This is a genomic window from Bradyrhizobium sp. 160 (genome assembly GCF_023073735.1).
Classification (GTDB): Bacteria; Pseudomonadota; Alphaproteobacteria; order Rhizobiales; family Xanthobacteraceae; genus Bradyrhizobium.
Map to the genome: position 1 here is coordinate 1 of NZ_JADPKD010000083.1, position 56482 is coordinate 56482.

The window sequence follows — 56482 nt, forward strand, 5'->3', positions numbered from 1 at the left end:
CGCCTTGGAGGGGAAATGCTTGAACAGCAGCGCCTCGGAAATAGCAGCGGCGGCCGCCACGCTCTTGGTCGTGGTGCCGTTATAGCCGTGTCGGGCAAAACAGCATTTCGCGGCACGGAGGATCAATTGACGCCTCAGGTCGCTCGTCATACGCAATGAGCTCATGTGAGTGAGCAAGCACTCACCCGCGCAAAAGTCAAGCTAATTGGTGCGACGCAACCTCTGAGACTATCAAAAGGTATTCTGGGGTTCTAAATCGGCCGGAAGCCGAGATCGCCGCGAACCCGGTTGATGATGTAAGTCCCGTTCCGGCTGGGCAAAATCAGCTCAAGGCCAGCGCTGTCAATCTGAACATTGGCAAACCTGAACATTGGCAAACCTGAGCGCGCGCTCTCCTGGGCCCCGACCATGGTGAAATGGTCCTGGTGGCCCTTAAGATAGGCCATGAACACGACGCCGGTCTTGTAGAAGCGCGCGACAGCGGCACCGTCCCCCGAGCACGTCGCCGGCGGCCAATCGCGACAGCGCGTAGGACGCCGCCGGCGCAATCGCGTCGAAGATGCCGAGCAGCGCCTGCGAGAAACCCCGCTCATCCCGGCGATCAGCTCCGCATAATTGAAGTCGTCGCCGGTGTACATCTTGATGCGCTTGTCGAGGCGCCGTCGCATGTCGATCTCGCGCTGCTTGTCAAGCAGCGAGACCTTGACACCATCGACCTTGGCGGCGTTGCCGTTGATGATGGCAACGGCGGTGTCCATCGCCTCGTCGAGATCTTGTGTGCCCCAGTATCCCGTCAATGCCGGATCGAACATGCCGCCGAGCCAGTGGATGATCACGCGCTCTCGAACCTGCGGCAGCACGCGGTCATATACCTTGGCGTAGTCGTCGGCGTCCGGCCGAGTTTTTGCGAGCGCGCGATGCCATCAGAATGATGCGGCCGCCGACCTTCTCGACCGCGGAGATCTGCTCCTCATAGGCGCGGATCACGTCGTCGATGGTCTTGGCATCCTCCACGCAAGACGATCGGTGCCGGCGCCCGAAAACACCAGCGCATTGCGCCGCTTCGCGGCAGACACCGAGCGCGTGATCAGCTCCAGCGAGGTCGGCCAGTCCAGGTCCATGCCGCGCTGCGCGCTGTCCATGGCCTGGGCGACACCAAGCCCGAGATCCCAGACGTGCTCGCGGAACGCGATGGTCTTGTCCCAATCGACCGCGACCGAGAGCCAGGGATCGTTGTCGCAAAGGCATCGGCGACAATGTGCACGGCCGAGAACGCGATGCAGTTGAGCGGACTTTCGAGCTTTGCGGGGAATTCTCGATCGAACGATCGGCTTTCGGCAGCTTGAGCGACAATGAGGACATCGGCTGGACGGGCCTGTTCATGATTTCGGACCTCTCCCCGTCATTGCGAGGAGCCACCCGGTTCGGCCTTCGGCCGGCCGGACCTAAACTCCGCGACCAAGCAATCCAGACTGTCTCCGCGGAGGCATTCTGGATTGCTTCGCTTCGCTCGCAATGACGGCTCAACAGACATCGACACTTGTGCAATAGACCTCAGGCCTTGATCGGGGCGACGTCGATCCAGCGCCGCTCTTACCAGCTCTTGAGTGCGGATTCGGCGAGCTGCACACGTTTGACGCTTCGAGCAGCGTGAACTTGTAGGGCTCATCCTCGTAGACGTGATGATCCTTGCGCGCGATGTCACGCTCGCGCAGCAGGATCAGCGTCTCACGCGCCGACAGGTTCGCGCGCGCCGCCTCCTCGAGCAGGTTGTCGAGCTGGTCGCGGATGCCGGAGAGCTGCAATCGCACCAGCATGGCCTCGAGCCGATCGATTGGCGCTTCAGTAGCTTTTTTTGTACGCGCCATCAGAAGCTCCCTCCGATCGCTGCTTCGTATTCGGCAAGAGGACGCAACAACGAGGGCAGTGGAGAAGGCGCCGGCACTGTCGGTGTCGCGATTGCCGGTCGGCAGAAGGCGCCAGTGCGACCGGCAACCCCGTCGAGGTGGGCGGAACCGATGATCCGCAGCCGGCGACCTTCCGATTGCTTATGGACCGCAACCTCGCGCATGCCGTGGCGGATGCGCACGTCGCCGGCCGCAACCGTCACCGCCACGCGCTCGCCGATCGATCTTTTCAAGCGAGGTCTGATGCTTTGGCATCGCGGTCTCCGTTCCCGCAAAACATGGACGCTAAGCCCGACAACATTCATTAAAATAGGAAGAAACATAATTTACACCACTCCGACGCACCGGGGCGGCTGTGCTAACGCCTGGACGGAGCGAGGTTCCCGTTGCGGGCTGGCTGATTCCTCGTGGAAACGGCGAACCGTATCTGCCCAACCCGATCTTAGCCGAGACGGCAGACTCGGCGTGCACCTCCCACCACAGGCCAACGGTTCGCGTATCTCGCCAGCGCTGGTGAGGCGCCACGGGGCATCATCCGACGGTGTCTCGCCAGCCGACATGGAGGAACTCCATGAGGATCCAGACGCCGGACGGACCTGGGCAGCGAGTTCAATTTTGAACTCCTTGGATATCGGAGCGGGAGCACTCTATCAGAACTATGCGTTTCTCTGACTGTGCTTTCGACGCGCGATTACGGAGCTCACGCAGACGCGAATGCTTGCTCTGGGAGGCTCGACGCAAGGGGGTGATCGAACCAGCGGAATAAGAAAGACCCAATCAGCGACGGCTCCTTGGGGGCGGACCACCGCGTTTGGGCTGTGCGCTACAATTCGCCGCCACCGGCCAAATTTTATTGATGGACAAGCCGGCGCTCCGCGGCAGGCACTACACATCTGCACGAGAAGCCGCGTGAACCGAGAACGGGTCCGCTATGCACCGGCCCCAGCAACAGACTTACGCCGCCGTCAGTATTTTTACTCCGCTTTGCTTAGCACATCTGCTCTCGACTACGCGCCTCATCGCCAGGAATGCCCTCACGCGCGCCGCGGCACTTCAAGAAATTCATTTTCATTCGACGCTGCCGAGGTCAGCATGAGCGAAGCGTTGCGAGTAATCGCTGCGGCTTGGCTGTAGCGCGGCGCAGAAATTTACGCTAGCTTCTGCTTGCGAGTTTGCAAATGCGTGCCCGCATCCGATCTCTCCGAAGACAACGAGCGACCATTCGACCGCTTGCCCCCTCCCATCGTCAGAGCTGGGATAATCCGGACAATGACGAAATCTGGTTTGAGTTGGCGCGTGCTATCGGACGTCAGCTCGCACGGGATGAACATCACGGTTCGGGGCAGCCGATAGAGGACCGGCATGACGACAGCGTCATCGAAGAAAACGGCCGTACTATACGCCCGTTATTCCAGCGACATGCAAAAGGCGACCTCGATTGACGGTCAGCTATTGCTCTGCCGGAAGGTCGCATTGCGCAATAACCTCGATGTCATCGGCGAGTTTGTGGATGCCGCAAAATCTGGTCTTACCGAAGGTGCGAGGGACGGCTATCAACGTTTGCTCAACGGGGTGCGAAACCAGGACTTTGACGTGGTCGTGGTTGAACATTTCGACCGCTTGTCGCGTGATCCCGCAACCATCCAGCGTCTCAAGCAGGTTTTCGAGTTCAATGGCGTCGAGCTGATGGATCAGAAAGGGGTCTATGCGACCGCCACTGACATCAGCATTGCAAGTCTCTACAACACGATTTACAAGCCGCAGCTCGCCGAAAAGGTTCGGCGCGGCCATGACAACGCTGTTGCCAACGGAAGAATTCCTGGCTCATACGCCTATGGTTATCGACCGAGGCCGGGCGCGCCGGGCGAACGCGTGATCGATGAGAACGAAGCAAAGATTGTGCTCCGCATCTTCACCGAATATGCAGCGGGCCGCTCGACCCGAACTATCGCCGCTGATCTCACCCGCGAAGGCGTGCCCTCACCCGGTGCAACTCGTCACAAGAACAAGGCTGGTCGTACCACCTGGAATCATCAGTGCATCACAGGCGGTCGGCATGGTCGCGGCATTATCGGCAACGATCTATATATCGGCGAGATACATTGGAACGTTCGCTCGACAATTCTCAACCCGGAGACCCAGAAGAAACAGAAGCGCCGCAATCCAGAAGAGCGCCACATCATAGTCAAAAAGCCGGAGCTACGGATCGTTCCGCAAGTGCTCTGGAATCGAGCGCAGGAGGTTCGTAGCGCGCGCGCCGTATCTATGTTCGGACCGACTGGCAAGCCGCGGCGTCGCGCCGTGATCCCGCGCAACAATGAGCACCCGCTTGCCGGTGTGCTCCGGTGCGGCGTCTGCAATGGCCACATGCGAATCGCTCAATCCTCGCGTAACGGTGCACCGCGCGCGGCATGCGCGAGCGCGCATCAGCGGGGCACCTGCGAGCACACCCGCAGCTTCGACATGGACGTTCTGCTCGAGGATGCCTCCGACAAAATCCAATTGAAATTGCTTTCGCCGAAAGCCATTGAAGAGGCGATGTGTGCCTGGAAGGAGGAGCGCAAAAACGATCGGAACAAGGGCAGCGAACACGCTAAGCTAGAGCGTCGACGCCGCGTGTTGACTACCGAGATCGAACGCCTGTCATATGCCATCGCAAATAGCCGTCGGAAGCCGGACGAGTTGCTCAAGCGGATCGATGAGTGCGACGTGGAGCGGGAAAGCGTTGAAGAGCGCTTGCGGCTGCTGGGCGGTGGCGGCGAAAATGTCATCGGCTTCGATCACTCGAAATTCAGTGACGGATACCGTTCGGAGGTTAGAAGGCTGGTCACCGCGCTCAAGACAAATCCCAAGGCGATCGAAACTCGCGTCGCTTTCCGCAACTTGATTGAATGCATAGTAGTGCATCCGGTTCCCAAGCGGATGCCCTACGAATATACCCCCTACCTGAACAGCTCCGCGCTTTACGGCAAGAAGCTTTTCCCTGAAAACCGTAGCAAGGAGCGAGAAATCAGCACGTTTGCTTACTACGACAATGGCAAGTCAGGGAAATCCGTGTCCTCGTAATAGACGCGGACCTGCATGTGGTGGCGGCCGTCGCGGATCTCGCCGTCGAGATGAGCTGTCACGTCGCGAGCCTCTTGGCTTGTCGATAACCAGCCCGTTTTGCGCAAAAACCGCCGGCCGCGCAAGCCGAGCTAGGATACAACCGGCCGCCTCGTCGCACCCAGCGTCACCTCGACGATCTCAGGCGGCACGCCGACGCGGAGCGGCATGATGCTGCAACCGAGGCCGCCAGAGATGATGACGTCGCATTTCAGCCGGACATGGCCGTAGGCGAGCCGGATGCCATGCTGCGGCGGGACCGCCGGCGACCAGCCAAGCAGGCGCACCTGACCGCCATGGGTATGGCCGGACAGTTGCAGCGCGACGCGCGCCGGGACGCGCGGCGCGATGTTGGGCTCATGCGCGAGCAGGATGATCGGCGCGTCATCCGTGACCTTGGCGAGCGTGGCGTTGAGATCGTCGGCACCGAAGTGCACCATGCTGCGGAAGCGTCGCGCCGGTAGGAAGGCGAGCTGATCGCCGAGACCCGCAAGCCAGAACGGGCGGCCGTCCTTGGTGAGACGCACGACATCGTTCTCGTAGACGGGTATACCGGCCGCTTCCAGTGCCCGATGCGCCATGGTCGGGCCATTCCCGGCCCGTTGCACGGTCTTGTCGTCCCAATAATCGTGGTTGCCCATGACGGCGTGAACGCCGAGCGGCGCCCTGAGGCCGCCGAGCACTCTGGCCCATTCGCTCGACGGGATGATGCGGGTGACCTGATGCAGGCCGGCGACATAGTCGCCGAGCAGCACGATGAGGTCGGCATTCAGCGCGTTGGTGCGGTCGACGATGGCCTCGATCCGCTCCAGCGGCATCCAGGGATCGCAGGCATGGATGTCGGCGATGACAGCGATCTTCAGCGGAAGATCCGCCGGCCATTGCCGCGGCGCCGGATGATAGCGGGTGACGCGGAGCCGCAGCATCGGCTCGACGCCGACACCGTAGGCCGCGGTCGAGGCGCCGAGGGCGGACAGGGCGCCGATGGAACGGATGAAATGACGGCGAGTGATCATGGACGCTCGATGGTGATGCTGGTTCTCGATGCGACTCGATTGGAGCGGAATTGGGGTGCGCTCGTGCAGACCGCCTGCATCTCCGTGCAGAGACCTGCACAAGATTACCGGAAATTCACGAGCACCGGAGCACTCTGCACTTGCGTAAATCAGTCGTCGCTCTCGTCCGAGCCGAACAGGCCGAACTGGGCCGCATCGCGCGAGGGCTCGGCGAGACCGAGGTGACGGAAGGCGTGCGAGGTGAGCAGGCGGCCGCGCGGGGTGCGCTGGAGATAGCCGCACTGGATCAGATAGGGCTCGATGATGTCCTCGATGGCATCGCGCGGCTCGGACAAAGCGGCGGCCATGGTCTCGACGCCGACCGGGCCGCCGCCATAATTCTGCGCGATGGTCGTGAGGTAGCGGCGGTCCATGGCATCGAGGCCTGCGGCATCGACCTCGAGCGCGCTGAGTGCGTGGTCGGCGATCTTGCGGTCGATCTTGTCGGCATCGGCCGCCGAGGCGAAGTCGCGGACCCGGCGGAGCAGACGGCCCGCGATGCGCGGTGTGCCGCGGGCGCGGCGCGCGATCTCGTTGGCGCCATCGGCGGTCATGCCGACATTGAGCACGCGCGCGCCGCGGCTGACGATGCTTTCGAGTTCTTCAATGGTGTAGAAATTGAGCCGCACCGGAATGCCGAAGCGGTCGCGCAGCGGATTGGTCAGCAGGCCAGCCCGCGTGGTGGCGCCGACGAGGGTGAATTTCGACAGCTCGATCTTCACCGAGCGCGCCGCCGGGCCTTCGCCGATGATGAGGTCGAGCTGAAAGTCCTCCATCGCGGGATAAAGCACCTCTTCCACCGCCGGACTGAGGCGATGGATCTCGTCGATGAAGAGCACGTCGCGCTCTTCGAGGTTGGTGAGGAGGGCGGCGAGATCGCCGGCCTTGGCAATGACAGGCCCCGAGGTGGCACGAAAGCCGACGCCCAGCTCCTTCGCCACGATCTGCGCCAGCGTGGTCTTGCCGAGGCCCGGGGGACCCACGAACAGCACGTGATCCAGCGCCTCGCCGCGCTTGCGCGCCGCCTCGATGAAGATCGAGAGATTCTTGCGCGCCTGCTGCTGGCCGACGAAGTCGGACAGCGATTGCGGACGCAGCGCGGTGTCGCCGACGTCGTCGCTGCGGCGCTCGGGCGAGACCATGCGATTGGCCTTGGGATCGCTCACTCAGCGAACTCCTCGTAGGGTGGGCAAAGGCGCCCTTCGCGCCGTGCCCACCACGTCACCGGTCGCTCCAAAGGTGGTGGGCACGTTGCGCTTTGCCCACCCTACGAGACCGAGCATTGACGCGCTCACTTCGCGAGCTCCTTCAGGCCGAGGCGGATGAGCTGCGCGGTCTCGGCATTCTCGCCCGCACTACGCGAAGCCGACGCAATCGCCGCGGCGGCCTGCGGTTGGCCGTAGCCGAGATTGACCAGTGCGGAGATCGCATCCGCCACGGGGCGCGGCGCGCGCTGGTCGTCGACGGCGCCGGCGAGATGCACCACTGCCGGATCGACATTGGCAAAGGCCGGCGCCTTGTCCTTCAGTTCGGTGACGATGCGCTCGGCGACCTTGGGGCCGACGCCGGGCGTGCGCGCCACCGCCGCCTTGTCGCGGAGCGCGATGGCATTGGCGAGGTCAGCCGGCGATAAGGTGCCGAGCACGGCGAGCGCGACCTTGGCGCCGACGCCCTGCACGGTCTGGAGCAGGCGAAACCATTCACGCTCCTGGTCAGTGCGAAAGCCGAACAGTTTGATCTGGTCCTCGCGGACATAAGTCTCGATCGACAGCACGGCCGCTTCGCCCGGAGACGGCAGATGCTGCAACGTGCGTGACGAGCAATGCACCTGATAGCCAACGCCGCCGACGTCGAGGATGACGAAATCCTCACCGTAGGAATCGATCAGGCCCTTGAGCTTGCCGATCATATCCCCACGACCTTCAGCCTGAGCGCGGTGCTCTGGCGGTGATGAGCGTGGGTGATGGCGATGGCGAGCGCGTCGGCGGCATCCGCCGACGGCGGCTCGGCCTTGGGCAGCAAAATCTTGAGCATCATCGCGATCTGTTGCTTGTCGGCGTGACCGGCGCCGACCACCGTCTTCTTGACTTGGTTCGGCGCATATTCGGCGACGACGATGCCGAACATTGCGGGCGCCAGCATGGCAACGCCGCGGGCTTGGCCGAGCTTCAGTGTCGCAACGCCGTCCTTGTTGACGAAAGTCTGCTCGACCGCGGCTTCCATCGGCTGGTGATCGGACAGAACGGCCGCGAGCCCCTCATGGATCGCAAGCAGCCGGCTCGCCAACGGCAAGTCGTCCGGCGGTTCCACCGAACCACAGGCGACGTAGATCAGACGGTTGCCCTCAGCCTCGATCACGCCCCAGCCGGTGCGGCGCAGGCCGGGGTCGATGCCGATGATGCGAACGGGGCCGCGAATCGGGAGCGCAGTCATGGGCCAGTGATAGCGGCTGGCCGCCCGAAGCGAAACAGAAACAGAACGGAAGTAACAGGGGAAGTGGGATACCGCGGGGCGCACCGCCGCTCAGCACACATCCGGTGTCATACCCGCGAAGGCGGTTATCCAGTACGCCGCGGCTTATCGGTATTGTTCGAATGTTTCTGGAATACTGGGTCGCCCGGTCCAGCCGAGCGACGACAGCGGAGGGTTGAGGCCCTAGCCGCCCATCTTCGCCATCAGCGCGTCCGACACCTCGAAATTGGCGTAGACGTTCTGGACGTCGTCGTGCTCATTCAGCATGTCCATCAACTTGAGCAGCTTCTCGCCGGTCTCGTCGTCGACCGACACCGTGTTCTGCGGCTTCCAGATCAGCGCGGCCTTGCGCGGCTCGCCGAACTTGGCTTCCAGCGCCTTGGCGACGTCGCGATAGCCTTCGGTCGAGGCGTAGATCTCGTGTCCGCCCTCGCCGGAGATCACGTCGTCGGCGCCGGCCTCGATCGCCGCGTCCAGCACAGCATCGTCAGAGGCGACGCTGCGATCGTATTCGATGACGCCGGTGCGGTCGAACATGAAGGAGACCGAGCCGGTTTCGCCGAGATTGCCGCCGGACTTCGTGAAGAAGGAGCGGATGTCGGACGCGGCGCGGTTGCGATTGTCGGTCAGCGCCTCGACGATGACGGCGACGCCGCCGGGGCCGTAGCCCTCGTAGCGGATCTCGTCATAATTCTCGCCCTCGCTGCCGAGCGCCTTCTTGATGGCGCGCTCGATATTGTCCTTCGGCATGTTCTCCTGGCGTGCTGCGATCACGGCGGCGCGCAGGCGCGGGTTCATGGCGGGGTCGGGTGTACCCAGCTTGGCCGCGACGGTGATTTCCCGCGCCAGCTTGCCGAACAGCTTCGACTTCTGGGCATCCTGCCGCCCCTTGCGGTGCATGATGTTCTTGAATTGGGAATGTCCGGCCATGCGTGGTCTCTTGAAGGGTCTCGGGATCGTTCGCCGATGGGTGGGAGGCGCGGCCTTATAGGCCGCCAACCCACCGGAATCAAAGGGATCTGCTGCTCTAAGGTAGCACTGTAAAGGTAGCCGCCGTAATGGCCTCTGCCTAGGTGTCAGGCATCGTTAACCCTGACTTCATTTCAGCCTGCGAAAATAGCGTCCGACCGTCCCCCGACCAGAGAGACCCGATGGCGTTCGGACTATTTCGGAAGCGTCTGCCGGACATGGCTGCGCCTGCGGCAGCCTCGCAGGCTGCGCAACCGGTGGCTCATTCCGAGCCCGCCGGGATCGCCGATGGCGACTCGGCCCGCGAGATCCTGGAGCTGCTGGAACTCGAGCTCGGCGCGATGATCCGGCAGCTCGAGCGCGCCGCCAATTCGGTGGCCGGCGGAGCCGAGGCGACCGCCGCAACCCTTGCCGCCATTCGCGACCGCACCGACGCCCTGACCGGCCGCACCAACGCGGCGCAATCGACCGCCTCGACGTTCGCCCATGCCGCCGACAAGTTCACGCAGTCCGCACTGGGAATCGGAGCGCAGGTTCGCGAGGCAGGCAAGCTCGCCGACGAGGCCAGCGCCGCTGCGCAGGAAGCCCGCGCCAATGTCGATCGCCTGCGCGCGTCCTCCGCCGCCATCGGCAATGTCGTCAATCTGATCGCGCAGATCGCACGGCAGACGACGCTGCTCGCGCTCAACTCCACCATCGAGGCCGCGCGCGCCGGCGCGGCCGGCAAAGGCTTTGCAGTCGTCGCGACGGAAGTGAAGGCGCTCGCAGTGCAGACCCAGGGCGCGACCGAAGAGATCACCAAAAAGATCGACGCACTCCAGCGCGACGCCGCCGGCTCTGCGGATGCCGTGCACCGCATCTCGCAGGCGATCGAGGCGATCCGCCCGGTGTTCGAGACCGTCAACGGCGCCGTCGCCGAGCAGAACGCCACCACCAGCGAAGTCTCCGGCAACGCTGCCAGCGCCTCGGACTTCATCGTCTCGGTCGGCGAGAGCGCGGCCGAGATCGACGCAGCGACCAAAGCGGCCGAGACCCATGGCGAGAACGTCGCCAGCGCCGGCCGCGCCGTCACCACCTTCGCGCAAAAGCTGAAGTCGCGTTGCGCCGTGCTGCTCCGCCAGAGCGAGCACGATGACCGCCGCAAGACCGAGCGCTTGCCCTGCCATCTCAAGTTCGAAACCGCGCGCGGCGTGATGCCAGTCTACGAGATCGCGATGGACGGCGTGCTGATCGGCGGGGCGGACGCAGGCCGGCTTGCGCCGCAAGCGCTGGTCGAAGGCACCCTCGAGAACGTCGGCGCCTGCCGCCTGCGCGTGGTCGAGCAATCCAAAGCCGGCGCCCGCGCGCATTTCGTCGGCCCCCATGCCGAGCTCCGCGAGAAGATCGAGGACAGTCTGTGGTCGATCCATGAGGAGAACATGGAATTTGTCACCCGTGCCATGGAAGCCGGCAACGCCCTGACCAAGATATTCGAGCAGGCGGTCGCGCGCGGCGAGGTCAAGATCGACGACCTCTTCGACACCGACTACGTGGAAATTGCGGGCACCGATCCGCAGCAATATCGCACAAAGTATCTGGACTGGGCCGACCGCGCGCTACCGCCTTTCCAGGAGGCATTCCTGGCAAAGGATCAGCGCATGGCGTTCTGCGCCATGGTCGATCGCAACGGCTTCCTGCCGGTGCACAACAAGATCTATTCGCATCCGCAGCGGCCGGGCGACGTGGCCTGGAACACCGCCAACAGCCGTAACCGGCGGATCTTCAACGATCCGGCGGGGCTCGCCGCCGCGCGCAACCTGCGCTCGTACCTGGTCCAGAGCTATGCGCGCGACATGGGCAACGGGAACACCGTGATGATGCGGGAGATCGACGTCCCCATCCGCGTGCAGGGCCGGCACTGGGGCGGATTCAGGACGGCCTACAAATTGTAGTGCACGCTCAGGCAAGACGGCAGGCGCGAATCATCCTTTAAAGCTGAAGCTGGAATGGGAATGCTGCCGTGAGCCGGCGAACGGCTCTCCTTGAGGACTCATCGCACATGTCCGCCGTACAACTTGCAGTCATGGACACCGGCTCCAACCGGGCGCTGGCCGAACGGCTGATCGACCAGCTCGCCGACCGCATCGGCGGCCTCGGCGTGGAACTCGCCGACATCGCCGGCAATGTCCAGGAAGTCGCAAGCCGCGTCGCCAATCAATCGGAACGGTTTCACCACCTCCAGAAGACGGCCGAGACGATGGTCTCGGCAAACCACGACATCGCCAACGCATCTCAGGCGGTGCAAACGACGTCGTCCGCCGCGGCCGACGAGATCGCGCAGTCGCGCAGCACAGTCGATACCGCCGTCAGCCACATCTCCGAGCTCGTCGCCGCGGTGGAGCGGATCGAGGCGCGATTGAGCGCCGTCGGCTCGGCGCTGGCCCAGGTGGCAAAGGTCTCCGGCTCGATCGAGGCGATCGCCAAGCAGACCAATCTGCTGGCGCTGAACGCAACCATCGAAGCGGCACGCGCCGGCAATGCCGGTCGCGGCTTCGCCGTGGTCGCGAGCGAGGTGAAGAACCTCGCCGAGGCCACTCGCCAGGCCACGCATCAGATCTCCGACACCATGCGCGATCTCGACGGCCAGATCGAAGGCCTGATCGGCGAGAGCAGCGACGCTTCGCAGCGTGCCAAGACTGCCGGTGAAGGCGCCCAACAGATCTCCAGCATCATCTCGCGCGTCCAGCAGGGTTTCGCCTCAGTAGAGGCGGAGATCGGCAGCGTCACGCGAGCTGCGACCTCCAACCTCGGGCATTGCGACACCGTGATCGGCGAGCTCAACGAGCTTGCCAAGGGCGTCGATCTGTCCTCGCGCGATCTCAGGAGTGCCGACCAACGGATCGCAAAACTGCTCGACACCTCGGAAGGCCTGATCGCGCTGATCGCCGACAGCGGCGTGGCGACGTCGGACGCGCCGCTGATCCGCGTCGTCGTCGAAACCGCCAAGCGAATCTCCGCCGAGTTCGAAGCCGCGATCGATCGCGGCGATATCACGCTCGACCAGCTCATGGACGAGAAGTACCGCGAAATTCCCGGCACCGATCCGAGACAATTCCTCACCAATTACGTCGAGTTCACCGACCGCGTCCTGCCCGCGATCCAGGATCCGATTCAGAAATCCGATCCCCGCATCGTGTTCTGCGTCGCATGGGCCAAGGGCGGCTATCTGCCGACCCACAATCCGAACTATCGTCTGCCGCAGGGCAAGGACCCGGTCTGGAATAACGCCAATTGCCGCAACCGCCGCCTGTTCACCGATCGCGCGGTGAAGAAGGTCGCGGCCAACACAAAACCGTTCCTGCTGCAGACCTATCGCCGCGACATGGGCGGCGGGCAGTTCGTGCTGATGAAGGATCTGTCCTCGCCGATCCTGGTCCGCGGCAAGCACTGGGGCGCCTTCCGAATGGGTTTTCGGCAAAGTTGACGGCCGCAGCGAGGCGCCTCGCAACGGCGCTTCGGCGCCCTCAAATCAAAAACTGAAAAACAACCCCATGCACAGTAGCCGGGGCCAACGAAATCAAAGACTTACGCGGGCAGGCCCAAAGAAGCCGCGACGAAGTTGACGCGTCGGGCAAAACAGGGGCATAATGCGATTATTCCGAAACCGCGCATTTGCACTTTTGCTGCCTCGTGGGCGAGGGCCGCGTAGCCGGCTGCGCCCCCATTCATCTCGCGCGGAGAGCCCTCACACGCTCGCACATGACCCTGATGCTAGCGTTGCGTAGGGCAAGCGAGAAGATCCTGCAGTCAGACGGAAGCCGAATTGCTCTGAGTTACAAGCCAAGCGCGATCTCGGCCCATTTCAACATGCGGTCGCTATTGAGGAACGCCAGCACCGCCGGTTCCAGTGACGCGGGCGCGGCCGATCCAACCAAAGCCGTGGCGGCCACCATGTCGCAGCGCTGATTGAAGGCGAGTGAGAGCGCGTTGCGATTTCCCTCGACGCGATAGGGCCGGCTGCGGCCGCGCATCGGACCGACGATGATCTCTCGACCAGCACCGATCGGCGTTGCCTTGCCAATCAGCGCCAGGTCGCCCATTTTTTCGAGGTCGTCATCGTCGGCGACGCCGGTGGCGCAATTGCAAAACCCGAGCTTGGCGCGAACGTAGAGCTGGACCTCGCCGCCGCAATCCTCCGCTTTGCAGCGGAACGCCTTTCCTTTCCCCCAGGGATCTGCGCCGAAAGGCCAGTCGGTTTCTGACCACACCGGGCGGACCTCGCCGAGTGCCGCTGTAGCGCGCGCCGGTTCGCCGGATCGCAATGTCCAGACCGCAGCGACTGCGCAGAGCAGTGCGGCGGCTGCGCCGATCGCCACGAATTTGCTTGTCAGGCGCATGGAAGCTGCCACGGCACGTTTGCTAGTTCTGAGCCATGAACCTTCGCGCGGCCGCGAGGTCCTCCCGCGAGGAATCGCCATTGCGCGCCATGGCGACGACTTTCGCGTAGTACTGACGTGCCTTCACGGCGTCGCCCGCTTTCTCGGCGGCGTGAGCGGCGCCGATCGTCGCGCCAAAGCGGTTCGGCTCCTTGCGCATGGTGCTTTCGAACGCGGCCAATGCCTCCGTCGCCATGCCGCGTTCGAGCAGCATGGTCCCGTAAAGTTCGCGGGCCGGGGCAAGCGGTCCCGGCGTCACGATGGACTTTTCGGTCTTGTCTTCGGCGTCGGCGGCAAGGCGCATCGCCTCCAACGCGTCCGCCTGTTTTCCCTGGGCATTGAGCTGCCAGGCTGTGGCGACCTGCCGCTGAATGTCGACGATCTCGGCCCAATACGCATCCTTGTCCTGCTGCAGCTTGTCCCGCAGCTCCGCCAGCTTGGCGATGTCCGCCGTTGCTGCGTCTGCATTGCCGGAGCGCGCGGCGCCAAGGGCGCGGGCGAAATAGGTGATCGCATCGACATAGGCAAACCGGCTCGGCTCAACCTTCAGCGCGGCGGCGCCCTGCCAATCGCCGCGCTCGACCATATAGCGCGCCTGGCTGGCCGCTATCGCGTAGGGACCGGCGCGGACGGCCGGCGCATAGCCCGTGGTCGCAACCATGTCCGCAATGACGTCGCGAGCTCGGCTGTCCTGCGCAAGCTGGAGCAGGGCGTAGACCATATAGTCGTCGGCATGCAGCTGCTCGCTGGGGTCCTTGCCCTCCTTGGCAGCCTTGGCGGAACGGCTGTTGGCCTCGATGGATTCGTTCCAGTAGCCGACGCGTGTGAAGATGTGCGACGGCATATGCAAAGCGTGCGGCGCCGCCGGCGCGATCTCGGAATAGCGTTTGGCAGCGTCGAGACCTTGCTCGGCGATCGCCGGATAGTCGTAGAGGTGGATCAGGTAATGCGCGACGCCGGGATGCCGCGGTTGCCGCTTGAAGATCGGCTCCAGGATGGCCGCGCCCTTGAGCTGGTTAGCATAGGTCTTGTCGTTTGGTGACGCCGTCACATTCAGCGTAATGGCGTAGGCGATCTGCGCCTCGTCATCATCGGGATAGCGCGCGGCGACGGCTTCGGTTGCCTTGAGATAGGCCTGCGCGCGTTGACCAAACGTTGTCTTTTCGTCGCCCGAATAGAAGGCCAGCAGCGCATCGATATAGTCGCGCTCGCGTTCGCTCTTGGCGCCGAGTGCCTTGGCCTTCTGCAGCGCGGCGAGGCCCTCGGTGAGGTTTTCCTTTGGCGCGGGAAAATGCGGATTATACAGCAGGCTGAGGGCAATGCCCCAATAGGCGATCGCGCATTCCGGATCGGCCTGCAACGTCTCCTCGAAAATCTCTTTCGCAGGCCGGTACCAGAACGAGTGCTGATAGCGCATCCCGCGGTCAAAGCGGCGCTGCGCCAATTCGTTGCAGGATGTCTGGAAGTGAACCTTGCCAAACTGCTCGTCGGTCCCGTCCTCCGCGCGTGCGTCAGGCGTGGCAGAGATCGAGCCCAGAATAGTGAGGGTAAGAAGAGAGACGGTTCTCAAGGCGAGCGCGCGCATCGGCCCCTCCGTTTCTATTCAGAAAATTGAGTCGGATAGCGCCGATAAAGTCCGAGGCGCCGAAGTTCGCAGTGCTGAAATTGGCAATTGTAATTGCGTTGTTGGAAGGATTTGCCCATTCGCAAGGGGAGTCAATAGGAGCGGACAAATTTGCATTAGGGAAGCACGCCTGTCAGGCTCCGTGAACGCGCTGAGGCTTGGTCACTGCGGAGGTACGCTGCGGCTGAGCAAACTCCTCAACCGCTTCCCGGGCGATCTGCCAATCTGCAGCCCACCAGGTTCGAGTTCGTGATCAACCTCAAAGTAGCGACGTCACTTGATCTTGAAGTCCCACCGGCGGACCTAGGGCGAGGTGCGCCAACGCGCCACCATCACGAGCAGAGCAGGCTCATACGAAATGGAGCGCAAGTTTAAATGTACACGCCCTAGCTCAACCAGAACTTCGGCGTCGTCGGCTCCAGCCTGCCTCCTAGCCGCACCGGCGCGATCCGCAGCGCGAGCCCCGTTGCATCATCGGTCTCCACTGCTACGCCGCTGAGCGTCGCCGTCCCAGCGGCGGGCTCGAACCGGCCCGACGGAATCCCCGAGGTGAACCGGCGCAGCGGCTCTTCCTTCTGCATGCCGATGATCGAATCGTAATCGCCGGTCATGCCGGCATCGGTCATGTAGGCGGTGCCGCCTGACAGGATCTGATGGTCGGCGGTCGGCACATGCGTATGCGTGCCGACGACGAGGCTGGCGCGGCCGTCGCAGAAAAAGCCGATGCCCTGCTTCTCGCTGCTCGCCTCGCAATGGAAGTCGACGATGATGGCATCGGCTGCGACGCCGAGCGGGCAGGCGCCGAGCTCGCGCTCCAGCGCCGCGAACGGATCGTCGAACGGGGTCATGAAGACGCGCCCCAAAGCGTTGACGACGAGCGCATGCTTGCCGTTCTTGGCCTCGACCAGCGCGGCGCCGCGGCCCGGCGTGCCGCGCGGATAGTTCGCCGGCCGCACCAGGCGCTCGGCGCGCTCGATGAAAACCAAGGCTTCACGCTGGTCCCAGGAATGATTGCCGAGCGTTACCGCGTCGGCGCCGGCATCGAGGAATTCCTGGTAGATCGCTTCCGTGATGCCGAAGCCGCCGGCGGCATTCTCGCCGTTGACCACGACCAAGTCGAGCGACCAGTCCTTGACCATGCCAGGCAGATGATCAGCAATCGCCGTGCGTCCGGCGCGGCCAACGACGTCACCCACGAAGAGAATGCGCAACTTCAGAACTCCGGAAATCGAACACGTCCGATTCCGTTAGCACATAATCCAGCGCGACGTCGTGCGATAGTGCAGGAACCGCCTCGATCTCCTGCGCCGCAAAGGCAAGCCCGATCCCGACGATATTCTTGGCTTTCCGCAAATGCGCGAAGGTGAAATCGTAATGTCCCGCACCATAGCCGATGCGATGGCCGAGACGGTCGAAGGCGGCGAGCGGCGTCAGCATGATATCGGGGATGACTTCGCTGGCCGCCGGCGACGGCTCGGGAATGCCGAGCGGACCGAGCATGAGGCGATCGCTCGGATGAAAGAGACGGAAGATCAACGACTGGCCGCGCGCGGTGACGCAAGGCAGCGCCAGCTTCGCGCCTTGCTCGGCGAGCTTTCGCATCAGCGGCATCGGATCGATCTCGCTGCGGATCGGCGAATAGCCGGAGACGATGCTGCCGGGCAGCAGCTTGAACGGCAGTCCGCGCTCCGCGAGCTTCGCGGCGGCAATGGTGCGCTTCTTCTCGCTCAGCGCGTCACGCCTGCCGAGCGCTTTGGCGCGGAGTTCGGCTTTGGAGTTGGACATGCGCGTTTTCCCCCGAGGGCGAAGTCTTGCTCCGCCGTCATCGCCCGCCTTGTGCGCAATTGCGCACTGGAGCGGGCGATCCAGTATTCCAGAGCCGCCAGTGCTTGAACCTCAACGCCGCGGCGTACTGGATGCCCCGCCTGCGCGGGGCATGACACCGAGATTGACTGAACCGCAAGCGTGTCGGGGACGCAATTCGACAAACACGAACCAGAAGCAAACAGTGCGAAGCCGCGGACGCCGTTGAAGCACTCGATCCCGGAGTTCCCTACGAAAGTAGGTGGGCACCATATGTCCGGGCCCACGGGCCCGGCCAGGGACAGTTCCCTAAAGGATCGATAAGGCCCCGGGGATATATGGCTCCTGACGCACGTCGCAGCCTCGCTTGCGCAATGTAACAACGATATTGACGAACCGCCAGCCCGGCGCGGGTGCGGAGCTTCGGTGCAGCCACGGCGGAAGTGCGCTCCCTCCCCGCTTGCGGGGGAGGGCTGGGGAGAGGGTATCTCCACAGGCGAGACTCCCCAAGAGGTGAGAGCCCTCACCCGCGCCTCCGGCGCGACCTCTCCCGCAAGCGGGAGAGGTTGAGCCCGCCGCCACATCGAGAACGACAGCTCAGCGCGTCTATCGCGGCTCTAACCGATTGCGATGCCGTTGCCGACGGTCCGGTTCAGGACCTGGGTCGACTTCTCGATGCGTTCGGCGGCGGCGTTCAGCGCATTCACCACCGCGGTCTGCGTCATCCGGGCGCGCTCGACGGCGGCGTTGCGGAAATCCCTGAGCTCGATCAGCTCCTGCTCCATCGTGCGGATCCGATTGCCGGCGTCGACCAGCTCGTCGCACACGGTCAGCGCTGCCATCACCGTGAGGCGCGCATCGCCGATTTCGCCGAACTTTCCGCGCAGCGACTGGATGCGGGTCTCCAGGCTTTCGGCGAGCTTCAGCAGCCGCACCTCCTGGCCCTCCTCGCAAGCCATGCGGTATTGCCGGCCATTGATGGTGACATTGATGTGGCTCATCCGTCCTCTCCGGTATCGAGCACCGAACGTATCGTGACGATCGCGGAATCCAGCCGGTCGGAGATCTCGCGATTTGTGCGCTCAAGCTTGCGTGCCTTCACCAGCGCACCATCGAGCTCGTCGGCGAGCCGCGAGCGGTCGGCGCCGAGCGCCTGGATTCTCGCCGCGAGCTCGTTCTCGTCGCGATCGGCATCGCGCCGCCGCTCCACCGCGCTTTCGAGTGCGTCGAGCGCCGCCGTGAGCCTGCGGGTCGCGATCTCGATCTCGACGGCGGATGATTCCGTCATGGCAGAGCTGTTGGATACGCGATCGTTCATGCAGTCAGCGGCGGAACCTACCGGCCTTTGCCCAGTGGCCTTGTTACTGGGGCTCGCCGTCCGGCAAAAGACTCGGTTCGGCAAGCGGTTAGAAGCAGAAATTTACGTGGCAAGCTAGCCAAGCGCAACGTCGCCGCGAAACTATGCACCGATAGATCGGGAGAAGGTCGTGCTGATCCGTCAGTTCTCCTGGGCCCGATCCCGGCGGAAAACCGATTTCCACACAGGCAACTTTTGCGGCCAAACCGGCGTTTGATTGCCTTGGACTCCCGGAACCGAGGTGCTATCCCAGCCCCGACCTTCAGTGGCCGCCAGGCTCCTTCCCGCGCGGGCGTACATCGCCTCCAAGCGCTTCATTTCAGACGGATTTCAGACATGACGCAGGTCGATCACACCCGTATGGCCAACGCGATCCGCGGCCTCTCGATGGACGCCGTCGAGAAGGCCAAATCGGGCCATCCGGGCCTGCCGATGGGCGCTGCCGACATCGCAACCGTGCTGTTCACCCAGTTCCTGAAATTCGACGCCTCCGCGCCGGCCTGGCCGGATCGCGACCGCTTCGTGCTCTCGGCCGGTCACGGCTCGATGCTGCTCTATTCGCTGCTGTACCTGACCGGCAATTCAGAGATGACGCTGGACCAGATCAAGCAGTTCCGCCAGGTCGATTCGCTCACCCCAGGACACCCCGAGAATTTCCGCACCAGGGGTATCGAGACCACCACCGGCCCGCTCGGCCAGGGCATCTCCACCGCGGTCGGCATGGCGCTCGCCGAGAAGATGCTGGCAGCCGAGTTCGGCAAGAAGATCGTCGACCACCACACCTACGTGCTCGCCTCCGACGGCGACCTCATGGAGGGCGTGTCGCAGGAAGCGATCGCGATGGCCGGGCACTGGAAGCTCAACAAGCTGATCGTGCTCTACGACGACAACGGCATCTCGATCGACGGCCCGACCACGCTCTCCGATTCCGTCGACCAGGTGAAGCGCTTCAAGTCGGCGGGCTGGGCGGCCGAGAAGATCGACGGCCAGGACCAGGCCGCGATCACCGACGCGATCACGCGCGCCAGGAAATCGAACAGGCCGACGCTGATCGCCTGCCGCACCACCATTGGCTTCGGCGCGCCGCACAAGGCCGGCACGTCGAAAGTGCATGGCGAGGCGCTCGGCGCCGACGAGCTCAAGGCCGCTAAGGAAAATCTCGGCATCTCGCTCGAGCCATTCGCGGTCGCCGAGGATGTGCTGAAGGCGTGGCGTGAGGCCGGCCGTCGCGGCGCAGCAGCGCGCCAGGAATGGGAAGCACGGCTCGGTGAGCTCGGCAGCCGCAAGCGCGCCGAGTTCGAGCGCCGCCTGCGCCATGAGCGTCCGGCCTCGCTGGCAAAGGCGCTGCGGGCGCACAAGAAGGAGCTGTTGGAAAAGCCGCTGACGGCGGCGACCCGCAAATCGTCGGAGGCGGCGATCGAGGCGATCGCGGCCGCGATGCCGATGGAATTCCTGGCGGGCTCCGCCGACCTCACCGGCTCCAACAACAACAAGGCCAAGTCGGCGACCGCCTTCTCCGCCAAGACGCCGAAGGGCCGCTTCATCCATTACGGCATTCGCGAGCACGGCATGGCCGCCGCGATGAACGGCATCTTCCTGCACGGCGGCTTCGCGCCGAACGGCGCGACGTTCCTGGTGTTCACCGACTACGCACGTCCCGCGATGCGCCTTGCCGCGCTGATGGGCGCCGGCGTCGTCTATGTGATGACGCACGATTCCATCGGCCTCGGCGAAGACGGTCCGACCCATCAACCGGTCGAGCATCTCGCCGCATTGCGCGCCATTCCCAATATGCGCGTGTTCCGTCCTTGCGATTCCATCGAGGTCGCCGAGTGCTGGGAGCTCGCGCTCAACCGCGTGGACGGCCCAACCGTGCTGGCGCTGACGCGCCAGAACCTGCCGCAGCTCCGTACCAGCGCACCGAACGACAATCCCTGCGCGGCCGGCGCCTATGAGCTGGTCGCAGCTCAGGGCGACGCCAAGGTGACGCTGTTCGCCTCCGGCTCAGAGGTGGAGATCGCGGTCGCCGCCCAGAAGCAGCTCGCCGAACGCGGCATCGCGTCACGGGTGGTCTCTGTTCCTTCGCTCGAGCTGTTGTTAGCGCAACCAGAGGCGAAACGCGCCGCGATCATCGGGAACGCGCCGGTCAAGATTGCGATCGAGGCCGCCGTGCGCTGGGGCTGGGACGCCGTGATCGGCCAGGACGGCGAATTCATCGGCATGCATTCCTTCGGCGAAAGCGGACCTGCCAAGGAGCTCTACAAGCATTTCGGCATCACCGCCGAGGCCGCGGTTAACGCTGTGCTGAAGCGCGTTTCCTGAGAGTTGAGCTTGCCGCAAAAAAGGACTACCTAATCTCCCATATGATCAAGCACCGCCCGGCCGAACCGGGCGCCCGCCCCTAAAAAACCCTCGCAGGCGCACGAAAGCGCGTTGTGCGGGATGACAACGGTCATTGAAGGAGACGAAACATGGCAGTCCGCGTCGGAATTAACGGTTTTGGCCGCATCGGCCGCAACGTCCTGCGGGCTATCGCGGAGTCAGGCCGCAAGGACATCGAGGTGGTCGGCATCAACGACCTCGGCCCGGTCGAGACCAACGCCCATCTGCTTCGTTTCGATAGCGTCCATGGCCGTTTCCCCGGCACCGTCACGGTCGACGGTGACTCGATCAACCTGGGCAACGGCAAGATCAAGGTGACCGCCGAGCGCGATCCCTTGAAGCTGCCGTGGAAGGATCTCGGCGTCGATGTCGCGCTGGAGTGCACCGGCATCTTCACCTCGAAGGACAAGGCGTCTGCGCATCTGACCGCCGGCGCCAAGCGCGTGCTGGTCTCCGCGCCCGCCGACGGCGCCGATGCCACCATCGTCTACGGCGTCAACCACGACACGCTGACCAGGGATCATCTGGTCGTCTCCAACGGCTCCTGCACCACGAACTGCCTCGCGCCGGTCGCCAAGGTGCTGAACGATCTCGTGGGCATCGAGACCGGCTTCATGACCACGATCCACGCCTATACCGGCGACCAACCGACGCTGGACACGCTGCACAAGGATCTCTACCGCGGCCGCGCCGCCGCGATGTCGATGATCCCGACCTCGACCGGCGCCGCCAAGGCGATCGGCCTCGTGCTGCCCGAGCTGAAGGGCAAGCTCGACGGCGTCGCGATCCGCGTGCCGACCCCGAACGTCTCGGTCGTCGACCTCAAGATCGTCGCCAAGCGTGCCACCGACGCCAAGGAGGTCAACGCGGCGATGAAGCGCGCCTCCGAGCAGCAGCTCAAGGGCATCCTCGGCTACACCACCGCGCCGAACGTCTCGATCGACTTCAACCACGACCCGCACTCCTCGACCTTCCACGAGGACCAGACCAAGGTGCAGAACGGCACGCTGGTGCGCGTGATGTCCTGGTATGACAACGAGTGGGGCTTCTCGAACCGCATGGCGGACACCGCCGTTGCGATCGCGAAGGTGATCTAAGGCCGCTCTCGTGTCCCGGACGCGATGCAGCGTGAAACGCTGCTTCGCAGATCCGGGACCCATTCAACCGCGGGACTCGCCGCAACGTGCGGTCCCGGTTCTGCACAGCGGCACTACGCGCCGCTAGTAGCGCCCGGGACAAGGGGCCTCCAATGACGAAATCATTCCGCACCCTCGACGACGTCGACGTGAAGGGCAAACGCGTATTGCTGCGCGTCGACCTCAACGTACCCATGGAGAATGGGCGCGTCAGCGACGCAACGCGGCTCGAGCGCGTTGCCCCGACCATCAGCGAGATCTCCGACAAGGGCGGCAAGGTCATCCTCCTCGCGCATTTCGGCCGGCCGAAGGGCCGCGATGCCAAGGAATCGCTCAAGCCCGTTGCCGAAGCGCTGTCCAAGGTCGTGAAGAAGCCCGTTGCCTTCGCCGACGACTGCATCGGCGAGCCGGCGGCCAAGGCCGTCGCCAGCTTGAAGGACGGCGACATTCTCTGCCTGGAGAACACCCGCTTCCACAAGGAAGAGGAAAAGAACGATCCCGCCTTCGTCGCGGAACTGGCAAAGCTCGGCGACATCTGGGTCAATGACGCGTTCTCGGCGGCGCACCGCGCCCACGCCTCGACCGAGGGCCTCGGCCACAAGCTGCCGGCCTATGCCGGCCGCACCATGCAGGCCGAGCTCGACGCGCTGGAGAAGGCGCTGGGCTCGCCGACCAAGCCGGTCATCGCGATCATCGGCGGCGCGAAAGTCTCGACCAAGATCGACCTGCTCGAAAATCTCGTCACCAAGGTCGATGCGCTCGTGATTGGCGGCGGCATGGCCAACACCTTCCTGCACGCCCAGGGCGTCGCGGTCGGCAAGTCGCTGGCCGAGAAGGATCTCGCCGCTACTGCGCTGCGCATCATGGAGAAGGCGGAAGCCGCCAATTGCGCCATCATCCTGCCCGTGGACGCCACCGTGGCCTACCATTTCGCCGCCAACGCACCGTCGCATGCCTATGGGCTCGATGCGATCCCCGCCGACGGCATGATCCTCGACGTCGGCCCGCAATCCATCGTGCGCGTTCACGCCGCGATCGACGATGCGGCGACGCTGGTCTGGAACGGACCGCTCGGCGCCTTCGAGATCCAGCCGTTCGACCGCGGCACGGTCGCGGCCGCCAGGCACGCCGCCGAACGCACCAAGGCGAAGAAGCTGATCTCGATCGCGGGCGGCGGCGACACCGTTGCCGCGCTCAACCAGGCCGGCGTCGCCGGCAGTTTCACCTATGTCTCGACCGCCGGTGGCGCGTTCCTTGAATGGATGGAAGGCAAGCCCCTGCCCGGCGTCGAGGTGCTGCGCATCAAGTAAGCTTTAAGTCGGCAAACATTGAGCGGCCTTGCAGGCCCAAACGGGAGAAAAAGACAGATGGCTCGGATCACGTTACGTCAACTGCTCGACCATGCGGCGGAAAACGATTACGGCGTACCGGCCTTCAACATCAACAACATGGAGCAGGCGCTGGCGATCATGGACGCGGCCAACCAGGTCGACGCGCCCGTCATCATCCAGGCCTCGCGCGGCGCGCGCTCCTACGCCAATGACGTCATGCTCAAGCACATGATGGACGCGGTGACCGAGATCTATCCGCACATTCCGGTCTGCGTGCATCTCGACCACGGCAACGAGCCGGCGACCTGCATGACCGCGATCCAGGCCGGCTTCACCTCGGTGATGATGGACGGCTCGCTCAAGGCCGACGGCAAGACCCCCGGCGACTGGGGCTACAATGTCGGCGTCACCAAGACCGTGACCGACATGGCCCATCTCGGCGGCATCTCGGTCGAAGGCGAACTCGGCGTGCTCGGCTCGCTCGAGACAGGCATGGGCGACAAGGAGGACGGCCACGGCGCCGAAGGCAAGCTCAGCCACGACCAGCTCCTGACCAATCCGGACGAGGCCGTGAAGTTCGTGAAGGAGACCAAGGTCGACGCGCTCGCGATCGCGATGGGCACCTCCCACGGTGCCTACAAGTTCACCCGCAAGCCGGACGGCGACATCCTCGCCATGAACGTGATCGAGGAGATCCACCGCAAGCTGCCGAATACGCATCTGGTGATGCACGGCTCCTCGTCGGTGCCGCAGGACCTCCAGGACATCATCAACGCCTATGGCGGCAAGATGAAGCCGACCTGGGGCGTGCCGGTGGCCGAGATCCAGCGCGGCATCAAGAACGGCGTGCGCAAGATCAACATCGACACCGACAACCGCATGGCGATGACCGGCCAGATCCGGAAAGTGCTCAAGGACAATCCGGAGGAGTTCGATCCGCGCAAGTACCTGAAGCCGGCAATGGAGGCGATGACCAAGCTGTGCAAGCAGCGCCTCCAGGAGTTCAATACCGCCGGCCAGGCCTCGAAGATCAAGAAGGTGCTGACCACCGCCGAGATGGCCAAGCGCTACGCCAAGGGCGAGCTCGATCCCCGCGTCGCATAGCGATCGGGGTCGCATAACGCCCTTAGGCATACCTCCCGTCATTCCGGGACACGCGAAGCTGGGCCGGGAATCCATAACCACAGCCGGGGGTTAGGATTCCGGGCCTGCCTTTCGGCGCATCCCGGAGTGACAGAAGGCCCTTTACCCTGCGACGAACGTTAACTCGGCAATTGCCCGAGAACGGTCTATTTTCACGGGCAAGGGCAGAATCGTTTTGGGAGGACCTCTCGATGAATCTGACTGAGCTCAACAGGATTGCGACCGCCATGGTCGCGCCCGGCAAGGGCATCCTTGCCGCCGACGAATCCTCCGGCACCATCAAGAAGCGTTTTGACGCAATCGGCGTGGAATCCACGGAAACCAACCGCCGCGACTATCGCGAGATGCTGTTCCGCTCCAAGGAGGCCATGAGCCAGTACATCTCCGGCGTGATCCTCTATGACGAGACGATCTGGCAGGACGCCAAGGATGGCACGCCGCTGATCAGGCTGATCGAAGAGACCGGCGCCATCCCCGGCATCAAGGTCGACGAAGGTACGCAAGCCTTGCCGATGTGCCCGGGCGAGCTCGTTACCGTCGGCCTCGATAAGCTCGCCGAGCGCCTGAGGAAATATTACGAGCGCGGCGCGCGCTTCGCCAAATGGCGCGCGGTGATCGACATCGGCAGCGGCATTCCCTCGATGACCGCGATCAGCGTCAACGCCCATGCGCTGGCGCGCTATGCCGCGCTGTGCCAAGCCGCGCAGATCGTGCCGATCGTCGAGCCGGAGGTGCTGATGGACGGCGATCACGACATCGATCAGTGCTATGAGGTGACGCAACGCGTGCTCAACACGACATTTCAGGAGTTGCGCGTGCAACGCGTCGCGCTCGAAGGCATGGTGCTGAAACCGAACATGGCGATCTCAGGCAAGAAGTGCGCGAAGCAGGCTTCCGTCGAGGAAGTCGCGGAGAAGACAGTGCGGCTGCTGAAGGCCTGCGTGCCGGCGGCGGTGCCGGGCATCGCCTTCCTCTCCGGCGGCCAGTCCGACGAGGAGGCGACCGCGCATCTGAACGCCATGCACAAGCTCGGCCCGCTGCCCTGGAGCCTGACCTTCTCCTACGGCCGCGCGCTCCAGGCCGCGCCGCAGAAGGCCTGGTCCGGCAAGGCCGAGAACGTCGCGGCCGGACAGCGTGCCTTCAGCCACCGCGCGCGGATGAACGGCCTTGCGTCCAAGGGCGAATGGCAAAGCAGCCTGGAACAGAAGGCAGCCTAGATCTTGTCGAACAAGCCGCCTCCGCCGCGCCCGGCGCCGCGTCTCTATCTCGCGACGCCTGTTGTCGATAATCCGGCATCGCTCGTCGCCGAGCTGCCTGCCCTGCTCGCCTCTGCCGATGTCGCCGCCGTGCTGCTGCGGCTGAAGGAGACCGACCAGCGCACCATGATCTCGCGCATCAAGGCCTTCGCGTCCCCGGTGCAGAAGGCAGGGGCCGCGTTGCTGATCGACGGCCATGCCGAGCTGGTCGCGCGCGGCGGCGCCGATGGTGCGCACCTCACCGGCCTTGCCGCGCTGGAAGAGGCGGCGCCCTCGCTCAAGCCGGATCGCATCGCCGGCGTCGGCGGGCTTGCCACGCGCCATGATTCCATGAGCGCGGGCGAGATGGGCGCCGATTACGTGCTGTTCGGCGAGCCTGACGCCAAGGGGCAGCGTCCGTCGTCACAGGCGATCGCCGAGCGGCTGGACTGGTGGGCCGAGCTGTTCGAGCCGCCTTGCGTCGGCTTTGCCACCTCGCTGGAAGAGGCTTACGACTTCGCCGCCAGCGGCGCCGATTTCGTGCTGGCCGGCGAGTTCATCTGGGCCGATCCGCGCGGGCCCAAGGCCGCGCTGATCGAGGCCGATGCTGCCATCAAGAAGGCCCATGCGACGGCGCCGGCTCGCCAGGAGCACGGCTAGCACCGGACATGAAGCTCCCGCGCATCACCATTCTGGCCACGCTGCTGCTCACAGGGCCTGCGGCGGCGCAGCTCCAGATCACCCCGCCGGCCACAACGCCGAGCGCGGCACCTGAGAAACCGAAGCCGAAGCCGCACGCGCTCACCAACAAGAAGGAGGCTGCACCGGCGCCGAAACCTTCAGCCTCCCCGAAGCCGGGCCCCTCCTCCAAGCCGGCCCCGGCCGCGACGGTGATCCCCGCGCCGCCGACCGACAATTCCAATGTCGATCTGGTGTTCGGCGCCTACCAGCGCGGGCAGTACAAGACGGCATTCGAGCTCGCCACCGCCCGCGCGCAAGGAGGCGATCCCAAGGCGATGACCATGCTCGGCGAGCTCTATTCCAACGCCATGGGCATCCGCCGCGACTACGCCAAGGCGCAGGAATGGTACAAGCGCGCTGCGGACGCCGGCGACCGCGAGGCGATGTTCGCGCTTGCCATGCTGCGCATCTCCGGCCGCGGCGGCCCGGTCGACAAGGGCGAAGCGGTCAAGCTGATGGCGTCCGCCGCCAAGCTCGGCGAGCCGAAGGCGGCCTATAACCTCGCTTTGCTGTATCTCGACGGCCAGACCTTGCCGCAGGACGTCAAGCGGTCCGCCGAGCTGCTGCGCCAAGCCGCCGACGCCGGCCTTCCCGAGGCGCAATACGCGCTCGCGACCTTCTATAAGGAAGGCACCGGTGTGCCGAAGGACCCCGAACGGGCGGTGCGGCTGCTCCAAGCCGCTTCGCTCGCCGACAATATCGATGCCGAAGTCGAATATGCCATCGCCATGTTCAACGGCACCGGCACGCCGCAGAACCAACCGGCGGCTGTCGCGTTGCTCCGCAAGGCATCCCGCCAGGGCAGCGCGATCGCGCAGAACCGGCTGGCCTGGGTGCTGATCAACGGCATGGGCACGCCCGTGGACAAGATCGAAGGCTTCAAATGGCACCTGGTGGCCAAGACCGCCGGCAAGGGTGACCCGGAGCTCGACAAGCAATTGTCCGATCTGCCGGCCGAAGACCGGGCCAAGGCCGAGGCCGCGGCCAGGAAATGGCTTGGGACCAAATGACTTGACCTTGGCGCCCTCGCAGGGCACCCCATCCCTTAACAGGCGCGATTTCGCGCCATTTCCCCCCGATCAAGACCAGAGCTCATGCTGTACTCCGCAACGATCAATGTCATGGTGAAGGCTGCGCGTCGCGCCGGCCGCAGCCTCAAGCGCGATCTCGGCGAGATCGAGCATCTCCAGGTCTCGCTGAAGGGCCCGGCGAATTTCGTCTCGCTCGCCGACAAGCGGGCCGAGGAGATCGTCTACCAGGAGCTCGCCAAGGCCCGGCCCGGCTACGGTTTCATCGGCGAAGAGGGCGGCACCCGCGAAGGCAGCGACAAGAGCCATACCTGGATCGTCGATCCCTTGGACGGCACCACCAACTTCCTGCACGGCATCCCGCAATTCGCGATCTCGATCGGCCTCGCGCGCGAGGGCACTGTCATCGCCGGCGTGATCTACAATCCCGCTAACGACGAGCTCTACATCGCCGAGCGCGGCAAGGGCGCCTTCCTCAATGACCAGCGGCTGCGCGTGGCCGGCCGCCGCCAGCTCAACGAATGCGTGGTGGCCTGCGGCCTGCCCCATATCGGCCGCGGTGACCACGAGGAATTCCGCCGCGAGATGACCGCGATCCAGGACCGCGTCGCTGGCCTGCGCCGCTTCGGCGCCGCCTCGCTCGACCTCGCCTTCGTCGCCGCCGGCCGTCTCGACGGCTATTGGGAACGGAATCTGTCACCCTGGGACATCGCGGCCGGCCAGATCATGGTGCGCGAAGCCGGCGGCACGGTGAGCGATATCGACACGCCCGGCGATGCGCTGGTGACCGGGCACGTCGTGTGCGGGAACGAGTTCGTGCACGGGGAGCTTGTGAAGATCTTGCGGAAGTCGGCGTAAGGCGCCGCCACAGCGACGCTGCGCTCCCTCGCCCTGCAACCGGGCGAGGCAAGGGATGTGACGCGACCTGCTTAGTGTCGAACCGGCGCCGGTGGTCCGTAGGCCTCGCCTTCCTTCACCGCCGCCGGCTCCCGATCCCCGCCCAGCACGCGCTGCACCGAGACGAAGAACACCGGTACCATCAAGAGCGCCAGGATCACCACCGCGATCATGCCGCCCATCACGACGGAGCCGAGCGCTTGCTGGCTGGCGCCGCCGGCGCCGTGGGCGATCGCCATCGGCAGCACGCCGCAGATGAAGGCGAGGCCGGTCATCAGGATCGGGCGGAAGCGCAGGCGGCAAGCCTCGATGGTGGCCTCCACCAGCGGCTTGCCCTCCTTGCGCAGATCTTTCGCGAACTCGATGATCAGGATCGCGTCCTTTGCGGCAAGGCCGATGATGGTGATCAGGCCGACGGTGAAGTAGACGTCGTTGGGCAAGCTCCGCAGAGTCGCTGCGACGACCGCGCCGACGATGCCCAGCGGCACGGTGAGCAGCACCGCGAGCGGAATGGTCCAGCTTTCATAGAGTGCGGCAAGGCACAGGAACACCACGAACACAGACAGCGCCAGCAGGAACGGCGCCTGCGAGCCCGAGAGCTTCTCCTGGAGCGACTGCCCCGTCCATTCATAACCAAAGCCGCGCGGCAACCTGCCGGCGAGCCGTTCCATCTCGGCGATCGCATCGCCCGAGGTGAAGCCGGGTTTCGCCTCGCCGGAGATGCGCACAGCCGGGTAGTAGTTGAAGCCGGCGATCTGCGTCGGCCCGCGCGCCCATTCCACCGTGGCGAACGAGGAGAACGGCACCAGCTGGCCGCGGCTGTTCTTGACGTTGTAGTTGAGGATGTCCTCGGTCCGCATGCGGTCGCGGGCGTCGGCCTGCACCACGACGCGCTGCATGCGGCCGCGGTTCGGGAAGTCGTTGATGTAGTTCGAGCCGAGATTGGTCGAGATCGTGTTGTTGATGTCCTCGAAGGTGACGCCGAAGGCGCCGGCCTTCTCGCGGTCGATCACGAGATTGACCACGCCGGCCTCGGGCAGGCCTTCGATATAGACCTTCTGCAGCACGGAGCTCGCATTGGCCTCAGCGATCAGTTGATCAGCGGCGCGCATCAATTGCTGATAGCCCTTCTGGCCGCGGTCCTGGAGGCGGAACGAGAAGCCCGAGGAATTGCCGAGATTGTCGATCGGCGGCGGCTGGAGCGCTGAGATCTTTGCATCGCGAACGGAAGACGACAGGTCGCGGTTGATGTCGTTGACGATCGCGGCGGCGGAGTCCTTTGGCCCGCGTTCCGACCAGTCCTTCAAGGTGATGAACGCCTGCGCGGTGTTCATGCCCTGGCCGGAGAAGCTGAAGCCGGTGAGGAAGGTGACGTTATCGACGCCCGGCCGCTGTGCGAGATATTTTTCCACCTTTTCGATCACGGCTTCGGTGCGTGCGTAGGACGAATCGGACGGCGTCTGCACGTCGGTGGTGACGAAGCCCTGATCGTCGACGGGCAGGAAGCCGCCGGGCAGGTTGACGAAGGCCCAGGACAAGCCGACCAGCAGCGCGGCATAGACCAGCATCAGGCGGCCGGTCCGCTTCAGCGAGAATCCGACGGTTCGGGAATAGCGCTCCTTGCCGCCTTCGAGCATGCGGTTGAACCAGCCGAACACGCCCCTCTTCGCGTGACCGTGACCGGCCTCGACGGGCTTGAGCAGGGTCGCGCACAGCGCCGGCGTCAGCGACAGCGCCAGGAAGGCGGAGAAGCCGATCGCTGCGACCATGGTCACCGAGAACTGGCGATAGATGATGCCGACCGAGCCGGGGAAGAATGCCATCGGCACGAACACCGCCATCAACACCAACGTGATGCCGATGATGGCGCCGGTGATCTGCGACATGGCTTTTCGCGTCGCTTCCTTCGGCGGCAGACCTTCCTCGGCCATGATGCGCTCGACGTTCTCGACCACGACGATGGCGTCGTCGACGAGGATGCCGACCGCGAGCACCATGCCAAACATCGAGAGCATGTTGATGGAGTAGCCGGCAAGCAGCAGCGTGGAGCAGGCCCCGAGCAGTGCCACCGGCACCACGATGGTCGGAATGATGGTGTAGCGGATGTTCTGGAGAAACAAGAACATCACCACGAAGACCAGCACCACGGCCTCGACCAGCGTCGACAGCACCTTTTTGATCGAGGCTTCGACCACCGGCGTGATGTTGTAGGGAATCTCGTAGGTGATGTTCGCCGGAAAGAAGCGCGACAGCTCCTTCATCTTCGCTTCGACCGCGCTCGCGGTTGCCAGCGCGTTGCCGGTCGGCGACATCAGCACCGACAGGCCGGCGGTCGGCTTGCCGTCGAGGCGCGTGTTGAACTGGTAGCTGAGGCCGCCGACCTCGATACGTGCGACGTCGCGCAGGCGCACGGTCGAACCGTCGGCATTGGCGCGCAGGATGATGGCGCCGAACTCGTCAGGGGACGAGAGCTGGCCTTTGACCAGCACCAGCGCGGAGGTGCGCTGGCTCGACGTCGACGGCTCCGCGCCGATGCTGCCCGAGGCGACCTGCGCGTTCTGCGCGGCGATGGCCTTGTTGACGTCGTCGGCGGTCAGCCCATAACCGACGAGCTTGGCCGGATCGACCCAGACGCGCAAGCTGCGCTCGGTCGAGTAGAGCGTGGCGCGGCCGACGCCGGGAATGCGGCGGATCTCACCGAGCACGTTGCGGATCATGAAGTCGCCGAGGCCGACCTCATCGAGGCTGCCGTCGGTCGAGTTCAGCGTGATGATCTGAAGCACCGCGCTGGAGGCTTCCTCGATCAAGATGCCCTGCTGCATCACGGCGCGCGGCAGGCGTGCCTCGACGCGCTTGATGCGGTTCTGCACCTCGACCGAGGCTGCGCTGGTATCAGTGCCCGGCTGGAAATTGGCGATGATCTCGACCTGGCCGAGCGAGTCGCTGGTCGATTCGAAGTTGAGGATGTTGGCCGCGCCGTTGAGCTCCTCCTCGATCAGCCGCGTGACGCTGTTGTAGAGGTTCTCCGGCGAGGCGCCGGGATAGCTGGTCGAAACCGAGATCGAGGGCGGCGCGATGATCGGATATTGCGCGATCGGCAGCAGCGGAACCGCAATCGCACCGATCAAGCAGATGAATAGCGCAACCACCCAGGCGAAAATCGGCCTGTCGATGAAGAAACTCGGCATGGCGCGTTACCGCGTGAGCTTCTGGGCGTGCCGGTTATCCGCAGTCGCGTCCGCCTCCGACCAGGATTGCGGTTTGACCTTGTCGCCGGCCGCGAATTTCTGGAAGCCTTCGACCACGACCTTGTCTCCGGCCTTCAGGCCCTCGGTGACGAACCAGAGTCCGTCCTGCACCGAGCCGGTGCGCACCGCCTGCACCGCGATGTGGTTGTCGTCCTTGACGACGAAGACCTCGCTGCCGCCGCCGCCATTGCGCTGGATCGCCTGCTGCGGCACCGCGATCGCGTCGCTATCGAGACCCTGATCGATGCGAACGCGGACATACATGCCCGGCAGGAGCTCGCGCTTGGGATTGGGGAACTCGCCGCGCAGCGTCACCTGGCCGGTATGGGCATCGACCTTGGCGTCGGAAAACAGCAGCTTGCCGTCGAGCGAATAGATGGTGTTGTCATCGAGCACGAGGCGCACCTTGGCGGCGTCGGCCGCAATACGCTCGAGATCGCCGCTTTCGAAGGCGCGCCGGAGCTGGTTGAGCTCGGTCACCGACTGGGTGAAATCGGCATAAATCGGATCGAGCAGCTGGATGCTGGCGAGATTGGTCTCGTTCTGGACCACGAGCGCGCCCTCGCTGACCAGCGCCGCACCGACGACGCCGTCGATCGGCGCGCGCACGGTGGCGTAATCGAGGTTGAGTTTTGCGCGCGCGAGTTCGGCCTTGCGGCCTTCGACCTCGGCCTGGGCCTGCCGCTCGGCGGCGATTGCCTTTTCGTTCTCGGCCTCTGGCGCGGCGCGATCCTTGGTGAGCGCAGCGACGCGGCGTGCCTGCTGGTGCGCTTGCATTGCAGCAGCCTCGGCCTTGGCGACTGCGGCCTCGTTGGCCATCACCTCGACCTCGAATGGGCGCGGATCGATGCGGTAGAGCGGATCGCCCGCCTTCACTTCGCTGCCTTGCCGGAACAGGCGCTCGACCACGATGCCGGAGACGCGCGGCCGCACGTCGGAGACGCGGGTCGGCGCGATGCGGCCCGGCAGCTCACGCACCACCGCACGGGGCTGCGGCTTGACGACGACGATGCTGACGTCAGGATCGGCCGGCGGGGCGGCGGACACGGCGGAGCTGGACTCCTCGCAGCCCGCCAGCAGCGGCGCTAAGGCCGCGAGCATCATTGCAACGCATGCCGATCGCGCACGAAGTCCTGACATGAAGTGGGGTGCCCCGATGTTGTTGAAACTGATCATGCGCGCGCGAGGCCCGTTCTGGGCCTTTTACACGCGGCTGATGCCGCCAAAATAGAATGCATCTGCTGCGATGCAACGCATGGCGCGGGCGGCTCATTGTCACACAGCGTATGATATTGAGTTTAGGCGGTTTTTGCCCTGTCACTTGATTGTGAGTCGGGGTCCACCGCCGCGTGCTGCGACGGAACATCGCAATTACTCGGCGGCCTTCATCCGGTAGTGGCTGACGCCCCATTCGGTTCCATCAGCGTAGCCGAACAGGCCCGACGTCGCGAGGAGAAACCAACGCCAGCGCCGCATCCAGAGTGCGGTCTCCTCGCCATAGACCTTGCGCAACGCGGCCTCGATGGTGTCGCGATGCGCATCGAAATTGGCGAGCCAATCATTCGCGGTGTGTTGGTAATGCGTGCCGCTCCAGCACCATTCCTTCTCGATTGCGAAGATGTCGTCGAATTGCCTGACAAGATGATGGCTCGGCATCAATCCGCCCGTGAAGGCGCGCTGCGCGATCCAATCCTCGGGCTTCGCCGGGTTGAACAGATGTGAGCCGGAGCGATGAGTGACCACATGCATGAAGAAGCGTCCGTCGGGCGCGAGCCATGCGCGCAGGCGTGTCATCAGCTTGCGCCAGTTCATCATGTGCTCGAACGTCTCGACCGAGACGATGCGGTCGAACTGCCCCTCGGGCGCGAACACGTTCATGTCGGCGGTCACGACCCACAGGTTCGACAGCCCGCGCCGCCGCGCCTCATCCTCGACGTAAGTGCGCTGTGCCTGCGAGGCCGACACGGCCGTCACCTTCGCGTGCGGAAACTGCCGCGCGATCCACAGCGACAGCGAGCCCCAGCCGCAGCCGAGCTCGAGGATGGTCTGCCCGTCGGCAAGACCGGCATGCTCGACGGTCTGGCGTAGAGCCTCCTCCTCCGCCTCCTGCAAGGAGGTCGCGTCGTTTTTGTAGAAGCAGCAGGAATGTTTGCGGCTGGGGCCGAGCACTTGCGCGAAGAACGAAGCAGGCACCTGGTGCTGCCGGCCGCCGGCAGCATCGGCGTCCTCGGCGATCGGCCGCAGCATCATCCGCCCGGCGAAGGCGGCATCGTCGGCCGCCCCCAGCGTGGACAGGCGCGTCGCCGTGCGCGAGCACAGGCGCTGGATCGCGGCACGAATCACCACGTCCGGTAACGGCACACGTTCGGCAGTGCCGATGATCGCGGAAACGACGCTCATGCGGCCCCCGAATGGCGAGCTCTTGCAGACACCTGCCTATCAAACTATCAAAGCGCGGCTTCCGGCCCAGGTTCCCCAAGCTCTCCCCGAAATCGGCGCATCCGGCGCTTTTTTTGGGCTGGCGCTGTGCCATAGTGCGCGCCGCAAGCAAGCTTCGTAACGGATGACACCGGCCATGCCGTCTGGCACTTCCCGCTCCACCATGGATATCGAGTACACAAAACTGTCCTCGCCCAGCGTCTTCCTGGTGCGGATGCTGGTCTTCCTGGTTCTGTGTACGCTGGTCGGCGTCGTGCTCTACAAGCAGATCATCCAAGCTTTCTTCGCCAATCCCGGCCTCAACGCCCTGATCGGGGCGGTGCTGTTCATCGGCATCGTGCTGGCCTTCCGTCAGGTCATCCGGCTTTATCCCGAAGTCTCCTGGGTCAACAATTTCCGCATCGCCGATCCCGGCCTGGCCCCGGCCCGGCACCCGAAGCTGCTGGCGCCGATGGCGGCGATCCTCGGCGGCGAGCGCTCGGGGCGGATGACGATCACCCAGACCACGATGCGGCATCTGCTCGATTCGATCGCGACCCGCCTGGACGAAGCCCGGGACATTTCCCGCTACATGACCGGTCTGCTCGTCTTCCTCGGCCTGCTCGGCACCTTCTGGGGCCTGATCGAGACGGTCGGCTCGGTCGGCAAGGTGATCGACGGCCTCAAGGTCGGCGGCGATGCCGGCGCGCTGTTCGACACCTTGAAGGAAGGCCTCGCCGCCCCGCTCGGCGGCATGGGCATCTCGTTCTCCAGTTCGCTGTTCGGCCTCGCCGGCTCGCTGATCCTCGGCTTCCTCGACCTGCAATCGAGCCAGGCGCAGAACCGCTTCTACACCGACCTGGAAGACTGGCTCGCCAGCACCGTGCGCGAATATGGCAATGGCGAAGTGGCGGTCGCTTCCGGCGGCGGTGGCGTCGCCAGCGGCGAACTCCAGGCCGCGGTCGAGCGGCTGCGCTCCGTGTTCGAGGAAGGCAGCGCCAGCCGCGGCACCACCGCGGCGATGGCGAGCCTTGCCGAAGCGATCCAGGCGCTGGTCTCGCACATGCGCACCGAGCAGCAGATGATCCGCGAATGGGCCGACGGCCAGGGCGAGCAGAACCGCGAGATCCGGCGCCTGCTGGAGCGCCTCGCCCGCCAGCCCGAGAAGAGTTGAGCAGCTAATACGGAAAGGCGATCATGGCTCTTGCCCGCGCGCGCCGCAGCGAAGGCACCTTCAACTACTGGCCCGGCTTCGTCGACGCCTTATCGACGCTGGTGCTGTCGATCGTGTTCCTGCTGTCGGTCTTCCTGGTCGTGCAGTTCTTCCTGTCGCAGGAGGTCACCGGCAAGGACAAGGCGCTGGAGCAGCTCAATGCCAAGATCGCCCAGCTCAACGAGCTCCTGTCGCTGGAGAAGCTCGGCAAGCTCACGCTCGACGACCAGGTCTCGCAACTGAAGGCGGGACTTGCCTCGGCCGAATCCGAGCGCGACCGCATCAAGGGCCTGTATGAGGGGCTCGCCAATGCCGGCAACGACGCGCAAGGCAAGACCGCCGAGCTCGGCAAGGCACTGGACTCGGAGAAAGCAGTCTCGGCGCGGGCGCTGGCGCAGATCGAGGTGCTGAACCAGCAGATCAGCGCGCTCAGGCGGCAATTGGCGGCGCTGGAAGAGGCGCTGGATGCCTCCGAGAAGCGCGACAAGGAATCGCAGAACCGGATCGCTGACCTCGGTTCTCGCTTGAACGTTGCTTTGGCGCAGCGCGTGCAGGAATTGTCGCGCTACCGCTCGGAATTCTTCGGCCGCCTGCGCACCATCCTCGGCAACCGCCCCGACATCCGGATCGTCGGCGACCGCTTCGTGTTCCAGTCCGAAGTGTTCTTCGACACCGGACAGGCGACCTTGCTGCCCGAAGGCCGCGCCGAGCTCGACACCTTGGCGGCAGCGCTGATCGAGCTCGACAAGAAGATCCCGAGCGAGATCCCCTGGGTGCTGCGCGTCGACGGCCACACCGATGTGCGTCCGGTCAATGGCCCGAACTTCAAGTCGAACTGGGACCTGTCCGCGGCCCGCTCCATCTCGGTGGTGCAGTACCTGGTCTCGCTCGGCGTGCCGGCCCAGCGCCTCGTTGCCGCCGGCTTCGGCGAATTCCAGCCGCTCGATCCCGGCAACACCGAGGAGGCCTACAAGCGCAACCGCCGCATCGAGCTGAAGCTGACGGAGCGGTAGTGAGCGCCCTCCACCTCCGCCCCTACCGACCCGAGGACGAGGCGGCCGCGATCGACCTCTGGCATCGCACCTGGCAGCAGGCGTATCCGCAGATCGATTTTGTGGCGCGGCTGGACTGGTGGCGCGAGCGCTGGCGCAAGGACCTGGTGCCGAAGGCCTCTATCGTCGTCGCCGAGCAGGATGGCGCGCTCACCGGCTTCGTCACCATCGACGACGACGGCTATCTCGACCAGCTCGTGGTCGATCCCGCGCATTGGGGCTCGGATGCAGCCAGGCTGCTGGTGGAAGAAGCCAAGCGGCTGTCGCCCTCAGGCGTTACGCTGCTCGTCAACAAGGACAACGCCCGCGCCATCCGCTTCTACGAGCGCAACGGCTTTTCCCATGCCGGCGACGATGTGAACCCGACCTCGGGCCGGCCGGTGCTGAAGATGGCGTGGCGGGCGTGAGGCCTGTCACGCCGGGATCCCGCGACGTTCGTTAGTCGTTGTAGTCAGAGCAGCGATGACAAGCGGATGGAGACGATCGATGAAGCTGCGCGATCTGGCCAAGGGTTGCTCGGTCTTTCTGGGTGTCATCGTCGCCGGATATGTGTCGACGACCTATGTCGACCAGCGCTTTGCGACGCAGGTCAACACAACGAGTTCTCCGTCGAGCAGCCCTGCGCCATCGGCCTGCGTCGATGGGACGGCAGCTGGAAGAACTGGCCGTGGCCGAACGTGCCGGCGCTCTCGCCGAAGTGCCGGTAAACACGGCTCCTTTACAGACCGCTGTCATTACCCGCGCAGGCGGGTGATCCAGTATTCCAGAGACAACATTGATTGAACCGAGACGCCGCGGCGTACTGGATCGCCCGCTTTCGCGAGCGATGACACTGTGCGTGGGGCAGCGATCGCAGCGCCTCACGTCGATCGCTCAGGCTCTCACGCCCCCTCGAACTGCAACCGCGCCAGTCTCGCGTAAAGCCCGTTCGCTGCCACGAGTTCGGCATGCGTGCCCTGCTCGACGATCCTGCCCTGGTCCATCACCAGGATGCGGTCGCAGGACAAGACGGTGGCGAGGCGATGGGCGATCACCAGCGTGGTGCGGTGGCGCATCAGCTCTTCCAGCGCGGTCTGCACCAGCGTTTCGCTTTCAGCATCGAGGGCGGAGGTGGCTTCATCCAGCAGCAGCAGCGGCGCATCGCGCAGGATGGCGCGCGCGATGGCGATGCGCTGGCGCTGGCCGCCGGAGAGCGTCACGCCGCGCTCGCCGAGCGCCGTCTCGAAGCCTTCGGGCAGCCGGCGGATGAACTCGGCGGCATGCGCGAGCTCGGCGGCCCGCTCGACCTCGGCATCGGTCGCATCCGGCCGGCCGAAGCGGATGTTCTCGCGAGCGCTTGCCGCAAACACCACCGAGTCTTGCGGCACCAGCGCGATGCGGGCGCGGACATCGCGCGGGTCGGCGGACCTGACCGGCACGCCATCGAGCGAGATCGCGCCGCTGCGCGGATCGTAGAAGCGCAGCAGCAGATGAAAGATCGTGCTCTTGCCGGCGCCGGACGGACCGACGATCGCGACCTTCTCGCCCGGATGCACGGTGAACGACACCGCATCGAGCACGTTGACGTCGTGCCGCGCAGGATAGGCGAAGCTGACCCGATCGAAGCCGACCTCGCCGCGCGCCGGCATCGGCAGAGCGCGTGGCGCGGCGGGCGCGGTGATCTCAGGCCTTACATGCAAGATCTCGAACAGGCGCTCGGCAGCACCGGATGCCGCCGACACCTCGCCCCAGACCTCGCTGAGCTGGCCGAGTCCCGCCGCGGCGAACACGGCATAGAGCACGAACTGGCCGAGCCGGCCCGGCGTGATCGCACCGGTGAGCACATCATGCGAGCCGATCCAGAGGATCGCGACAATGCTTGCGAACACGATGAAAATGATGATGGCGGTGAGCACGGCGCGGGCCTGAGTCGAGGTGCGCGCCGCCTCATAAGCCTGCTCGACATTTCCGCCGAAGCGCTTCTCGGCGAACTGCTCGCTGGTGTAGGCCTGCACGGTGCGGATCGCCCCGATCAGCTCGCCGGCATAGGCCGAGGCGTCGGCGAGCGTATCCTGCGCATTGCGCGACAGCCGCCGTACCCAGCGCCCGAAAGCCACCAGCGGCAGCACGATCAAAGGTATGGCCAACAGCACGAAGCCCGACAATTTCGGGCTGGTGATCACCATCATGGCGGCGGCGCCGAGAAACATCATCAGATTGCGCAGCGCGATCGACACCGAGGCGCCGACGGCGGATTTGATCTGGGTGGTGTCGGCGGTGAGCCGCGAGATCAGCTCGCCGCTACGCGCGGAGTCGAAGAAGGTCGGCGAAAGCGAGAGCAGATGCCCGAACACGTCGCGCCTGAGGTCGGCGACGATGCGCTCGCCGATCGTCATCACGAGGTAGTAGCGCGCAGCGCTCGCCAGCGCGAGCACGGCGACCACCGCGAGCATCACCGAGAAGTAGCTGTTGATCAGCTCGATGCCCTCGGGCGTCAGGCCGAAATCGATCATCCGGCGCACCGCAACCGGCACCAGCAGCGTGGTCAGTGCGGCGACCGTCAGCGCGAGGAAGGCCAGTGCCGCGCGGCCGCGATAGCGGCTGATATAGGGCGCGAGCGCGAGCAGCGGCCGCAGCTTGGCGCGGCCCTTGGCCGGCTGCTCGATCAGATCGGCCTCGATCGATGGCGTGTCGGCGGAATTCACCTGGGAATTCACTTGGGAATTCACCTGGGAATTCATTTCAGGCTGATCGACATATTGGTCATCAAGCCGTTCCACTGCGCTCATGAGATCCGACCCATTGCATTCGTTTGCTCCCAATAGGCCGGAGCAAGGGTACTGGCAAATCCGGGGCGTCCCTTAGGGAAGCCCGGTTGACCGCCTGCGATGGCTTGTTTTGCAGGGGATGGTGAGGTATAGAGCCGGCCAAATCCGTCATTCGCGAGCCACCCAAGAAGGCGCCGGGGCGCCGAGGAATTGCCATGAAAGCCGAAATTCACCCGAACTATCATACGATTAAGGTCGTTATGACCGACGGAACCGAGTACCTGACCCGCTCGACCTGGGGCAAGGAAGGCGACACGCTGAACCTCGACATCGACCCGAAATCGCACCCGGCCTGGACCGGCGGCAACGCCCAGCTCATGGACCGCGGCGGCCGCGTCTCGCGCTTCCAGAAGAAGTTTTCGGGCTTTCTCAAAAAGGATTGATCCGGCCACGGGCTGGAGACGAAAAAACGCCCCTGGCAGAGCCGGGGGCGTTTTTGTTTTCTATCACGCTGTCGTTCCGGGGCGGCTCGGAGAGCCGAACCCGGAATCTCGAGATTCCGGGCGCGATGCTCACGCATCGCCCCGGAATGACAGTGAGACCTCTACCGCTCGAACGCAGCCTTCAGCGCGTTGAGGTGCGGCACCAGCGGGTTGCCGATCGCAACGTGTTCGGCGGGCGGGGTGTGGATGGTGGTGTCGAGGCGGCGCACGCGGGTCTGCAGGCTCATCGAACGGTGGATCAGGTCCTGGAGCTGCGCGGGCAGCTTCTCGATGGTGTCGGCGGGACCCGGATCGGCGGCGGTCAGCTTCACCTTGGTCTTCTCGCGATTGGCCTGGCTCAGCGTCATCTCGCCTTCTTTCACCGCGCGGTGCAGCAGCAGCCACGAGGCGAGCTGCATCAGGCGGGTGGTGAGACGCATGCTCTCGGTTGCATAAGTCAGGCTGACGGCACGGTCGAGCGCCTTGGCTTCCGTGCGCCCGGCGCCGTCGAGATAGGCGGCGGTTTCCTCGACGAGGTCCATGCCCTCGCGGAACAGGACGCCGAACGCCGCAGAATTGGTGAACCGCTCGCTGAGTTGAACGAGAGCGCCGTCGGCTTGCAAACGTTCCATGGTTAACGCCCCTTACGCAACTGTCTGACTGTCCGGCTTGGCGCCGGCTTATGATGAACAAATCATTGCCCGGGCAGGACGCCGAGTCCAGCCACAAGCGCGGATATGGTTTCCGCGGGTCTTTCCCAGGGACTCAACCGCAACGAGACGCAAAAAAGCGGCGTGGAGGCAAAAAAAGAGCCGCCGGAGACCGGCGGCTTTGAAAGTTGATAACAGGGAGGCGTCAAACAGAGTGGACAGGAGCCACTCGGTGTCCAAACGAGGACAGTTCCAGTCATAAACCCGAAAGCTTAATCTGGAGTAAACGAGCTAATTTTTTGAGAGTTCGTTAGCCATGTCGGCCAATGGCTGAGTGGGGGTGTCGTGTCCCGGACGCTGTGCCGCACGAACGCCCTCACCGTCGTCCCGGGGCGCCACGAGGGTCGCGAGAATCCATAAGCACGGACGGATGGAGCGGCCCGCCTCTATCAGCGTGCCCGTTTCGATTTCCCGGGGTTATGGATTCCGGGCTCGGCGCTGACGCGCCGCCCCGGAATGACGGCGAAGAGATTACGACTTGAAAACACTGTTCGCCGCATCGCGCGAGGCGCGCTTCTTGGTGGCGGCTTCTTCCAACCTTGCGATCTCGGTCTTGAGCAGGACGACGCGCTCGGTCAGTTCCTCGACCGACAAGAGTGAGAGATCCTGTCCGATTTCATGGCTGATCTTCTTGCGCGGCCGGTCGTCGTCTTCCATCGGCATCGTCGTTCCTCCTGCGTTCGCGGCTGGGGCGGTTGCCAGCTTGGAGCGCGCTGGCTAAGCAATGGCCTCGTTCCCATTTCCGCACCTTTGCTCAAGGACACATCATGGACAAGCTGCCCGCGCAAATGACCGTGGTCGCCATCTCCAAGCACGGCGGACCCGAGGTGCTCGTGCCGGAACAACGGGCCGTGCCGCAGCCCGGTCCTGACGAGATCCTGGTCAAGGTCGAGGCCGCCGGCGTCAACCGGCCCGACGTCGCCCAGCGCTCCGGCGCCTATCCCCCGCCGCCCGGCGCCAGCGACTTGCCGGGCCTGGAGATCGCGGGCGAAGTGGTGGCGGTCGGCAGCAATGCCAAGCGGCACAAGGTTGGTGACAAGGTGATGTCGCTCGTCGCCGGCGGCGGCTATGCGCAGTACTGCATCGCGCAGGACGCCCAGGCCATGAGCGTGCCGCCGTCGCTGTCGATCAAGGAGGCCGGCGCACTGCCGGAAACTCTGATGACGGTCTGGCACAACGTGTTCGAACGCGGCGGCCTCAAGTCCGGCGAGACGCTGCTGATCCATGGCGGCTCCTCCGGCATCGGCACCATGGCGATCCAGCTCGCCAAAGCGTTCGGCGCAAAAGTGTTCGTCACCGTGGGCTCGCAGGACAAGATCGATGCCTGCGTCAAGCTGGGTGCCGACCGCGCCATCAATTACAAGACTGAAGACTTCGTCGCCGTGATCAAGGAAGAGACCAACAAAGCCGGCGTCAACCTGATCCTCGACATGGTCGCCGGCGACTATGTCGATCGCAACTATGACGCCGCCGCAGTTGAGGGCCGCATCGTCCAGATCGCGACCCTCAACGGCCCCAAGGTCAACGTCAACATTGCCAAGGTGATGGTGAAGCGCCTCACCCATACCGGCTCGACGCTGCGCCCCCGTAGTAATGCGGACAAGGCGGCGATGGTGGCCGCGATCGAGGCGAAAGTGATGCCGCTTTTGCGTGAAGGTCGCATCAAGCCGCTGATGGACAGCACTTTCCCGCTGGAAAAGGCAGCCGATGCGCACCGGCGCATGGAGACGAGCGCACATATTGGCAAAATTGTGTTGGAGGTGTAGGCCGCCGGCCCACAGGGCAAGGCGGAAACCCTTTGATTTTCCTCGCTTTCATGGCATCTATCGCGACGCACCGAACCAAGTCTGTCCGGTCTGAAATCGCCTTGCACTCGAAGTTTGCGTCGAACGCGGAGAACTGACCTTGCGTCTGATCAGGTGCCTCGCGCCCATCGCGCTGGGCCTCATGATGCTCGTTGCCGCGTCCCCTGCACGCGCGCTCGACGCTGTCAGCGTTCGCAGTGACGCGCCCGCGATCGATCTCACCGGTGTGCTCGAGCATCAGCGCAGCGATGCCGATCGCATCCAGGTCTCGACCGCGCCCGGCACCGACGGCATCGTCCGCCGCATCGAGGTGCGCGCCCGCGAAGGCGGCCAGAACTGGGTGGTGTTCGCGCTTGCCAACAACACCGACGACCAGCTCGACCGCCTGATCGTCGCCCCGCATTACCGCATCGTCTCGTCAGGGCTGCTCTGGCCCGACCTCGGTCTGTCGCGCATCGCCACCATCACGCCTTCGACCGGTGACCGGCCCGAGCGGCAGGAAAGCCCGACCGCCGATGTCTTCCGCATCACGCTCGACCCCGGCGCCGTCATCACCTTCGTTGCCGAGCTGCGTACCGACAAGCTGCCGCAGCTCTATCTGTGGGAGCCGGAAGCCTACAAGGACAAGGTCAACTCGTTCACGCTCTACCAGGGCATCGTGATCGGCATCTCCGGCTTGCTCGCCTTGGTGCTGACCATCCTGTTCGTGGTGAAGGGCAGCATCATGTTCCCAGCCGCCGCGGCGCTGGCCTGGGCGGTGCTGGTCTATATCGGCGTCGATTTCGGCTTCTGGGGCAAGGTCCTCGACATGTCGAACAACGCCGAGCGCATCTGGCGCGCGGCGGGCGAAGCGATCCTGGCGGCGACGCTGCTGGTGTTCCTGTTTGCCTATCTCAACCTCAGTCGCTGGCATGTGCGCTATTCGCACATCACGGTGGGCTGGCTCGCCTTCCTGGGATCGCTGGTGGCGCTTGCGCTATTCGATCCGGCGGTCGCCTCCGGCATCGCGCGTATCTCGCTGGTGCTGATCGCCTTCGCCGGCTTCGCGCTGATCGTCTATCTCTCCACCCACGGCTTCGACCGCGCGGTGCTGCTGATCCCGACCTGGTTCCTCCTGGTGGTCTGGGTCGTGGCGGCGGGAATGACGGTCGCCGGCTCCGTTACCAACGACATCGTCGGCCCGGCCCTGCTCGGCGGCCTCGTGCTGATCGTGATGCTGATCGGCTTCACGGTGATGCAGCACGCCTTCGCCGGCGGCGGCGCTTCGACCGGTGTCGTCTCCGACATCGAACGGAGGGCGCTGGCGCTGGCCGGCTCCGGCGATCTGATCTGGGACTGGGACGTCTCCGCCGACAAGGTCTTCACCAGTCCCGAGACCGAGGCCTTGCTCGGCCTCAAGCGCGGCACGCTGGAAGGCCCCGCTGCCTCGTGGCTCGAAGTGCTGCACCCGCTCGATCAGGATCGCTTCCGCGCCGCGCTGGACAGCGTGCTCGACCAGCGCCGCGGCCGCCTGGTGCAGGATTTCCGCCTGCGTACGCCGGACGGTCACTTCATGTGGTTCGCGCTGAAGGCGCGCCCGGTGGTCGGCTCCGACGGCGAGGTCTCGCGCGTGGTCGGCACGCTCACCGACGTCACCGAGCTGCGCAACGCCGAAGAGCGCCTGCTGCACGATTCCGTGCATGACAACCTCACCGGCCTGCCCAACCGAAAACTGTTCATGGACCGGCTGGGTGCGGTGGCGCATTTCGCCAAGACCATGCCGACGCTGCGACCGACGCTGATGGTGATCGACCTCGACCGCTTCAAGCAGGTCAACGATTCCGTCGGCATCGCGGTCGGCGATTCCATCCTGCTGACGCTCGCCCGCCGCCTCACCCGCATCCTGAAGCCGCAAGACACGCTGGCACGAATGGCCGGCGACCAGTTCGGCCTGATCCTGCTCTCGGAGCAGGACCCCGCCCGCATCACCGCCTTCGCCGAGACCATCCGCAAGACCATCCGCGCCCCGATCGCCTTCAACGATCGCGAGATCTTCCTCACGGCCTCGATCGGCCTCGCTTTGTCTGATCCGCAGACCCAATTGACGGACGAGATCATCAAGGACGCCGAGCTCGCGATGTATCACTCCAAGCGCATCGGCGGCGATCGCATCGACGTCTACAAGCCGGCGATGCGTGCGCGGAAGACCGACCGGCTGACGCTGGAGAGCGAATTGCGCCGCGCCATCGAGCGGCAGGAGATCACGATCCTGTACCAGCCGATCGTGCGGCTGGAGGATCGTTCGATCGCGGGCTTCGAGGCGTTGGCGCGCTGGGACCATCCGAAGCTCGGGCGCATGGCGCCGTCGGAATTCATCACCATCGCGGAAGAGACCGGGCTGATCGTCGACCTCGGCATGTTCGTGCTCGACCAGACCGCAAAACAGCTCGCGGTGTGGCAGCGCGCGATGCGCTCGCGCGAGCCGATCTTCGCCTCCGTCAACGTGTCGTCGCGGCAGCTGCTGCGCCACGATCTGATCCACGACATCCGCACCGTGCTGTCGCGCTCCTCGGTCGCCCGCGGCACGCTGAAGCTGGAATTGACGGAATCGCTGGTGATGGAGAATCCGGAGCATGCGGCGCAGATGCTGACGCGCATCCGCGAGCTCGGCACCGGGCTGTCGCTCGACGATTTCGGCACCGGCCATTCCTCGCTGGCCTATCTCCAGCGCTTCCCGTTCGACACCATCAAGATCGACCAGTCCTTCGTGCGCACCACCAACCGCGGCACGCGCCCGGTGATCCTGAAGTCGATCATCGCGCTCGCGCACGACCTCGGCATGGACGTGGTCGCCGAAGGCGCCGAGACCGATTCAGACGCGGTCGAGCTTTACCAGATGGGCTGCGAATATGCGCAGGGCTTTGCCTTCGGCGAGCCGATGGATGCCGATGCCGCGATGCGGCTGCTGACGGAAGTGCGGCTGGAAGCGGCGAGCTAGGTTACCTCCCCTGGAGGGTGGCAGCGCGCCGGTGCGCTACCGCCGCCGCTCCTTCTTCTGCTTCCTGAACCGCACGCTCGCACCGTCAGGCATGCGCGTCGCCACAAAGCCGGCGGCGAGGCAGGCTTCGCGTTGCGGCATCTGGATGTCGGGGCTGCGCAGGCTGTCCCACCAGGAGGCACGATGCGCCGCGCGCGGCAGGGCCGCGCCGATGATCTCCTCGATCTGCTCGAAGCTCAGCACCAACTCATCCTGCTTCTGCCGCATCAGATAGGCGCGCAACGCGTCGTAGTCGTTCACAATGGTCCTCTCGTCCCGCTCGCATGAGACTGCCCAAAACCCTGCGCCTCATAAACCGATTCTTAACTCATTGCGGCAAGGCCGTCCTGCCTTAAACACTACTCAAGCTTTCGGGCGCATCCACTAGGATCGGGAGCAAGCGATGCTGTCTGGATGGCGCGAAGTCACGGCCCGCCGGCCGTGGCGGATTTCGGCGAAGCTGCTGATCATCTCGTCGGTGGTGACGGTGATCGGCTTCTCCGCCATTTGCGTCAACGTGATGCTGGACATGCGCCGCGGCGAGGAGGCGCTCGCCCGCCAGACGCTGGAGAATTTGGCGACGACCATCGAGTCCGACGTCAGCCGCAACATCGAGATTTATGACCTGTCGCTGAAGGCGGTCGCCGCCAACATGCTGCTGCCCGAGCTTGCGACGGTCTCGAAGCCGATCCGTCATCTGATCCTGTTCGACCATGCGACCACCGCGAGGCATTTCGGCGCCATCCGGGTGTTCAATGCCGAGGGCCGGCTGACCATCGACGCCTCCACCCTCGACCCGCTGCCGGAGGTCAAGAGCGAGGAAGATTACTTCAGGGTTCATCGCGACAGTCCGGACATCGGGCTCTTCATCAGCCGTCCCATGCTGTTTCGCGGCGCCTATTCCATCGTGCTGAGCCGGCGGGTCAGCGATACCGACGGCGGCTTCATGGGCGTCGTCGCCGGCTCGATCCGATTCAGCTATTTCCACGAATTGTTCGAGCGGCTGAACCTCGACCCCGACGACAGCATCACCGTGCTGAAGCGCGACCGCACCATCATGATGCGGCGGCCGTTCGATCTCGACGTCATCGGCAAGAATCTCGCATCGCAGGGGAGCTGGAAGGCCGACAATCTCAAGGCCGGCGGGTCCTATGCCGGCCAGGGTCCGGTAGACGCGACGCCGCGGCTCTATTCCCGGAGCGGCGACAGCGGGCCGCTGTTCGTGGTGGCGGGCAAGCCGCTGACCGCCGTGTTCGAGCTCTGGCAGAGGGAAGCCTATCGCATCGGCGCCGTGGTCCTGGCGCTGATCCTGTTCATGCTGGCCTCGACGCTGGTTCTCGCGCGCGAGATCGGCCGACGCGCCGAGGCCGAGCACAAGCTCGAGGAGATGGCGACGACGGACGCGCTCACCGGCCTGAAGAACCGCCGCAAGTTCGATTCCGTCATCGACGTCGAATGGCGCCGCGCGATGCGCCAGAAGACGCCGGTCGCGCTGTTGATGATCGATGCCGATCACTTCAAGGCTTACAATGATACGTTCGGCCACCAGGCCGGCGACCAGGTGCTGGTCGGCATCGCCATCTGCATTTCCGACTCGGTGAGCCGCGCCGGCGACTGCGCGGCGCGCTATGGCGGCGAAGAATTCGCCGTACTGCTGCCGAACATTTCGGCCACGGATGCCTTCAAGATCGCCGAGACGATCCGGCTCAAGGTGCAGGGCTGGTCCGACGATCAGGCGAGCACAACGGTCTCCTGCGGCATCGCCAGCCTCGTTCCCAGTGCCGGCATGGACTGGCCCGTCCTGGTCGCCGCCGCCGACAAGGCGCTCTATGCCGCCAAGGCCGGTGGGCGCAACCAGTCGGTGGTCGCGAGCTTGCCGCAGTTGTCGCTGGTGGCGTGAGGGATTCGTCTGGATGTCATTCCGGGGCGGCTCGAAGAGCCGAGCCCGGAATCTCGAGCTTCCGGGTTCGATGCTACGCATCGCCCCGGAATGACGTCAAAGGTGAGGTCAGGTCCCCAGATACTTCTTCATCTCCGCGATCAGCCCATCGCGCAGCTCCGGGCGCGTCATGCCGTAGGCGATGTTGGCGCGGAGGAAGCCGGGCTTGGAGCCGCAATCGTGACGCTCGCCCTCGAACTCGACGCCATAGAATTTCTGGGCCTTGGCAAGACCGATCATGGCGTCGGTGAGCTGGATCTCGCCGCCGGCACCGCGCTCCTGGGTTTCCAGGATCTTGAAGATCTCGGGCTGGAGGATATAGCGACCGGTGATCGAGAGATTTGATGGCGCGGTGCCCTTGGCCGGCTTTTCGACCATGCCGTCGACCTCGAACATCTTGCCGTTGCGCTTTCCGACCCCGCAGATGCCGTATTGATGCGTCAGGTGATCGGGCACCGCCTCGACCGCGACCAGATTGGATTTCTCGCCGAGCGACGATGCCATATCGATCATCTGCTTCAGGCAACCGGGCGTGTTGAGCACGAGCTCGTCCGGCAGCACGACTGCAAACGGCTCGTTGCCGACGATGTCGCGCGCGCACCAGACCGCGTGACCGAGGCCGAGCGGCGCCTGCTGGCGCGTGAAGCTCACGGCGCCAGCGTCCGGCTGGTTCTGCGCCAGGATCTCCTGCTCGGCCGTCTTGCCGCGCGCCTGCAGCGTCGCGTCGAGCTCGAACATCCGGTCGAAATGATCTTCGATGACGTTCTTGTTGCGGCCTGTGACGAAGATGAAGTGCTCGATGCCGGCCTCCTTCGCCTCGTCATAGACGTACTGGATCAGCGGCTTGTCGACGATGGTCAGCATTTCCTTCGGCATCGCCTTGGTGGCGGGCAGGACGCGGGTGCCGAGACCGGCGACGGGGAATACGGCTTTGCGAATTTTCATGGGATCGATCGAATACCTGAGGACGTGAACACAGCAATGGCAACTTGCTAGCCTGTTTGCAGCCGCCAACAAAGGCGGATGTGGGGCCTCGCCCCGACAGAGTTAAGAAAAAGGCCGTCACCAAAATTTCACCTTTGTTAAGCTATTGGCAACGCCTACCAGGCCTCCTGATGGCGGAATTTCAGGCCGATGGGTGGGACATGATGCAATCAGTGGCACGACTGGCAGGACGGACTGGGTCCGTGACCGGCGCGACGATGATTGCGGCGGCTTTGCTGCTGCCTGCATGCGCGCACGCCCAGGCGCAGAACGGCCTATCGAACCTGTTCGGCGGCATCTTCTCCGGCCCGAACGCGGCGCCGTCGCAAGCCTCACCCGTCCCCGGCAGCGCACAAACTGGAGCTCAACCTTGGAGCGGCGAGGACGGCGCCTCCGGCCATCCGCTGATGACGGCCGCTGCGATCCGCGAGGCCGCGGGCAATTTCAACAATTGTGTCGCCGCGATGTGGCCGGATGCCGCACGGCGCAGCATCACGCAGGAGAACTTCCAGCGCTTCACCGCAGGCCTCAGCCCCGATTTGCGCATCATGGATCTGATGGACTCGCAGCCGGAGTTCACCAAATCGATCTGGGACTACCTCGACATTCTCGTGAACGACAACCGCCTCGCCAAGGGCCGCGAGATCCTCGCCACATACAAGGCGCAGTTCGACGCCACTGAAAAGGCCACTGGCGTCGACCGCTACATCATCGCCGCGATCTGGGGCATCGAGTCCAATTACTCGACGCAGATGGGCGACCGCAGCGTGCTGCAATCGACCGCGACGCTCGCCTGCATCGGCCGCCGCCAAACCTATTTCAAGGACGAATTCCTCTCCGCGCTGGAGATCCTCAACCGCGGCGATCTCAGGCCTGAGCAGCTGCGCGGCTCCTGGGCTGGCGCCTTCGGCCCGACCCAGTTCATGCCGACCGCATTCAAGCGCTTTGCCGTCGACGGCGACGGCGACGGGCGGCGCGACGTCGTCGACAATCCGTCCGACCTGATCGCGTCGACCGCCAACAATCTGAAGAAGGACGGCTGGCAGGCCGGCCAGACCTGGGGCTACGAGGTCGTGGTGCCGCAAGGCTTCAACTACATGCTGGCCGACCGCGCCAAGGCGATGACGATCGCCCAATGGGAGAAGCTCGGGCTGAAGCGCCCGAACAACCAGCCCTTCCCGCATCCGGCCGAGAAGGCTTATCTGCTCGCGCCGGCCGGCGCGCAAGGACCAGGCTTCCTGATGCTGCAGAATTACCGCGTCATCATGAAGTACAATCCGGCTGAGGCCTATGCGCTGGCGATCGGGCATTTCGCCGACCGCTTGCGCGGCGGGGGCCCCTTCGTGCAGCCCTGGCCGCGGCAGGAACGGGAGCTGTCGCGCACCGAGCGGCTGGAACTGCAGCAGCTGCTGGCCCAGCGCGGCTTCTACAAGGGCACCCCGGATGGCCAGTTCGGCGGCCAGACCCGGGAAGCCCTGCGCAATTTCCAGGCCTCGATCGGCGTGCCCGCCGATGGTTTTGCCTCCTCCGACGTGCTCGACCGGCTGCGCGGCAGGTAAAATCGCGCCGAAAGTAACCCTGAACAGGGATTTTGGCAGGCAGCCTTGACCGGGGCGGCTGTTCCCCGGTGTATGGCAGAAGATTCTGCGACAGAATCTGCCCGTTTGGCGCCTGATTCCGTTATTATATTCGAGCCACTTCCAATCCCGTTGCGCTGCCCGAGATCGCATGTCGAAGAAGTCCCTGTTCAAGGCGCTGACCGAGACCGGCCCGCTGATCGCGCTGGGGACGGCGCTTGCGATCCTGGTGTCGGTCGCGGCCCCGGCCTCGGCGCAATTCTTCAACTTCCCCGGCTTCGGCGGCCCGCCACAGCGCGCGGCGCCACCGCCACCACGTGGTGGAGGTGGCGGCGGCTGGTTCGGCGGCGACTTCTTCGCACCATTCCAGCAACAACAGCCGCAGGCGCCGCGCCAGGATTTTTCGCGCGCGCCGGCGCCGGCCAAGCGCGACACCATCCCCGACAAGAACGTGCTGGTGATCGGTGACGCCATGGCCGACTGGCTCGCCTATGGCCTCGAGGACGCCTACGCCGAGCAGCCCGACATGGGCGTGATCCGCAAGCACAAGACCACCTCGGGCCTGATCAAGTACCAGCCGAAGGGCTTGCCCGCGGATTGGGCGGCTGCGGCGAAGGGGATCCTGGAGACCGAGAAGCCCGAAATCATCGTGGTCATGCTTGGTCTCAACGACCGCATCGCGATCCGCGAGCCTGTGGCCGACAAGTCGGACAAGGCCTCTGACAAGGACAAGAAGAACGACAAGGGCGCGCGCGGCAAGCCACCGGGCAAGCCCGGCGAGGCCAAGCCCGACACCGCTGCCAAGCCTGAGGACAAACCCGCCGCGGATACTGACCTGCCGCAGGATGACGCCGACAACGCCGATACGCCGGCAGCCGCTGCGCCGGAGAAGACGGCGCGCAACCCGAATGGTCTCTACGAATTCCGCGACGAGCGCTGGGTCGAGCTCTACGGCAAGAAAATCGAGGAACTGGCCAACGTGCTCAAGGCCAAGGGCGTGCCGGTGCTCTGGGTCGGTCTTCCCGCCATCCGCGGGCAAAAGGGTACGGCGGACATGCTGTTCCTGGACTCGCTCTACCGTGAAGGCGCGGCCAAGGCCGGCATCACCTATGTCGACGTCTGGGACGGCTTTGTCGACGAGGCCGGCCGCTTCCTTCAGAAGGGCCCGGACTTCGAAGGCCAGATTCGTCAGCTCCGCAGTTCTGACGGCGTCTATTTCACAAAACCCGGCGCGCGCAAGCTCGCGCACTATGTCGAGCGCGAGATCACGCGCCTGCTTGCGGGCCGCTCCGGTCCGATCGCACTGCCGAGCGAGCCGGCGACGCCCGACACCAGCGCCGAGCCGGGCAAGCCCGCGCCGCGGCCGCTGGCCGGACCGATCGTGCCGCTGGTCGCGGCCTCGATCTCGACCGATCAATTGCTGGGCGGGCCAGGCTCGCGTCCAGCCGCGGTCGATGCACTCGCTGCGAAGACGATGGTGAAAGGCGAGCCGCTGAGCGCCCCCGCCGGGCGCGCCGACGACTATGCCTGGCCGCGCCGCGAAGTCGGACGCGAGCAGGCCAAGGGCGATACGCCGATGGCGACGACGACGCCTGACGGCAGCGCTGCTCAGGGTTCACCGGGTGCGGCCGCCGCGATCGCGCCGCCAAAGCTCGCGCCGAAGAAGCCGCAACAGCTTCAGCTTCCGCCGCAGCAGCCGGCACAGGCAGCGCCGTCATTCCGGGATTTCTTCGGCTTTGGCTCTCCGCAGCCACCGCGTCAACTGGCGCCAGCCCCAGGCCCCCGCAATCCGAATCCGGCGATCCCGCGGCCGCCGGGTAATGTCGGGCGCGCGGCGGAAGCGATCCGGTAAATCGTATCTCTGATTTGACTCGTCATTCCGGGCGCGCAAAGCGCGCGCCCCGGATGACGGGTCTAGCTGTTAGCCCTAATAGCGCCAGCGCGGCGGCGGACGGCGGGCGGGGCGCGACATCAGAAGCGCGAGTGCGAAGCCGATGCCGGCCGCGGTCAGCAGCGCGCCGAGCGGGTTGTCCTGCACCTTGCGGGCGATGGCTTGCGTGCCGTCGCGGAACGTATCGCCGCTGGCCTCATAGGCATCCTTGGCGTAGCTGGAGGCGGTATCCGCAGCTTCGCGCGCCGCGTCCTTCGCCTGGCCGTACAGGTTCTGCACCGTGCCTGCGGCTTCCCGTGCCTTGCCTGAGGCCTGCGTTTTTGCATCGCCCGCCATCTCGCCCACGGTGCCTTCCACGCCGCCTGCCATTTCCTTGGCTGATCCAATGATCCGATCCGCGTCCATGATAATCCTCCTCGGTGATCAGCCGAAGTAACCGATCAGAAGCAGCGCGGTTCCTTGCCATGGCCTACAGAATGAGGCCGCCATCGACGACCAGCGTCTGGCCCACGATGTAGGACGACAGCGGCGAAGCCAGGAACAGCGCCGCGCCCGCCATGTCGGCCGGCGTGCCCAATCGCCGCAGCGGGATGCGCGCGAGCGCGCCTTCGAGTCGCTTGGGATTGTCGGTGGTCACCTTCGTCATCTTGGTGTCGACCAGACCGGGCGCGATGCCGTTGACGCGGATGCCGTCCTCAGCCCAGGCTTCGCCCAGCGTACGTGTCAATCCGACAGCGCCCGTCTTCGAGGCGTTGTAGGCGGGATTGCCCATAGTGGAATGATAGGCCGCGGTCGAGGACACCACGATCAGCGCGCCCTTCGCATCCCGCAGCATGGAATGAAACCGCGTGGCGCAGGCCATCAGGCTCATCAGGTTGACCTCCACGACCTTGCGGAAGCCGGCCATCTCGAATTCGCCGCGGCGATAGAGCACCGCGCCTTGCGCGAGCACCAGGATGTCGAGCCGCTCGAAGCATGGCTTGAACGCCTCGATCGCGCCGGCATTGCTGACGTCGAGCTGCGCGTAGGCGAGGCCGGTGAGATCAGAGCCTTCCTCAATCGAATAATCCTCGGGCCGAGCACGCGTGCCGCAGACGGCGAGATGCGCACCCCTGGCGCGAAAAGCTTGCGCAATGCCGTTGCCGATGCCGCTGGAACCGCCGACCACCAGCACCTGCCTGCTTGAGAAATCGAGCTCGTTTGCCATCGCGGCCTCCCGTTTGTTTTTGCTTGTTTGACCTGTCTGCGGATCGATGCCAGCCTTGTCAATCATAACAAGAACAAGCAGGGCGCGAGGAAGCAGCATGTCCGAATTCAAACAGCTCAGCCGGTCTGTAAAGGGCCTGACCGTCCTCGTCACCGGCGCGGCCAGCGGCATGGGACGTGCCACCGCGCGCGTGTTCGCCACCGAAGGTGCGAACGTTGCCGTGACCGATTATGATGAGCAAGGCGCACATGCGGTTGCCAAGGAAATCGCGGCAAGCGGCGGAGCAGCGAGGGCGTGGAAGCTCGACGTTGCCGATGGCGGCGAGATCAAGCGCGTGGTCGGCGATGTCGCGGCGCATTTCGGTGGGCTCGACATCGTCGTCAACAATGCCGGCATCTCAGTGCGGGTTGCGATCGACGACGAGGCCTATGAGGACGCATGGGCCAAGGGCCTCGCCGTGATGCTGACGGCGCATCCGCGCGTGATCCGCGCCGCGCTGCCGCATTTGCGCAAGTCGAAGTGCCCGCGCATCCTCAACATCGCCTCGACCGAGGCGCTCGGCGCCACTGCCCTGCACAGCCCCTATTCGGCGGCAAAGGGCGGCGTTGCGAGCCTCACCCGTTCTCTGGCGGTGGAGCTCGGCCGCGAGGGCATCACCGTCAACTGCATCTGTCCCGGCCCGATCCGCACGGCCATCACCGATCGCATCTCGGAGGAGCACAAGACCATCTATGCCAAGCGCCGCACTGCACTCGGCCGTTATGGCGAGCCTGAAGAGGTCGCGCATGTGACGCTCAGCCTGTGCCTGCCGGCCGCCTCCTTCATCACCGGCGCGGTGATCCCGGTCGACGGCGGCCTGATGGCCCGGAACGCGTAAGAGCCATGCGCGCGGCGCGTTGACATCGCCGGGCGCGGGAGGCATTTTTTTCCACAAACAGAGCGGGAAAACTGCTCAGAGATGCGGGAGAAATCGCCATGACGATCGCCATCCGGCAGCTTCAGAAGCATTTTGTCGGCGAGGTTTCGGGCCTCGATTTGCGCAAGCCACTCACGGCGGATGAGGCGCGCGAAGTCGAGGCCGCGATGGACAAATATGCGGTGCTGGTGTTCCACGATCAGGACATCACCGACGAGCAGCAGATGGCGTTCGCGCTGAATTTCGGCCAGCGCGAGGATGCGCGCGGCGGCACCGTCACCAAGGAGAAGGACTATCGGCTGCAATCCGGCCTGAACGATGTCAGCAATCTCGGCAAGGACGGCAAGCCGCTGGCGAAAGACAGCCGCGCGCATCTGTTCAATCTCGGCAACTGCCTCTGGCATTCCGACAGCTCGTTCCGTCCCATCCCCGCAAAATTCTCGCTGCTGTCCGCGCGCGTGGTGAACCCGAAGGGTGGCAACACCGAATTCGCCGATATGCGCGCGGCCTATGACGCACTCGACGACGAGACCAAGGTTGAGATCGAGGACCTCGTCTGCGAGCACTCGCTGATGTATTCGCGCGGCTCGCTCGGCTTCACCGAATATACCGACGAAGAGAAGGAGATGTTCAAGCCGGTGCTGCAACGTCTGGTGCGCACGCACCCGGTGCATCGCCGCAAGTCGCTGTATCTGTCATCGCATGCCGGCAAGGTCGTCGGCATGAGCGTGCCGGAGGGCCGTCTATTGCTGCGCGATCTCAACGAGCACGCGACGCAAGCAGAGTTCGTCTATGTCCACAAATGGAGGCTGCATGACCTCGTGATGTGGGACAACCGCCAGACCATGCACCGCGTCCGCCGCTACGACCAGTCGCAACCGCGCGACATGCGCCGGGCAACGGTGGCGGGCACCGAGCCGACGGTGCAGCAGCAGGCGGCGGAGTAGCGCCTCATTCACGATACGTGGTCATCGCCCGGCTTGCTCCGGGCGATCCAGTACTCCGAGACGGTTGTATCGCGCCGATAGGCTGCCGCGTACTGCATGCCCCCGATCAAGCCGGGGCATGACAGCGAGGGTGACGTACGACACCGGACGACGGCCAACAACTACGCGTGCCCGGCCTCGTTGGAGAGCATGCCGGGATCAATGCCGATTTTCTGCAAAGCGCGGTTGTATTTGTCATCGACGTCGTCGCCGAAGATCAGATCCGCGTCCGCGTCGCAATGCAGCCAGCCGTTGCTCTGGATCTCGGTTTCGAGCTGGCCCGGCGCCCAGCCGGCATAGCCGAGCGCGAGGATGGCGTGCTTGGGGCCGGAGCCGTTGGCGATCGCACGCAGGATGTCGACGGTCGCGGTGAGGCAGACGCCGTCGTCGATCCGCAGCGTCGCGTTCTCGATGTAGAAGTCGCTGGAATGCAGCACGAAGCCACGGCCGGTGTCGACCGGCCCGCCGCGCAGCACCTTCATGCTTTCGGCATTTTCCGGCAGCTTGATGTGCTCGCCCTTTTTGACGATGCCGAGCTGCATCAGGAGCTCGGGGAAATCGATGGAGCCCGCGGGATGATTGACAATGATTCCCATCGCGCCCTCGGCGGAATGGGCGCAGAGATAGATCACGGAGCGCTCGAAACGGGGATCGCCCATCACGGGCATTGCAATCAGGAGCCGGCCGTCGAGATAACCGGCCGAATTGGGCAGCGCGGGGCCTGCGCTGCGGGTGCTGTCGCCCGTCCTCTTGCCTGTAGGAGCCATGGTGAAGCACTCCGGTTTCAATTCCTATCCTGATGTCGGGCCCGGCCGCTGTCAAATCAAGGCTTGCAGAGACCTGGTCCAGATGCATCCATCACAAGCAATTCAATGGTTTGCCCTAGGGCGCCCCTGTAAAGACGTGCCATGACCAGCATAGTTCCCCTGCGTGCGGCGATTGGCGTCGCGACAACCCTGATCGCAGCGTCGCTGGCATCCGCAGCCCGTGCCGACGACGCTTCGCCGTGGCAGCGCGACGGACATTCCGCAGTGCGGCTGGTTGCGGGCTCGCGCAGCGGCGCTGTCCTGCTTGGCGGTATCGCGTTCCAGCTCCAACCGGGATGGAAGACCTACTGGCGCGTGCCCGGCGACTCCGGCGTTCCGCCGCGGTTCGACTTCTCCAAGTCGGACAATGTCGAAGCGGTGACCGTGATGTGGCCGGCGCCGCTGAAGTTCGACGACGGCGCGGGCGGCCATTCGATCGGCTATCGCGACCAGATCGTGCTGCCCCTGCGCATCGTCGCCAAGGCCGCCGACAAGCCAGTGACCTTGCGCGCCGAGATTAACTATGCGGTGTGCGAGAAGCTCTGCATTCCCGTCGAAGCCCGCGCCGAACTCGGCTTCAACAGCGTCGCCTCGACCGAGGACGCCAATCTGCGCGCGGCGCTCGACACCGTGCCCAAGCCGGCCAATATCGGCGATCCCAATCCGCTTACCATCCGCGACGTCAAGCGCGAGGGCAACAAAGTGGTCGTCGACGTGGTCGCGCCGGCGGACGCGCGCAACGTCAATCTGTTCGTGGAAGGGCCGACGCCCGATTGGGCGCTGCCGATTCCGAGCCCGGTCCATCACAGCCCGCCGGACGTGAAGCGATTTTCCTTCGAGCTCGACGGGCTGCCGCCGGGCGCCAAGCCCGACGGTGCGGCGCTG

At 64.7% G+C, this 56482-nt stretch carries 51 protein-coding genes, 1 other RNA gene and 2 pseudogenes (1 of these 54 cut by a window edge); 24 read left to right on the forward strand and 30 right to left on the reverse strand.

Annotated elements, in window-relative coordinates; translation table 11 throughout:
* The 6 genes and pseudogenes from IVA98_RS33920 to IVA98_RS33940 form a co-directional block, all read right to left on the reverse strand.
* Positions 1 to 150: TetR/AcrR family transcriptional regulator (locus IVA98_RS33920; RefSeq protein WP_247356762.1), on the reverse strand; the 150-nt coding region annotated here is incomplete at its 3' end.
* 101 nt (positions 151 to 251) lie between these two features.
* On the reverse strand, positions 252 to 668 hold the full coding sequence (locus tag IVA98_RS37880; protein ID WP_524536451.1) for a DUF993 family protein: 417 nt from the start codon (positions 666 to 668) through the stop codon (positions 252 to 254).
* Positions 651 to 1014, reverse strand: a pseudogene (locus IVA98_RS37885) (DUF993 family protein); the annotation flags it as partial. The gene IVA98_RS37880 and the pseudogene IVA98_RS37885, both read right to left, overlap by 18 nt.
* The gene (locus IVA98_RS37890; protein ID WP_524536452.1) at positions 984 to 1328 is read right to left on the reverse strand and encodes a DUF993 family protein; all 345 of its coding nucleotides are present in this window, start codon (positions 1326 to 1328) and stop codon (positions 984 to 986) included. The gene IVA98_RS37890 and the pseudogene IVA98_RS37885, both read right to left, overlap by 31 nt.
* A 195-nt stretch (positions 1329 to 1523) precedes the next feature.
* Positions 1524 to 1868, reverse strand: a complete 345-nt coding sequence (locus tag IVA98_RS33935; RefSeq protein ID WP_247335031.1) for a hypothetical protein — start codon at positions 1866 to 1868, stop codon at positions 1524 to 1526.
* The gene (locus IVA98_RS33940) at positions 1868 to 2116 is read right to left on the reverse strand and encodes a hypothetical protein (RefSeq protein WP_247356640.1); all 249 of its coding nucleotides are present in this window, start codon (positions 2114 to 2116) and stop codon (positions 1868 to 1870) included. The genes IVA98_RS33935 and IVA98_RS33940 overlap by 1 nt, the downstream gene beginning before the upstream one ends.
* 1153 nt (positions 2117 to 3269) lie before the next feature.
* Here IVA98_RS33940 and IVA98_RS33945 point away from each other — a divergent pair.
* Positions 3270 to 4973, forward strand: a complete 1704-nt coding sequence (locus IVA98_RS33945) for a recombinase family protein (RefSeq protein WP_247278108.1) — start codon at positions 3270 to 3272, stop codon at positions 4971 to 4973.
* On the opposite strand, the pseudogene IVA98_RS37395 reads toward IVA98_RS33945, so the two are convergent.
* The 6 genes and pseudogenes from IVA98_RS37395 to IVA98_RS33975 form a co-directional block, all read right to left on the reverse strand.
* Positions 4955 to 5035: pseudogene (locus IVA98_RS37395) on the reverse strand (acyl-CoA thioester hydrolase); the annotation flags it as partial. The gene IVA98_RS33945 and the pseudogene IVA98_RS37395 overlap by 19 nt on opposite strands.
* Positions 5036 to 5104: 69 nt before the next feature.
* A complete protein-coding gene (locus IVA98_RS33955; RefSeq protein WP_247304641.1) occupies positions 5105 to 6028 on the reverse strand; it encodes a metallophosphoesterase in 924 nt (307 codons plus the stop codon).
* A 149-nt stretch (positions 6029 to 6177) separates the two neighbouring features.
* Positions 6178 to 7209 carry a Holliday junction branch migration DNA helicase RuvB gene (ruvB, locus tag IVA98_RS33960; protein WP_247278114.1) on the reverse strand — a complete coding sequence of 344 codons (1032 nt, stop codon included), beginning with the start codon at positions 7207 to 7209 and terminating at the stop codon, positions 6178 to 6180.
* A gap of 149 nt (positions 7210 to 7358) precedes the next feature.
* Positions 7359 to 7976 carry a Holliday junction branch migration protein RuvA gene (gene ruvA, locus IVA98_RS33965; protein ID WP_028182470.1) on the reverse strand — a complete coding sequence of 206 codons (618 nt, stop codon included), beginning with the start codon at positions 7974 to 7976 and terminating at the stop codon, positions 7359 to 7361.
* Positions 7973 to 8500, reverse strand: coding sequence for a crossover junction endodeoxyribonuclease RuvC (gene ruvC / locus IVA98_RS33970; protein ID WP_247304644.1), 528 nt, complete (start codon positions 8498 to 8500; stop codon positions 7973 to 7975). Before ruvC ends, ruvA begins: the two co-directional genes overlap by 4 nt.
* Before the next feature lie 222 nt (positions 8501 to 8722).
* A complete protein-coding gene (locus IVA98_RS33975; protein WP_247304647.1) occupies positions 8723 to 9469 on the reverse strand; it encodes a YebC/PmpR family DNA-binding transcriptional regulator in 747 nt (248 codons plus the stop codon).
* 221 nt (positions 9470 to 9690) lie between these two features.
* Here IVA98_RS33975 and IVA98_RS33980 point away from each other — a divergent pair, with 221 nt between their 5' ends.
* Complete coding sequence (locus IVA98_RS33980) at positions 9691 to 11439, forward strand: methyl-accepting chemotaxis protein (RefSeq protein ID WP_247356642.1); 1749 nt, start codon at positions 9691 to 9693, stop codon at positions 11437 to 11439.
* A 107-nt stretch (positions 11440 to 11546) separates the two neighbouring features.
* Positions 11547 to 12971, forward strand: coding sequence for a methyl-accepting chemotaxis protein (locus tag IVA98_RS33985; protein ID WP_247304654.1), 1425 nt, complete (start codon positions 11547 to 11549; stop codon positions 12969 to 12971).
* A gap of 349 nt (positions 12972 to 13320) precedes the next feature.
* Here IVA98_RS33985 and IVA98_RS33990 read toward each other — a convergent pair whose 3' ends face one another.
* The 7 genes from IVA98_RS33990 to IVA98_RS34020 form a co-directional block, all read right to left on the reverse strand.
* On the reverse strand, positions 13321 to 13884 hold the full coding sequence (locus IVA98_RS33990) for a hypothetical protein (protein ID WP_247304657.1): 564 nt from the start codon (positions 13882 to 13884) through the stop codon (positions 13321 to 13323).
* A 22-nt stretch (positions 13885 to 13906) separates the two neighbouring features.
* Positions 13907 to 15508 (reverse strand): tetratricopeptide repeat protein, encoded by a 1602-nt coding sequence (locus tag IVA98_RS33995; protein ID WP_247304660.1) that lies wholly within the window; start codon positions 15506 to 15508, stop codon positions 13907 to 13909.
* Between the two features lie 425 nt (positions 15509 to 15933).
* Positions 15934 to 16758, reverse strand: a complete 825-nt coding sequence (locus IVA98_RS34000) for a TIGR00282 family metallophosphoesterase (protein WP_247304663.1) — start codon at positions 16756 to 16758, stop codon at positions 15934 to 15936.
* Positions 16736 to 17332 carry a 5-formyltetrahydrofolate cyclo-ligase gene (locus tag IVA98_RS34005; RefSeq protein ID WP_247304665.1) on the reverse strand — a complete coding sequence of 199 codons (597 nt, stop codon included), beginning with the start codon at positions 17330 to 17332 and terminating at the stop codon, positions 16736 to 16738. Before IVA98_RS34005 ends, IVA98_RS34000 begins: the two co-directional genes overlap by 23 nt.
* Positions 17333 to 17556: 224 nt before the next feature.
* Positions 17557 to 17717, reverse strand: a non-coding RNA gene (gene ssrS / locus IVA98_RS34010) — 6S RNA.
* A gap of 250 nt (positions 17718 to 17967) precedes the next feature.
* Positions 17968 to 18351 carry a cell division protein ZapA gene (locus IVA98_RS34015; RefSeq protein ID WP_247278097.1) on the reverse strand — a complete coding sequence of 128 codons (384 nt, stop codon included), beginning with the start codon at positions 18349 to 18351 and terminating at the stop codon, positions 17968 to 17970.
* Positions 18348 to 18668: a DUF4164 domain-containing protein gene (locus IVA98_RS34020; protein WP_014439722.1), complete on the reverse strand. Its 321-nt coding sequence runs from the start codon at positions 18666 to 18668 to the stop codon at positions 18348 to 18350. The genes IVA98_RS34015 and IVA98_RS34020 overlap by 4 nt, the downstream gene beginning before the upstream one ends.
* Positions 18669 to 19043: 375 nt before the next feature.
* On the opposite strand from IVA98_RS34020, the gene tkt reads away from it, so the two are divergent.
* From tkt to IVA98_RS34060, 8 genes are all read left to right on the forward strand, one after another.
* A complete protein-coding gene (gene tkt / locus IVA98_RS34025) occupies positions 19044 to 21029 on the forward strand; it encodes a transketolase (protein WP_247304668.1) in 1986 nt (661 codons plus the stop codon).
* Positions 21030 to 21178: 149 nt separating this feature from the next.
* Complete coding sequence (gene gap / locus IVA98_RS34030; RefSeq protein ID WP_247304669.1) at positions 21179 to 22186, forward strand: type I glyceraldehyde-3-phosphate dehydrogenase; 1008 nt, start codon at positions 21179 to 21181, stop codon at positions 22184 to 22186.
* 152 nt (positions 22187 to 22338) lie between these two features.
* A complete protein-coding gene (locus IVA98_RS34035) occupies positions 22339 to 23535 on the forward strand; it encodes a phosphoglycerate kinase (RefSeq protein WP_247356644.1) in 1197 nt (398 codons plus the stop codon).
* A gap of 57 nt (positions 23536 to 23592) precedes the next feature.
* Positions 23593 to 24660 (forward strand): class II fructose-bisphosphate aldolase, encoded by a 1068-nt coding sequence (fba, locus tag IVA98_RS34040; RefSeq protein ID WP_247304673.1) that lies wholly within the window; start codon positions 23593 to 23595, stop codon positions 24658 to 24660.
* A 230-nt stretch (positions 24661 to 24890) separates the two neighbouring features.
* Positions 24891 to 25916: a class I fructose-bisphosphate aldolase gene (locus IVA98_RS34045; RefSeq protein WP_247304675.1), complete on the forward strand. Its 1026-nt coding sequence runs from the start codon at positions 24891 to 24893 to the stop codon at positions 25914 to 25916.
* 3 nt (positions 25917 to 25919) lie between these two features.
* On the forward strand, positions 25920 to 26594 hold the full coding sequence (locus tag IVA98_RS34050) for a thiamine phosphate synthase (protein WP_247356646.1): 675 nt from the start codon (positions 25920 to 25922) through the stop codon (positions 26592 to 26594).
* A gap of 8 nt (positions 26595 to 26602) precedes the next feature.
* On the forward strand, positions 26603 to 27685 hold the full coding sequence (locus IVA98_RS34055) for a tetratricopeptide repeat protein (RefSeq protein ID WP_247304682.1): 1083 nt from the start codon (positions 26603 to 26605) through the stop codon (positions 27683 to 27685).
* 84 nt (positions 27686 to 27769) lie between these two features.
* The gene (locus tag IVA98_RS34060) at positions 27770 to 28561 is read left to right on the forward strand and encodes an inositol monophosphatase family protein (protein WP_247304685.1); all 792 of its coding nucleotides are present in this window, start codon (positions 27770 to 27772) and stop codon (positions 28559 to 28561) included.
* A 71-nt stretch (positions 28562 to 28632) separates the two neighbouring features.
* Here IVA98_RS34060 and IVA98_RS34065 read toward each other — a convergent pair whose 3' ends face one another.
* The 3 genes from IVA98_RS34065 to IVA98_RS34075 form a co-directional block, all read right to left on the reverse strand.
* Positions 28633 to 31788 (reverse strand): multidrug efflux RND transporter permease subunit, encoded by a 3156-nt coding sequence (locus IVA98_RS34065; protein ID WP_247304688.1) that lies wholly within the window; start codon positions 31786 to 31788, stop codon positions 28633 to 28635.
* 6 nt (positions 31789 to 31794) lie between these two features.
* Positions 31795 to 32988: an efflux RND transporter periplasmic adaptor subunit gene (locus tag IVA98_RS34070; protein ID WP_247304691.1), complete on the reverse strand. Its 1194-nt coding sequence runs from the start codon at positions 32986 to 32988 to the stop codon at positions 31795 to 31797.
* A gap of 231 nt (positions 32989 to 33219) precedes the next feature.
* Positions 33220 to 34248: an SAM-dependent methyltransferase gene (locus IVA98_RS34075; protein WP_247304694.1), complete on the reverse strand. Its 1029-nt coding sequence runs from the start codon at positions 34246 to 34248 to the stop codon at positions 33220 to 33222.
* Between the two features lie 175 nt (positions 34249 to 34423).
* Between IVA98_RS34075 and IVA98_RS34080 the strand changes: the two genes are divergently transcribed.
* The 4 genes from IVA98_RS34080 to IVA98_RS34095 all read left to right on the forward strand — a co-directional run bounded on the left by IVA98_RS34080 (position 34424) and on the right by IVA98_RS34095 (position 37314).
* A complete protein-coding gene (locus tag IVA98_RS34080) occupies positions 34424 to 35440 on the forward strand; it encodes a flagellar motor protein MotA (RefSeq protein WP_247278086.1) in 1017 nt (338 codons plus the stop codon).
* A gap of 23 nt (positions 35441 to 35463) precedes the next feature.
* Positions 35464 to 36492 carry a peptidoglycan -binding protein gene (locus IVA98_RS34085; protein ID WP_247304698.1) on the forward strand — a complete coding sequence of 343 codons (1029 nt, stop codon included), beginning with the start codon at positions 35464 to 35466 and terminating at the stop codon, positions 36490 to 36492.
* A complete protein-coding gene (locus IVA98_RS34090; protein WP_247304701.1) occupies positions 36492 to 36938 on the forward strand; it encodes a GNAT family N-acetyltransferase in 447 nt (148 codons plus the stop codon). The genes IVA98_RS34085 and IVA98_RS34090 overlap by 1 nt, the downstream gene beginning before the upstream one ends.
* 79 nt (positions 36939 to 37017) lie before the next feature.
* Complete coding sequence (locus IVA98_RS34095; protein WP_524536447.1) at positions 37018 to 37314, forward strand: hypothetical protein; 297 nt, start codon at positions 37018 to 37020, stop codon at positions 37312 to 37314.
* Positions 37315 to 37412: 98 nt separating this feature from the next.
* On the opposite strand, the gene IVA98_RS34100 is transcribed toward IVA98_RS34095, so the two are convergent.
* The gene (locus tag IVA98_RS34100) at positions 37413 to 39251 is read right to left on the reverse strand and encodes an ABC transporter ATP-binding protein/permease (RefSeq protein ID WP_247304912.1); all 1839 of its coding nucleotides are present in this window, start codon (positions 39249 to 39251) and stop codon (positions 37413 to 37415) included.
* 242 nt (positions 39252 to 39493) lie between these two features.
* On the opposite strand from IVA98_RS34100, the gene rpmE reads away from it, so the two are divergent.
* On the forward strand, positions 39494 to 39721 hold the full coding sequence (gene rpmE / locus IVA98_RS34105) for a 50S ribosomal protein L31 (RefSeq protein WP_007599895.1): 228 nt from the start codon (positions 39494 to 39496) through the stop codon (positions 39719 to 39721).
* Positions 39722 to 39882: 161 nt separating this feature from the next.
* Here rpmE and rcdA read toward each other — a convergent pair whose 3' ends face one another.
* Both rcdA and IVA98_RS34115 read right to left on the reverse strand, forming a co-directional pair.
* The gene (rcdA, locus tag IVA98_RS34110; protein WP_008569199.1) at positions 39883 to 40392 is read right to left on the reverse strand and encodes a protease adaptor protein RcdA; all 510 of its coding nucleotides are present in this window, start codon (positions 40390 to 40392) and stop codon (positions 39883 to 39885) included.
* Between the two features lie 549 nt (positions 40393 to 40941).
* Positions 40942 to 41133 carry a DUF1192 domain-containing protein gene (locus tag IVA98_RS34115; RefSeq protein ID WP_247304707.1) on the reverse strand — a complete coding sequence of 64 codons (192 nt, stop codon included), beginning with the start codon at positions 41131 to 41133 and terminating at the stop codon, positions 40942 to 40944.
* Between the two features lie 104 nt (positions 41134 to 41237).
* Between IVA98_RS34115 and IVA98_RS34120 the strand changes: the two genes are divergently transcribed.
* Both IVA98_RS34120 and IVA98_RS34125 read left to right on the forward strand, forming a co-directional pair.
* Positions 41238 to 42236 (forward strand): NAD(P)H-quinone oxidoreductase, encoded by a 999-nt coding sequence (locus IVA98_RS34120; protein ID WP_247304710.1) that lies wholly within the window; start codon positions 41238 to 41240, stop codon positions 42234 to 42236.
* Positions 42237 to 42375: 139 nt separating this feature from the next.
* Positions 42376 to 45252, forward strand: coding sequence for an EAL domain-containing protein (locus IVA98_RS34125; protein WP_247335013.1), 2877 nt, complete (start codon positions 42376 to 42378; stop codon positions 45250 to 45252).
* 36 nt (positions 45253 to 45288) lie between these two features.
* Here IVA98_RS34125 and IVA98_RS34130 read toward each other — a convergent pair whose 3' ends face one another.
* A complete protein-coding gene (locus tag IVA98_RS34130) occupies positions 45289 to 45552 on the reverse strand; it encodes a DUF7662 domain-containing protein (RefSeq protein WP_247304715.1) in 264 nt (87 codons plus the stop codon).
* Between the two features lie 142 nt (positions 45553 to 45694).
* Here IVA98_RS34130 and IVA98_RS34135 point away from each other — a divergent pair, with 142 nt between their 5' ends.
* Positions 45695 to 47191 carry a sensor domain-containing diguanylate cyclase gene (locus tag IVA98_RS34135; protein ID WP_247356648.1) on the forward strand — a complete coding sequence of 499 codons (1497 nt, stop codon included), beginning with the start codon at positions 45695 to 45697 and terminating at the stop codon, positions 47189 to 47191.
* A 108-nt stretch (positions 47192 to 47299) separates the two neighbouring features.
* Here the strand turns inward: IVA98_RS34135 and galU are convergent, their stop codons facing one another.
* Positions 47300 to 48175 (reverse strand): UTP--glucose-1-phosphate uridylyltransferase GalU, encoded by an 876-nt coding sequence (gene galU / locus IVA98_RS34140; RefSeq protein ID WP_247304721.1) that lies wholly within the window; start codon positions 48173 to 48175, stop codon positions 47300 to 47302.
* 200 nt (positions 48176 to 48375) lie between these two features.
* On the opposite strand from galU, the gene IVA98_RS34145 reads away from it, so the two are divergent.
* Positions 48376 to 49773, forward strand: a complete 1398-nt coding sequence (locus tag IVA98_RS34145) for a lytic murein transglycosylase (protein WP_247304917.1) — start codon at positions 48376 to 48378, stop codon at positions 49771 to 49773.
* Positions 49774 to 49942: 169 nt separating this feature from the next.
* Positions 49943 to 51643: an SGNH/GDSL hydrolase family protein gene (locus tag IVA98_RS34150; protein WP_247356650.1), complete on the forward strand. Its 1701-nt coding sequence runs from the start codon at positions 49943 to 49945 to the stop codon at positions 51641 to 51643.
* Between the two features lie 75 nt (positions 51644 to 51718).
* Here the strand turns inward: IVA98_RS34150 and IVA98_RS34155 are convergent, their stop codons facing one another.
* Together IVA98_RS34155 and IVA98_RS34160 are read right to left on the reverse strand one after the other, a co-directional pair.
* The gene (locus tag IVA98_RS34155) at positions 51719 to 52087 is read right to left on the reverse strand and encodes a CsbD family protein (RefSeq protein ID WP_247277787.1); all 369 of its coding nucleotides are present in this window, start codon (positions 52085 to 52087) and stop codon (positions 51719 to 51721) included.
* A 64-nt stretch (positions 52088 to 52151) separates the two neighbouring features.
* Positions 52152 to 52889 (reverse strand): SDR family NAD(P)-dependent oxidoreductase, encoded by a 738-nt coding sequence (locus tag IVA98_RS34160; RefSeq protein ID WP_247356652.1) that lies wholly within the window; start codon positions 52887 to 52889, stop codon positions 52152 to 52154.
* 97 nt (positions 52890 to 52986) lie between these two features.
* Between IVA98_RS34160 and IVA98_RS34165 the strand changes: the two genes are divergently transcribed.
* Positions 52987 to 53766, forward strand: coding sequence for an SDR family NAD(P)-dependent oxidoreductase (locus IVA98_RS34165; RefSeq protein WP_247304729.1), 780 nt, complete (start codon positions 52987 to 52989; stop codon positions 53764 to 53766).
* A 98-nt stretch (positions 53767 to 53864) separates the two neighbouring features.
* Positions 53865 to 54752, forward strand: coding sequence for a TauD/TfdA dioxygenase family protein (locus IVA98_RS34170; protein ID WP_247356654.1), 888 nt, complete (start codon positions 53865 to 53867; stop codon positions 54750 to 54752).
* Between the two features lie 161 nt (positions 54753 to 54913).
* Here IVA98_RS34170 and IVA98_RS34175 read toward each other — a convergent pair whose 3' ends face one another.
* Entirely contained in the window at positions 54914 to 55558 is a 645-nt protein-coding gene (locus IVA98_RS34175; RefSeq protein WP_247304735.1) for a YqgE/AlgH family protein, read from the reverse strand.
* Between the two features lie 141 nt (positions 55559 to 55699).
* Between IVA98_RS34175 and IVA98_RS34180 the strand changes: the two genes are divergently transcribed.
* Positions 55700 to 56482, forward strand: the 5' portion of a protein-coding gene (locus IVA98_RS34180; protein ID WP_247335008.1) for a protein-disulfide reductase DsbD domain-containing protein. The gene runs 57 nt beyond the window's last position; 783 of the gene's 840 nt are visible here — the first part of the coding sequence; its start codon is at positions 55700 to 55702; its stop codon lies off the right edge, out of view.

Bases quoted from the DNA above. Each gene is read 5' to 3' on its own strand.
- IVA98_RS34035 (WP_247356644.1), top strand. From the start codon at position 22,339: ATGACGAAATCATTCCGCACCCTCGACGACGTCGACGTGAAGGGCAAA.
- IVA98_RS34155 (WP_247277787.1), bottom strand. From the start codon at position 52,087: ATGGACGCGGATCGGATCATTGGATCAGCCAAGGAAATGGCAGGCGGC.
- IVA98_RS34095 (WP_524536447.1), top strand. From the start codon at position 37,018: ATGAAGCTGCGCGATCTGGCCAAGGGTTGCTCGGTCTTTCTGGGTGTC.
- rpmE (WP_007599895.1), top strand. From the start codon at position 39,494: ATGAAAGCCGAAATTCACCCGAACTATCATACGATTAAGGTCGTTATG.
- ruvC (WP_247304644.1), bottom strand. From the start codon at position 8,500: ATGACTGCGCTCCCGATTCGCGGCCCCGTTCGCATCATCGGCATCGAC.
- IVA98_RS34080 (WP_247278086.1), top strand. From the start codon at position 34,424: ATGCCGTCTGGCACTTCCCGCTCCACCATGGATATCGAGTACACAAAA.
- rcdA (WP_008569199.1), bottom strand. From the start codon at position 40,392: ATGGAACGTTTGCAAGCCGACGGCGCTCTCGTTCAACTCAGCGAGCGG.
- IVA98_RS34070 (WP_247304691.1), bottom strand. From the start codon at position 32,988: ATGTCAGGACTTCGTGCGCGATCGGCATGCGTTGCAATGATGCTCGCG.
- IVA98_RS33945 (WP_247278108.1), top strand. From the start codon at position 3,270: ATGACGACAGCGTCATCGAAGAAAACGGCCGTACTATACGCCCGTTAT.
- IVA98_RS34005 (WP_247304665.1), bottom strand. From the start codon at position 17,332: ATGTCCAACTCCAAAGCCGAACTCCGCGCCAAAGCGCTCGGCAGGCGT.
- galU (WP_247304721.1), bottom strand. From the start codon at position 48,175: ATGAAAATTCGCAAAGCCGTATTCCCCGTCGCCGGTCTCGGCACCCGC.
- ruvA (WP_028182470.1), bottom strand. From the start codon at position 7,976: ATGATCGGCAAGCTCAAGGGCCTGATCGATTCCTACGGTGAGGATTTC.
- IVA98_RS34045 (WP_247304675.1), top strand. From the start codon at position 24,891: ATGAATCTGACTGAGCTCAACAGGATTGCGACCGCCATGGTCGCGCCC.
- IVA98_RS34115 (WP_247304707.1), bottom strand. From the start codon at position 41,133: ATGCCGATGGAAGACGACGACCGGCCGCGCAAGAAGATCAGCCATGAA.
- IVA98_RS34015 (WP_247278097.1), bottom strand. From the start codon at position 18,351: ATGAGCCACATCAATGTCACCATCAATGGCCGGCAATACCGCATGGCT.
- IVA98_RS34100 (WP_247304912.1), bottom strand. From the start codon at position 39,251: ATGAATTCCCAGGTGAATTCCCAAGTGAATTCCCAGGTGAATTCCGCC.
- IVA98_RS33955 (WP_247304641.1), bottom strand. From the start codon at position 6,028: ATGATCACTCGCCGTCATTTCATCCGTTCCATCGGCGCCCTGTCCGCC.
- fba (WP_247304673.1), top strand. From the start codon at position 23,593: ATGGCTCGGATCACGTTACGTCAACTGCTCGACCATGCGGCGGAAAAC.
- IVA98_RS33980 (WP_247356642.1), top strand. From the start codon at position 9,691: ATGGCGTTCGGACTATTTCGGAAGCGTCTGCCGGACATGGCTGCGCCT.
- gap (WP_247304669.1), top strand. From the start codon at position 21,179: ATGGCAGTCCGCGTCGGAATTAACGGTTTTGGCCGCATCGGCCGCAAC.
- IVA98_RS33975 (WP_247304647.1), bottom strand. From the start codon at position 9,469: ATGGCCGGACATTCCCAATTCAAGAACATCATGCACCGCAAGGGGCGG.
- IVA98_RS33985 (WP_247304654.1), top strand. From the start codon at position 11,547: ATGTCCGCCGTACAACTTGCAGTCATGGACACCGGCTCCAACCGGGCG.
- IVA98_RS34170 (WP_247356654.1), top strand. From the start codon at position 53,865: ATGACGATCGCCATCCGGCAGCTTCAGAAGCATTTTGTCGGCGAGGTT.
- IVA98_RS34175 (WP_247304735.1), bottom strand. From the start codon at position 55,558: ATGGCTCCTACAGGCAAGAGGACGGGCGACAGCACCCGCAGCGCAGGC.
- IVA98_RS34060 (WP_247304685.1), top strand. From the start codon at position 27,770: ATGCTGTACTCCGCAACGATCAATGTCATGGTGAAGGCTGCGCGTCGC.
- IVA98_RS34065 (WP_247304688.1), bottom strand. From the start codon at position 31,788: ATGCCGAGTTTCTTCATCGACAGGCCGATTTTCGCCTGGGTGGTTGCG.
- IVA98_RS34055 (WP_247304682.1), top strand. From the start codon at position 26,603: ATGAAGCTCCCGCGCATCACCATTCTGGCCACGCTGCTGCTCACAGGG.
- IVA98_RS34145 (WP_247304917.1), top strand. From the start codon at position 48,376: ATGATGCAATCAGTGGCACGACTGGCAGGACGGACTGGGTCCGTGACC.
- IVA98_RS33990 (WP_247304657.1), bottom strand. From the start codon at position 13,884: ATGCGCCTGACAAGCAAATTCGTGGCGATCGGCGCAGCCGCCGCACTG.
- IVA98_RS34075 (WP_247304694.1), bottom strand. From the start codon at position 34,248: ATGAGCGTCGTTTCCGCGATCATCGGCACTGCCGAACGTGTGCCGTTA.
- IVA98_RS34165 (WP_247304729.1), top strand. From the start codon at position 52,987: ATGTCCGAATTCAAACAGCTCAGCCGGTCTGTAAAGGGCCTGACCGTC.
- IVA98_RS34085 (WP_247304698.1), top strand. From the start codon at position 35,464: ATGGCTCTTGCCCGCGCGCGCCGCAGCGAAGGCACCTTCAACTACTGG.
- IVA98_RS34135 (WP_247356648.1), top strand. From the start codon at position 45,695: ATGCTGTCTGGATGGCGCGAAGTCACGGCCCGCCGGCCGTGGCGGATT.
- IVA98_RS34120 (WP_247304710.1), top strand. From the start codon at position 41,238: ATGGACAAGCTGCCCGCGCAAATGACCGTGGTCGCCATCTCCAAGCAC.
- tkt (WP_247304668.1), top strand. From the start codon at position 19,044: ATGACGCAGGTCGATCACACCCGTATGGCCAACGCGATCCGCGGCCTC.
- IVA98_RS34150 (WP_247356650.1), top strand. From the start codon at position 49,943: ATGTCGAAGAAGTCCCTGTTCAAGGCGCTGACCGAGACCGGCCCGCTG.
- IVA98_RS34160 (WP_247356652.1), bottom strand. From the start codon at position 52,889: ATGGCAAACGAGCTCGATTTCTCAAGCAGGCAGGTGCTGGTGGTCGGC.
- IVA98_RS33935 (WP_247335031.1), bottom strand. From the start codon at position 1,868: ATGGCGCGTACAAAAAAAGCTACTGAAGCGCCAATCGATCGGCTCGAG.
- IVA98_RS33995 (WP_247304660.1), bottom strand. From the start codon at position 15,508: ATGCGCGCGCTCGCCTTGAGAACCGTCTCTCTTCTTACCCTCACTATT.
- IVA98_RS37880 (WP_524536451.1), bottom strand. From the start codon at position 668: ATGCGACGGCGCCTCGACAAGCGCATCAAGATGTACACCGGCGACGAC.
- ruvB (WP_247278114.1), bottom strand. From the start codon at position 7,209: ATGGTCTCGCCCGAGCGCCGCAGCGACGACGTCGGCGACACCGCGCTG.
- IVA98_RS34020 (WP_014439722.1), bottom strand. From the start codon at position 18,668: ATGAACGATCGCGTATCCAACAGCTCTGCCATGACGGAATCATCCGCC.